The organism is Megasphaera jansseni (assembly GCF_047974155.1).
GTDB lineage: Bacteria > Bacillota > Negativicutes > Veillonellales > Megasphaeraceae > Megasphaera.
In genome coordinates, this window is record NZ_JBHYRR010000028.1 from 1 (window position 1) to 43,948 (window position 43,948).

At 53.1% G+C, this 43,948-nt stretch carries 36 protein-coding genes, 1 tRNA gene and 2 other annotated features; of the genes, 11 read left to right on the plus strand and 26 right to left on the minus strand.

Features of this window, described 5'->3' with window-relative positions; translation table 11 throughout:
• Positions 1 to 2: 2 nt before the first annotated feature.
• The 4 genes from ACE418_RS10455 to ACE418_RS10470 all read right to left on the minus strand — a co-directional run bounded on the left by ACE418_RS10455 (position 3) and on the right by ACE418_RS10470 (position 3,699).
• A tRNA-Gly gene (locus ACE418_RS10455) sits at positions 3 to 74 on the minus strand.
• A 309-nt stretch (positions 75 to 383) separates the two neighbouring features.
• On the minus strand, positions 384 to 1,259 hold the full coding sequence (gene larC / locus ACE418_RS10460; protein WP_416450558.1) for a nickel pincer cofactor biosynthesis protein LarC: 876 nt from the start codon (positions 1,257 to 1,259) through the stop codon (positions 384 to 386).
• A gap of 12 nt (positions 1,260 to 1,271) precedes the next feature.
• The gene (locus tag ACE418_RS10465; protein ID WP_416450559.1) at positions 1,272 to 2,273 is read right to left on the minus strand and encodes a nicotinate-nucleotide--dimethylbenzimidazole phosphoribosyltransferase; all 1,002 of its coding nucleotides are present in this window, start codon (positions 2,271 to 2,273) and stop codon (positions 1,272 to 1,274) included.
• 328 nt (positions 2,274 to 2,601) lie between these two features.
• On the minus strand, positions 2,602 to 3,699 hold the full coding sequence (locus ACE418_RS10470) for an iron-containing alcohol dehydrogenase family protein (protein ID WP_416450560.1): 1,098 nt from the start codon (positions 3,697 to 3,699) through the stop codon (positions 2,602 to 2,604).
• Positions 3,700 to 4,134: 435 nt separating this feature from the next.
• Here ACE418_RS10470 and ACE418_RS10475 point away from each other — a divergent pair, with 435 nt between their 5' ends.
• The 7 genes from ACE418_RS10475 (at position 4,135) to ACE418_RS10505 (ending at position 15,371) form a co-directional block, all read left to right on the plus strand.
• Positions 4,135 to 6,012 carry a carbon starvation CstA family protein gene (locus tag ACE418_RS10475; RefSeq protein WP_416450561.1) on the plus strand — a complete coding sequence of 626 codons (1,878 nt, stop codon included), beginning with the start codon at positions 4,135 to 4,137 and terminating at the stop codon, positions 6,010 to 6,012.
• A gap of 474 nt (positions 6,013 to 6,486) precedes the next feature.
• Positions 6,487 to 8,364: a carbon starvation CstA family protein gene (locus tag ACE418_RS10480; protein WP_416450562.1), complete on the plus strand. Its 1,878-nt coding sequence runs from the start codon at positions 6,487 to 6,489 to the stop codon at positions 8,362 to 8,364.
• A gap of 324 nt (positions 8,365 to 8,688) precedes the next feature.
• Positions 8,689 to 8,930 (plus strand) — a binding site (T-box leader).
• Positions 8,931 to 9,023: 93 nt separating this feature from the next.
• The gene (gene ilvC / locus ACE418_RS10485) at positions 9,024 to 10,034 is read left to right on the plus strand and encodes a ketol-acid reductoisomerase (protein ID WP_416450563.1); all 1,011 of its coding nucleotides are present in this window, start codon (positions 9,024 to 9,026) and stop codon (positions 10,032 to 10,034) included.
• 110 nt (positions 10,035 to 10,144) lie between these two features.
• On the plus strand, positions 10,145 to 11,842 hold the full coding sequence (gene ilvB / locus ACE418_RS10490) for a biosynthetic-type acetolactate synthase large subunit (RefSeq protein ID WP_416450589.1): 1,698 nt from the start codon (positions 10,145 to 10,147) through the stop codon (positions 11,840 to 11,842).
• Positions 11,842 to 12,345, plus strand: coding sequence for an acetolactate synthase small subunit (ilvN, locus tag ACE418_RS10495; protein WP_292297011.1), 504 nt, complete (start codon positions 11,842 to 11,844; stop codon positions 12,343 to 12,345). The genes ilvB and ilvN overlap by 1 nt, the downstream gene beginning before the upstream one ends.
• Positions 12,346 to 12,680: 335 nt before the next feature.
• A complete protein-coding gene (locus ACE418_RS10500; protein ID WP_416450565.1) occupies positions 12,681 to 14,006 on the plus strand; it encodes a hypothetical protein in 1,326 nt (441 codons plus the stop codon).
• A gap of 9 nt (positions 14,007 to 14,015) precedes the next feature.
• A complete protein-coding gene (locus tag ACE418_RS10505) occupies positions 14,016 to 15,371 on the plus strand; it encodes a sensor histidine kinase (RefSeq protein WP_416450566.1) in 1,356 nt (451 codons plus the stop codon).
• Here ACE418_RS10505 and ACE418_RS10510 read toward each other — a convergent pair.
• The 13 genes from ACE418_RS10510 to ACE418_RS10570 all read right to left on the minus strand — a co-directional run bounded on the left by ACE418_RS10510 (position 15,368) and on the right by ACE418_RS10570 (position 29,290).
• Entirely contained in the window at positions 15,368 to 16,267 is a 900-nt protein-coding gene (locus tag ACE418_RS10510; RefSeq protein WP_416450567.1) for a radical SAM protein, read from the minus strand. The two genes, ACE418_RS10505 and ACE418_RS10510, sit on opposite strands and share 4 nt — an antisense overlap.
• Positions 16,268 to 16,280: 13 nt before the next feature.
• Positions 16,281 to 17,675, minus strand: coding sequence for an FAD-binding oxidoreductase (locus ACE418_RS10515; RefSeq protein ID WP_416450568.1), 1,395 nt, complete (start codon positions 17,673 to 17,675; stop codon positions 16,281 to 16,283).
• A 14-nt stretch (positions 17,676 to 17,689) separates the two neighbouring features.
• On the minus strand, positions 17,690 to 18,424 hold the full coding sequence (locus ACE418_RS10520; protein ID WP_416450569.1) for a LytR/AlgR family response regulator transcription factor: 735 nt from the start codon (positions 18,422 to 18,424) through the stop codon (positions 17,690 to 17,692).
• A 276-nt stretch (positions 18,425 to 18,700) separates the two neighbouring features.
• Complete coding sequence (locus tag ACE418_RS10525) at positions 18,701 to 19,981, minus strand: DUF445 domain-containing protein (RefSeq protein ID WP_416450570.1); 1,281 nt, start codon at positions 19,979 to 19,981, stop codon at positions 18,701 to 18,703.
• The gene (locus tag ACE418_RS10530) at positions 19,978 to 21,252 is read right to left on the minus strand and encodes a DUF445 domain-containing protein (protein ID WP_292300345.1); all 1,275 of its coding nucleotides are present in this window, start codon (positions 21,250 to 21,252) and stop codon (positions 19,978 to 19,980) included. Before ACE418_RS10530 ends, ACE418_RS10525 begins: the two co-directional genes overlap by 4 nt.
• A gap of 9 nt (positions 21,253 to 21,261) precedes the next feature.
• Positions 21,262 to 21,960: an MBL fold metallo-hydrolase gene (locus tag ACE418_RS10535; RefSeq protein WP_416450571.1), complete on the minus strand. Its 699-nt coding sequence runs from the start codon at positions 21,958 to 21,960 to the stop codon at positions 21,262 to 21,264.
• Between the two features lie 239 nt (positions 21,961 to 22,199).
• Entirely contained in the window at positions 22,200 to 22,484 is a 285-nt protein-coding gene (locus ACE418_RS10540; RefSeq protein ID WP_020311420.1) for a ferredoxin family protein, read from the minus strand.
• Position 22,485: 1 nt separating this feature from the next.
• The gene (locus tag ACE418_RS10545) at positions 22,486 to 23,781 is read right to left on the minus strand and encodes an FAD-dependent oxidoreductase (protein ID WP_416450572.1); all 1,296 of its coding nucleotides are present in this window, start codon (positions 23,779 to 23,781) and stop codon (positions 22,486 to 22,488) included.
• Positions 23,782 to 23,869: 88 nt separating this feature from the next.
• Positions 23,870 to 24,580 carry a ubiquinone/menaquinone biosynthesis methyltransferase gene (locus ACE418_RS10550; protein WP_416450573.1) on the minus strand — a complete coding sequence of 237 codons (711 nt, stop codon included), beginning with the start codon at positions 24,578 to 24,580 and terminating at the stop codon, positions 23,870 to 23,872.
• The gene (locus tag ACE418_RS10555) at positions 24,573 to 25,505 is read right to left on the minus strand and encodes a prenyltransferase (RefSeq protein ID WP_416450574.1); all 933 of its coding nucleotides are present in this window, start codon (positions 25,503 to 25,505) and stop codon (positions 24,573 to 24,575) included. Before ACE418_RS10555 ends, ACE418_RS10550 begins: the two co-directional genes overlap by 8 nt.
• A complete protein-coding gene (locus tag ACE418_RS10560; protein WP_416450575.1) occupies positions 25,506 to 26,534 on the minus strand; it encodes a polyprenyl synthetase family protein in 1,029 nt (342 codons plus the stop codon). It abuts the gene before it with no gap.
• 32 nt (positions 26,535 to 26,566) lie between these two features.
• Positions 26,567 to 28,729 (minus strand): L-lactate dehydrogenase (quinone) large subunit LdhH, encoded by a 2,163-nt coding sequence (ldhH, locus tag ACE418_RS10565; protein WP_416450576.1) that lies wholly within the window; start codon positions 28,727 to 28,729, stop codon positions 26,567 to 26,569.
• 15 nt (positions 28,730 to 28,744) lie between these two features.
• Complete coding sequence (locus ACE418_RS10570; protein WP_416450577.1) at positions 28,745 to 29,290, minus strand: LutC/YkgG family protein; 546 nt, start codon at positions 29,288 to 29,290, stop codon at positions 28,745 to 28,747.
• A 664-nt stretch (positions 29,291 to 29,954) separates the two neighbouring features.
• Positions 29,955 to 30,169: a binding site (T-box leader), on the plus strand.
• A 54-nt stretch (positions 30,170 to 30,223) separates the two neighbouring features.
• Here ACE418_RS10570 and cysE point away from each other — a divergent pair.
• Entirely contained in the window at positions 30,224 to 30,922 is a 699-nt protein-coding gene (gene cysE / locus ACE418_RS10575) for a serine O-acetyltransferase (RefSeq protein WP_416450578.1), read from the plus strand.
• A 144-nt stretch (positions 30,923 to 31,066) separates the two neighbouring features.
• Positions 31,067 to 32,011, plus strand: a complete 945-nt coding sequence (cysK, locus tag ACE418_RS10580; protein WP_416450579.1) for a cysteine synthase A — start codon at positions 31,067 to 31,069, stop codon at positions 32,009 to 32,011.
• A gap of 324 nt (positions 32,012 to 32,335) precedes the next feature.
• Here cysK and ACE418_RS10585 read toward each other — a convergent pair whose 3' ends face one another.
• The 5 genes from ACE418_RS10585 to glpK form a co-directional block, all read right to left on the minus strand.
• Complete coding sequence (locus ACE418_RS10585; RefSeq protein ID WP_416450580.1) at positions 32,336 to 32,707, minus strand: DUF1667 domain-containing protein; 372 nt, start codon at positions 32,705 to 32,707, stop codon at positions 32,336 to 32,338.
• A 1-nt stretch (position 32,708) separates the two neighbouring features.
• Positions 32,709 to 33,977: an NAD(P)/FAD-dependent oxidoreductase gene (locus ACE418_RS10590; protein ID WP_292262464.1), complete on the minus strand. Its 1,269-nt coding sequence runs from the start codon at positions 33,975 to 33,977 to the stop codon at positions 32,709 to 32,711.
• Positions 33,977 to 35,437 (minus strand): NAD(P)/FAD-dependent oxidoreductase, encoded by a 1,461-nt coding sequence (locus ACE418_RS10595; protein ID WP_416450581.1) that lies wholly within the window; start codon positions 35,435 to 35,437, stop codon positions 33,977 to 33,979. The genes ACE418_RS10590 and ACE418_RS10595 overlap by 1 nt, the downstream gene beginning before the upstream one ends.
• A gap of 339 nt (positions 35,438 to 35,776) precedes the next feature.
• A complete protein-coding gene (locus ACE418_RS10600) occupies positions 35,777 to 36,508 on the minus strand; it encodes an MIP/aquaporin family protein (RefSeq protein ID WP_416450582.1) in 732 nt (243 codons plus the stop codon).
• 18 nt (positions 36,509 to 36,526) lie between these two features.
• The gene (gene glpK / locus ACE418_RS10605; RefSeq protein ID WP_416450583.1) at positions 36,527 to 38,032 is read right to left on the minus strand and encodes a glycerol kinase GlpK; all 1,506 of its coding nucleotides are present in this window, start codon (positions 38,030 to 38,032) and stop codon (positions 36,527 to 36,529) included.
• 331 nt (positions 38,033 to 38,363) lie between these two features.
• Here glpK and ACE418_RS10610 point away from each other — a divergent pair, with 331 nt between their 5' ends.
• Positions 38,364 to 39,305: a sugar-binding transcriptional regulator gene (locus tag ACE418_RS10610; protein ID WP_416450584.1), complete on the plus strand. Its 942-nt coding sequence runs from the start codon at positions 38,364 to 38,366 to the stop codon at positions 39,303 to 39,305.
• Positions 39,306 to 39,539: 234 nt separating this feature from the next.
• Here the strand turns inward: ACE418_RS10610 and ACE418_RS10615 are convergent, their stop codons facing one another.
• Genes ACE418_RS10615 through ACE418_RS10630 form a run of 4 tightly spaced genes read right to left on the minus strand, consistent with a single transcriptional unit; the run spans position 39,540 to position 42,912 of the window.
• Positions 39,540 to 40,952: a GDSL-type esterase/lipase family protein gene (locus tag ACE418_RS10615; protein WP_416450585.1), complete on the minus strand. Its 1,413-nt coding sequence runs from the start codon at positions 40,950 to 40,952 to the stop codon at positions 39,540 to 39,542.
• Positions 40,945 to 42,147, minus strand: a complete 1,203-nt coding sequence (locus ACE418_RS10620) for a M48 family metallopeptidase (protein WP_416450586.1) — start codon at positions 42,145 to 42,147, stop codon at positions 40,945 to 40,947. The genes ACE418_RS10615 and ACE418_RS10620 overlap by 8 nt, the downstream gene beginning before the upstream one ends.
• A 5-nt stretch (positions 42,148 to 42,152) precedes the next feature.
• The gene (locus ACE418_RS10625) at positions 42,153 to 42,422 is read right to left on the minus strand and encodes a GIY-YIG nuclease family protein (protein WP_416450587.1); all 270 of its coding nucleotides are present in this window, start codon (positions 42,420 to 42,422) and stop codon (positions 42,153 to 42,155) included.
• 7 nt (positions 42,423 to 42,429) lie between these two features.
• Positions 42,430 to 42,912: a peptidylprolyl isomerase gene (locus ACE418_RS10630; RefSeq protein WP_416450588.1), complete on the minus strand. Its 483-nt coding sequence runs from the start codon at positions 42,910 to 42,912 to the stop codon at positions 42,430 to 42,432.
• Between the two features lie 251 nt (positions 42,913 to 43,163).
• Here ACE418_RS10630 and ACE418_RS10635 point away from each other — a divergent pair.
• Positions 43,164 to 43,948: IS1634 family transposase (locus tag ACE418_RS10635; RefSeq protein ID WP_458575135.1), on the plus strand; the 785-nt coding region annotated here is incomplete at its 3' end.

The window sequence follows — 43,948 nt, forward strand, 5'->3', positions numbered from 1 at the left end:
GGAGCGGAAAACGAGACTCGAACTCGCGACCCCCACCTTGGCAAGGTGATGCTCTACCACTGAGCTACTTCCGCATGACGACTTTTTAAGTATATCACATCGGGATTGATATGTCAACGCTGTATTCCGGCGGGCCTTGCGCCCGTCACAGTGCTTAATTATAATACCATGACGTATGAGATTTGTCAAGAAAAAAAATTACTGGCCGCATATGCGGCCAGTAATTTTAAGTTGTTAGTGGCTAGGGGTTAGCGGATGGTTTTAAATTTAAAGCAATCTTCTGCAAACTACAAACTCCGTACTGCCAAACTATAAAGCAAAAGGGCCGCGCATGATGGCACCCCCATTCATGCGACAATTCCCCACGATGAACGACGAACGACCTACGAAATCGCTTCCGCCTGGCCGATGAAGCCGCGGACGACGTTGGGGATAGTCAGGTCTTTCGTTCCGGCCCCATAAGCTACGGTATCGTAGACGAAATCCTTCGGACGGACACCGGCATGAGCCAGGACTTTGACCAGGGCAGCGCCGGTCGGCGTGACCAGTTCGCCCTTTATGTCCGTCGCATACCAGGGAATCCCGGCCAGGAGTTCGGCCGTCGCCGGTGCCGGAACGGGCATGATGCCGTGAGCACAGCGGACAAAACCGCTTCCGGCATGGATGGACGACGTGGCAATCTGTTCGATGCCCAGGTATTTCAGGCACCAGATTGTGCCGACGATATCCAGGATGCAATCGATGGCGCCGACTTCATGGAAATGGATTTGGTCGACCGGCACGCCGTGCACCTTGGCTTCGGCTTCTGCCAGGGCCTGGAAGACGGCCAGGCTCTTAGCCTTGATATCATCCTCGATAGGAGCACTTTCAATGATCTTGGTAATTTCCGGAAGGCCCCGGTGCTGATGGTGATGATGATGGCCCGTCGTATCGACGAGATGGCCTTGACCAGCCGCCCCTTCCGTATGATGTTCATGGTATTCATGGTGTTCATGGTGTTCGTGGTGTTCGTGGTGTTCGTGGTGTTCGTGGCCTTCATGCTCATGGTGTCCATGGCCTTCCGATTCGAGAAGGACATTATAATAGATAGATTGGATACCCAGCTTATTGACGCTGCGGCACACCATATCATAACCCGCCAGGTTCAACGAGGCCATGGCCTGCTTGAAGGCTTCAAAAGGGACGCCGGCCTGGATGAGCATGCCGATGAACATATTGCCGCTGATACCGGAAAAACAATCGAGATATAAGGTTTTCATGGAAATCACTCCTTACTTTAAGTTTTCATTCATCATCTGGACCGATGCGTCGAGCATGGTCAGGCCCATCGCCGACCCCATGCCCTGGTCGAGGTTCTGGTCCAGTTCGACGAAGGGCTTGAGGCCCAGCTTCTTCATCTGCATCTGATGGACCGGTTCTAGATAGCGCGCCGAAGCGCAGACGTAATCAGCAATCGTCGGGCATAAGGCGCGGGCGATGAGGACAGCTGAACCGGTGACAGCATTGTCGAAGACGACGAGCAGCTTGCGCTGCGCTGCCGATAAGATGAAGCCGACCATGGCGGCAATATCCGGAGCCCCGGCACGGCGCAGGAGATCCAGCGGATCGGCGGCGTCGAAATGGCGCTGGTCGATGACTTTTTTCAATTTCTCCAATTTCTGGCCGGACTTCATGTGTTCCGGCAGTTCTTCCAGCTGGTCCCGGAAAAAGACAGACGTCAGAATGAAGGCCGTCAGCAGTCCCCGTTCGCCAAGGTTCCCCAATCCCACAGCCGTATAGCCTTCATCGGCCAGGTTCTGACCGATCTGCAGGCCGCTGAAGAGGGCATCCATCATTTCATCTTCGCTCATGGCATCCTGACGGGCCCAGAAATGGCTGCCGTGCATGACTTTTAAATTCTGTACCCCCTGCGATTCCGGGATGTCCTCTTCCAATCCCATATCGAGCAGCATGACGCCAGCACCGATGCGATGTGCCACCTTATTGATAGGCCCCCGGCCGGTAGCGATTTCCAGGGCGTCGGCCTTACTGTTCTTGCCCTTGGTCTTATTTTCTCCACCATCGACGGCATGGTCTGCCGCAAAGACGACGATGGCTTTCTGTAATTTTTCCGGATGCAGCGTTCCCTGTACACCGGCAATACGGCCGGCCAGATAGGACAACTTGCTGTCCTGGCGTATGGTCAGACTGGCCAGGCGCTGGTAACACGCTGCCGTCTTTGCCAAATCCATCGGTTCGATGGCCTGGATGACTTGTTCTAATACTTGGTCCATAATCTCCTCCGTGAAAGATTCGAAAAGGGCTTGTCGCAAGACGACAAGCCCTTTTCAGTTGTTAGCAGTTAGTGATTAGCAGTTAGCAGATGGATATTTTTCTGTCAACCATACCCTCTGTACTACAAATCATTGTCTTGTATAAAGTTTATTATACACGAAAAAGCCAGTTATCGCTATATCATGGCGTTCATCGTTCATCGAAGCACTGATAACTGCGGCCTGCGAACCGCGAACTGCGGCCCTTTATCATGACGTTCATCGTAGTTCGTTCATCGTTCATCGAATCACTTCGACCAACGAACTACGACCAACGGCCTTTAAGGCATTATAACGAACGGCCAAATGCATCGGCGTCCATGATGGCTTTTTTGAAGGCTTCTTTGGTCATCGGTTCGGGGACGCAGGTCCATTCGGTCAGGGCCGGAGCGGCATCGACGATGGAGTCGACTTCGTCAGCCTTGATGTCGAGGTCAGCCAGGGTCGTCGGATAATGGCATTTCTTATAGAGAGCCGCTACCTGGTCGCGCAGTTCAAACTGTTTGTCATAGGTCAGCAGGACCAGGACACCAAAGGAAACGGTTTCACCGTGGAGATGGCCTTCGACGACTTGCGGAAGGACCGTCGATGCGTTGTAGAACATATGGGCCAGGGACGAGTTGTAATAGTATTCGCTGCCACCCGTCGTACAGTTGGAAACGAGACCGGTGCTGATGATGATATCCAGGACGACCTGCTGCAGGGCATAGGTGATTTTCTTGGCCTTGAAATCGTCTAAAGCCTGTTCGCCATACTGCAAGAGCGGCGCCGTGCAAGCTTTGCCGATAGCCCGGCCGAGGAGGACCGTGTGGAAGTGTTCTGCCGTGCGGCTGGCCAATTCCGATTCACATTCCTTGCTCATGGCATCGCCAATACCGGCCCAGAAGAATTTAAAGGGCGAGTCAGCAATGATGGCCATATTGATGAAAGTATGGACAGGCGGCTGGTCGAGGTAGTAGTAGCCGGCAAAGGACTTATCCGCTTTGTACATAACAGCCAGGGCCGTCGACGGAGCACAGTTGGAAGCCAGTGTCGGGAAAGCGAACAGCGCCTTGTCAGCACGATCGGCAACGACTTTACACGTATCGATGGCACGGCCGCCGCCGACGGCAAAGACGAGGTCGGCATCCTGGACGGCCTGTTCACGGAGCAGGCGGTCGACGTGTTCATACGTCGCATCGTCACCGTACCAGAGCACGCCGAGGACTTCCAGATCCGTTTTCGCAATGGCATCGAGAAGCGGCTGTTTCGCTTTTTCCAGAGCCGTCTTGCCGCCGATGATGACGACTTTTTTGCCAAAATGCCGAGTAATCTTTCCGATGGCATCATAAGCATGGACGCCAATGGTAAAAGCCGGAAGGACCAGGGTATAGTCAGTTTGAGACATAGTAAAAAACCTCCTGTTATAATGGAAAAAGATGAGTTCAAAAGCTATAGCCATTATAGCATCGTCCACTGTCCGTGGCTAGGGTAAAAGGTTTAACTTTTTTCATTTTCAATACCTATGAAAAATCGCTATGTTGACATTTATTTATATGACTTTAAGTAATTATATCGTTTATTTAGTATGTAAATTAAACGTTTATCACTATATATAGTATGAAAACGCTTACTATAACAAATTGTAATTTGATAATAGATTTTGCATCATAGTTGCCAGGTGTGCTATGTCCTGTGTACATCTTGCAATTCAGGAAAAGTGCTCTATAATAAGGGAGCGTGATGTAGTGTACACCATTTCCAAGCGTTGTACGTTGGTATCATTTTGTTTCATACGGAAAGGGTTGCACACATACTATTTTACAAAGGAGGTTCTTTTTGTATGAACGGTTTGTATCTCGTTATTATTTCAGCATTAGTGTTCGTACTGGCTTACCGTTTTTACGGCGCTTTCATTGCCGCAAAAGTCTTGACGCTGAACCAGTACAAAGTCACACCGGCATTCCGCTTTGAAGACGGTCATGACTACGTACCGACCAACAAGTACGTCGTCTTCGGCCATCACTTCGCAGCTATCGCTGGTGCGGGCCCGCTCGTCGGCCCGGTCATCGCCGCCCAGTTCGGTTATCTGCCCGGCGCATTATGGATTCTCATCGGTGGGGTTCTCGCCGGTGCTGTCCATGACATGGTCATCCTCTTCTGCTCCATGCGTTACGATGGCAAGTCCATCGCCGAAATCGCAAAAGCACAGATTGGCCAGAAGACAGGCGTAGCTACTTCTTTCGCCGTCCTCTTCCTGAATATCCTCTGCATGGCTGGTATGGCCGTCGTCATTGCGAACGCATTGGCTAACAGCCCGTGGGGCACATTCACCATCGGCATGACCATTCCTATCGCTATCTTCATCGGTATCTACATGCAGTTCCTGCGTCCTGGCAAGATTAAAGAAGGCACCATCATCGGCGTCATCCTCACCTTGCTGGCCGTTGTCGTTGGTCCGGCCGTCCAGGCTTCGCCGGTCTTAGGGCCCATATTCACCATCAGCCATAACGGCATCTGCATCGCCCTGATCATCTACGGCTTCATCGCCGCAGCCCTTCCGGTATGGCTCCTCCTGGCACCGCGTGATTACCTTTCCACGTACATGAAAATCGGTACTATCGGTGCCCTGGCTCTCGGCATCCTCATCGTAGGCCCGCAGATCCAGATGCCGGCAACGACGCAGTTCTGCGCTGGCGGCGGTCCGGTCATTACCGGTGCAGTCCTTCCGTATATCTTCGTCACCATCGCCTGCGGTGCTGTTTCTGGCTTCCATTCCATGATTTCCACTGGCACGACGCCGAAGATGCTCATGAACGAACGCTCCATCCTGCCTGTCGGCTATGGTGCTATGGTTACTGAATCCTTCGTCGCTATGATGGCGCTGATTGCAGCCTGCGCCCTCGTACCGAACGATTACTTCGCTATCAACTCTTCGGCTGCTCATTTCCAGGCCCTGGGCATCCAGGTCGTCGACCTGCCGCATTTGAACGAAATGGTCGGTGAAAACGTCGCTCATCGTCCGGGCGGTGCTGTTTCCCTGGCTGTCGGCATGGCTTACATCTTCTCGAACCTGCCTGGTCTCGACCACCTCATGAACTACTGGTATCACTTCTGCATCATGTTTGAAGCCCTCTTCATCATGACCATCATCGATGCCGGTACTCGTGTCGGCCGTTACATGCTCCAGGAACTCGTCGGCCACGTATGGCCGAAATTCGGTGACCCGAACTGGAAACCGGGTGCTATCCTGGCATCGGCTTTGATCTGCGCCGCATGGGGTTACCTCGTATTGAACGGCAACTTGTCCACGATTTGGCCGATTTTCGGTGTATCCAACCAGCTGTTGGCTATCATCGCACTCTCCATTTCGTCGGTTGTCATCTGCTCCATGGGCAAAGCCCGTTACCTCTGGGTTACTGGCCTTCCCTGGGCTTTCCTGATGGTCATGATTTTCTGGGCCGACTTCCTGAACATCTTTGAAATCTATCTGCCGAAAGGCGAATGGACGATGTTCACAGTCTCCATCATCATGGCTGTCCTGGTCATCATCGTAGCCGTCGGTGCTATCCGTAGATGCATCTACCTGGCTAAGACCGTACCGGCTAACTACGATACGACAGAAACTGTCGAAGCAGAAGAACTCAAACATCTCCAGGAACTCGTTAAGACCGATAAAGTCGCTCAGCGTTTCCAGGAATTGACTATTGCTCATCACTAAGAGCGGGTAAAAAAGGCTTGTCGCCTAGGCGGCAAGCCTTTTTTCTGTAGGGGCGACCACGTGGGGCGCCCGTTCACGCAAATCGGTTCATGGATATTCTACATATCCCCAGCGGGCTCGCCACGTGCGAGTCCCTACAGGCCACGAATCACGAGCCACTGTCAATAATGCACAAGGTGCATTATTGACCATTGATAATATACTCAAAATGCTCTTTACGCAAGGAAAATCACTATTTTATAACGTTTTATTATTTTTATCATGATTTTATTTCATGCTGTTTTTGTAATCTTTACTATAAGTAACTTGAATTTTTCTCTCCTTTAGCCTATAGTAAGTGTATAAGTACAGTGTATACTTTATTTCTCGTGCGATACACAATTCATATTACACCAATAAGAAATAAGTATAGCTTCGGATCCGTGGGAAGTAGAGTAACCCTACACGACAACTTTATAAAGGAGGGATTGTTTTATGAATGGCTTGTATTTAGTTATCATCTCTGCATTAGTATTCGTACTAGCTTACCGTTTCTATGGCGCTTTCATTGCTGCCAAAGTATTGACGGTCAACCAGTACAAGGTCACGCCGGCCTTCCGCTTTGAAGACGGCCACGACTACGTACCGACCAACAAGTACGTCGTCTTTGGCCATCATTTCGCCGCTATCGCCGGTGCCGGCCCGCTCGTAGGCCCGGTCATTGCCGCTCAGTTCGGTTATCTGCCCGGTGCCTTGTGGATCCTCATCGGCGGCGTCCTCGCCGGTGCCGTCCACGACATGGTCATCCTCTTCTGCTCCATGCGTTACGATGGCAAATCCATCGCTGAAATCGCAAAAGCCCAGATTGGCGACAAGACCGGCCTGGCCACGTCCTTTGCCGTCCTGTTCCTCAACATCCTGGCTATGGCCGGGATGGCCGTCGTCATCGTCAACGCCCTGCACGACAGCCCCTGGGGTACCTTCACCATCGGCATGACCATCCCTATCGCTCTTTTCATCGGTGTTTATATGCAGTTCCTGCGCCCTGGCCGCATTAAAGAAGGCACCATCATCGGTGTCGCCCTGACCTTGCTGGCCGTCATCCTCGGCCCGGCCGTCCAGGCATCGCCGACCTTGGCTCCGCTGTTCACCATCAGCCCTAAGGGGATTTCCATCGCCCTCATCATCTACGGCTTCGTAGCCGCTGCCCTTCCGGTATGGCTGCTGCTGGCTCCGCGTGATTACCTCTCGACGTACATGAAAATCGGGACTATCGGCGCCCTGGCCATTGGCATCCTCATCGTCGGACCGGCTGTCCAGATGCCGGCCATTACCCAGTTCTGCGCGGGCGGCGGTCCGGTCATCACCGGCCCTGTCCTGCCGTACATCTTCATCACTATTGCCTGCGGGGCTGTCTCCGGCTTCCATTGCATGATTTCCACCGGCACGACGCCGAAGATGCTCATGAACGAACGCTCTATCCTGCCCGTCGGCTACGGCGCTATGCTGACCGAATCCTTCGTCGGCATGATGGCTTTGATTGCAGCCTGCTCGCTCGTACCGAATGACTACTTCGCCATCAACTCGTCGGCTGAACATTTCCAGGCCCTGGGCATCCAGGTCGTCGATCTGCCGCAGCTGAACGAAATGGTCGGTGAAAACGTCGCCCATCGTCCGGGCGGTGCTGTTTCCCTGGCTGTCGGCATGGCCTTCATCTTCTCCAACATCCCCGGTCTCGACCACCTCATGAACTACTGGTATCACTTCTGCATCATGTTTGAAGCCCTCTTCATCATGACGATTATTGATGCCGGTACCCGTGTCGGCCGTTACATGCTCCAGGAACTCGTCGGCCGCGTATGGCCGAAGTTCGGCGATCCCCATTGGCTGCCCGGCGCTATCATCGCCTCGGCTCTGATCTCCGGTGCATGGGGTTACATCGTCCTCCAAGGGAACTTGTCCACCATCTGGCCTATCTTCGGGGTATCCAACCAGCTGCTGGCCATCATCACCCTGGCTATTTCTACCGTTGTCATCTGTGCCATGGGTAAAGCCCGCTTCGCCTGGGTTACGGTTATCCCCTGGGTTTTCCTGACTGTCGTCATCTTCTGGGCCGATTACCTCAACATGTTCAACATCTACTGGCCTAAACAGGAATGGCTCCTGTTCGTCGTATCGGCCATCATGGCAATCCTGGTCATCATCGTCAGCATCTCCTCCATCAGAAGATGCCTGTACCTGGCTAAGACCGTACCGCCCAGCTACGATACGACCGAAACCGTAGAAGCTGAAGAATTGAAACACCTGGAAGAACTCATCAAGACCGACCCGGTCGCCAAACGCTTCAAAGAACTTACTGTAGATCATCATTAGGGAAAAGGCTTGTCGCACAGCGGCAAGCCTTTTTTGTAGGGGCGCCACGTGGGGCGCCCGCTCGCGCAAACCGACATCGGGATTCCCATATATATCGGGCGGGCTCGTGGTTCGTAGCTAGGGACTAGGGACTAGGGGCTAGGGGCTAGCTACCAACCCCTAACCCCTAACTGCTAATCCCTAACCCCTAAAACGTCCTACCTAATCATTTAACGTTTAACTTAATTTTATTTTAAAAATTTACGGCAAAATAGCTTGACATGAGCCAGCAAATTGCGTACAATGTGTTCATGCTTCAGGAAACACACAGGAAGCAACATATTAGTAAATCTAATGACGAGAGAAAGTAGTCTGGGTCATTGCTTTTCAGAGAGCTGGCGGCCGGTGCGAGCCAGTACGATGATACGGATGAAGCTCCTCTCCGAAGATCGACGCTGAATCTCATTAGGCGCCGACGGCATTTCACCGTTACCAGAAACGCGTATGTTGGTACGTTGTAGAGAGTCCGGCTGCAGTAATGCACCGGGAATCAGGGTGGTATCGCGGAATTACACTCCGTCCCTTACAGAAGGGGCGGAGTTTTTTTGTTGGCCTCTTTTGACAAATCTCTAAATCCCAACGATAAAATTTTTATTTTATTACAAAGGAGATATGTTATCATGGCAAAAGTATTTTATGATCAGGATGTAAACTGGGATGTAATGAAAGGCAAAAAAGTCGCAATCATCGGTTATGGCAGCCAGGGCCATGCCCATGCGTTGAACCTCAAAGACAGCGGCATCGACGTCGTCGTCGGCTTGTATGAAGGCAGTAAATCCATCGCTAAAGCCCAGGCAGCCGGCCTTGAAGTTAAATCTGTTCCTGAAGCTGTTAAAGAAGCCGATATCACGATGATCTTGATTCCGGACGAAAAACAGGCTGACGTCTATGCAAAAGAAATCGCTCCCAACTTGAAAGACGGCAGCGCCCTTGCTTTTGCTCATGGTTTCAACGTTCACTTCAAACAGATCGTTCCTCCTTCGACGGTCGACGTCTTCATGGTCGCTCCGAAAGGCCCGGGCCACCTCGTACGCCGTACTTTCACCGAAGGCGGCGGTGTTCCTGACGTATTCGCAGTCGAACAGGATGCTACTGGCAAAGCCTTCGACATCGCTTTGGCTTATGCCCGCGGCATCGGCGGCACTCGTGCCGGCGTCATCCAGACGACTTTCCAGGAAGAAACGGAAACCGACCTCTTCGGCGAACAGGCAGTCCTCTGCGGCGGCATCTGCCAGTTGATCACCAATGGTTTTGAAACCCTTTGCGAAGCAGGTTACCAGCCGGAAATCGCTTACTTTGAAACCTTCCATGAAATGAAATTGATCGTCGACCTCATGTATGAAGGCGGCATGGCCAAGATGCGTAAATCCATCAGCGATACCGCTGAATACGGCGACTACACAGCCGGCCCGCGCGTCATCACTCAGGATTCCAAGAAAGCCATGAAAGACGTCTTGACTGACATCCAGACCGGTGCTTTCGCCAAAGATTGGCTCCTCGAAAACAAAGCTGGCGGCCGCGCTCACTTCCTCGCTATGCGCCGTCAGCACGCCGAACATCCGATTGAAAAAGTCGGCGCAAAACTCCGCGACATGATGCCGTGGCTCCACAACAACGACCAGAACGATTAATTAATATCCGTTCATCGCAAGCCGTTCGTCGTTCATCGAAAAGGATGATGAATGGCCGCTTCGATGAACGAACTACAACAAACGATGAACGATACAAGAGGTGAATGATGATGAAAATGACAGGTGCAAGGGCTGTGCTGGAATGTTTGAAACGGGAAGGCGTCGACGTCGTCTTCGGGTATCCCGGAGGGGCTATCCTACCGCTATACGAAGAAATGTATAAAGACCATTTCCGGCACATCCTTACCGGTCATGAACAGGGAGCGGTCCACGCTGCCGATGGCTACGCCCGCGTTACCGGCCGGCCTGGCGTCTGTATCGCCACATCCGGGCCGGGGATCTGCAATATGGTTACGGGCATCGCCACGGCCAATATGGATTCCATCCCCATGGTCATCATCAGCGGCCAGGTCCCGACGGGTCTCATCGGCCGCGATTCTTTTCAGGAAGCCGATATTTCCGGCATTACGTCGCCCATTACCAAGCACAACTACCTGGTAAAGAACGCCGCTTCTATCCCGCGCGTCCTGAAAGAAGCCTTTTACATCGCATCGACAGGCCGGCCCGGTCCGGTCCTGGTCGATATTGCCAAAGACGCCCTGGAAGCCGAAATCTATTTCCAGTATCCCGATAAAGTCCACCTGCCGGGCTACGTCGTCGAAACGACCGGGCAGGCCTACGATATCGACCGGGCTGTCGCCATGATCCAGCACAGCCAGAAACCGGTCTTCCTCGTCGGCGGCGGTGTCATCCTGTCAGAAACGACGAAGTATCTGAAAGACATCGTCGATACGACGAAGATTCCCGTCGTCACGACGCTCATGGGCAAAGGGGCCATCCCCGATTCCCACGAACTCCATCTCGGTATGGGCGGGATGCACGGCTCTTATGCATCGAACAAAGCCATCTCAGGCTGCGACCTGCTCATCGCCCTGGGAGCCCGCTTCGACGAACGCCTGACCAGCAACGCCGATACGTTCGCTCCCAATGCCCAGATCATCCATTTTGAAATCGATGACGTCGAAATCGACAAGATCATCGACATCGACTTAGGGATCAAAGGCGACCTCCGCTGGTCCCTGCCCATCTTCGCCAAAAAGCTGAAAGAAAAGGCCTTCCATTACGAGGCCGCTTTCGCTGATTGGCGTCATGAGGTCCTGGCCATGAAGCAGGACCACCCCTTCGCGACGCCGCCGCGTCCAGGCTGCATTTCACCCCAGTCAATCTTTGCCGCCGTCCGGGACATCACCCGTGATGACGACACCGTAGCCATTACCGACGTCGGTCAGCATCAGATGTGGGCGGCCCAATTCTTCACGACTGATGAGCCGAAACATTTCATTTCTTCCGGTGGTCTGGGCACGATGGGCTTCGGCCTGCCGGCTGCCCTCGGTGCCAAAATAGCCTGTCCCGAAAAAACAGTCGTCGTCTTTTCCGGCGACGGCAGTATCCTCATGAACTGCCAGGAATTCGCGACCTTGTCGGAATACGGCATCGACGTAAAAGTCATCGTCTTACACAACGATACACTGGGAATGATCGTCCAGCTCCAGGATTTCTTTTATAATCGCCATTATTCACAATGTACCTTGAATAAGCGCAAAAACCTGCCCATGCTCGCCGAATCGCTGGGTGTCAAGGGATACGGCATCGAAAAACAAGACGATTTAATCCCCGTCCTGAAAGAGGCCTTCGCCCATAAAGGGCCGGCCCTGGTCGATATCCGCATCTCGCCGGAAGAACGGGTATACCCGACAGTTCCCGGCGGCAAAGCATTGAGTGATATGATTTTAGGAGGTGACGCCTGATGAGAAAACAGCATCTGGCTATCTTGTCCGATAATAAACCGGGCGTACTGACACACATTGCCGGACTGATCAGCCGCAAGGCCATCAACATCGAATCGTTGACAGCCGGCTATACGGAAGAACAGGATGTAACGCGTTTCAACATCGTCATCAGCATCGAAGACGATAAGGAATTGAAACAGACCATCAGCCAGCTGGCCAAACTCATCGACGTCATCAAAATCGTCAACCTCGATGAAGCGCCCTTCATCAGCTACGAACTGGCTATGATCAAGGTCCGCTACGACACGCCGCAAGTCCGCGACGAGCTGGCCAGCCTGGCCAATTTGTTCCACGCCAAAGTCGTCGATGTCAATCTGAATTCACTCATCCTCCGCGTCACGGGACGCGAAGACCACGTCAATGCTCTCATCAAAGTATTGTCACCCTATGAAATATTGGAAATCGCCCGGACCGGGACCATTTCCCTCTCACGAGGACTCGTACCCGTCAAGGCGATGTAAAAAAGAGGCTGTCGCATCGCGACAGCCCCTTTTTTTCTGTAGGGGCGCCCACGTGGGGCGCCCGTCCACGCAAATCGACCACGGAATGCTTACATATACCCGGCGGGCTCGCCCTCTACAGTGGTCCGTTTCAGCAACCGTCAGGCCATTCCTTGTAGTCATGGCCTGACGGGCTGAAAAGGCACGTGCGAGCCCCTACAAACTCCGTACTACAAACTATAAAGCAAAAGGGCCTCGCATGATGGCAGAAATATCCGTGTGTGTCTCTCTCGGCAAATAGGCTATAATTATGCTATAATAAATTATATTATATTTGAGGAAATGGAGTGAGGCGCATGGCAGCTATGGTCTTGACGACGGCTTGTTTTTTGCTGTCTATTCTGCCTCCGACGTGTATACAGTATCTCGCTTTCCGGCTGATTTTACAGGAGCCGCAGAAGACCCGCGTACGGCATAGTTACCTGGTCATTTACGTCATAGAAATCGTCCTCTTCATGGCTATCTTTCAGTTCGGCTGGCTGGAGTTCCGCTTCTTATCCTATAAGAAACTGCTCATGGCCTATTGGATCCCCTACTTCCTTGTATTTTCCTTTCTCGCCCGGCCTTATGCCTATCAGAACATCTTTGTCGCCGGCATGCAGGGCATCTGTACGACGACCTTCCACGTCCTGGCGATGAACCTGGTCCTGCTCTTTGTGCCGCGCAGTGACTTCTTTACCTATCTGCCCATCCATCTGGTACTGTATACGGCTTTGTATGTCCTCTTTTCCCCGCTGCTGCTGACTTTCTTCGACCGCCTCTTCCTGAAATACCGCTCGCTCCCATTACTGGCTTTTTGGAAATACTGCGCCTGGCTGCCCATCCTGCTGAGCATGTACTCTGGATTCTTATCCCTCAAAGACGGCCCGCTGTCCCAGGACTATCTCCTTCCCCGCATCTTCCACGCCTCGTCGGGCATCTTCATTGCCCTCATCATTTACATGGGCACCAAACTCATTGCCCAGCAGGTCGACTTACAGCGCCGGAATCATCTGCTCGCCGCCCAGATGAATGCCTTGAGCAACTATACGAGCCTCTTGCAGGACGCCCAGAAACGCATGTCCATCTTCCGCCACGACAGCCGCCATCAGCTGCTCTTATTATCGGAGCTCATCCATCAGGGTGACGATAAAGCAGCCCTGTCCTTCTTAAAGACCATAGATACGGAATTGACCCAGACCCAGCTTCAACAGTGGACAAAAAACCAAGCCATCAATACGGCTATTACGCCAGAGCTGGAAACACTGAAACAAGACGGAGTGAATATCATGGCCGATCTGCCGTTCCCCGTCTCCCTTCCCTTTGAAATCGCCTTAGGAGACCTTTTAGCCAAGGCCCTCAAAAGTTCAGAACAAGTCCTCCAGTCCCTGCCGAAAGACCAGCGCCTGCTCATCATCGGAACGTCGCCCATACACGGCGGCCTGCTGGTCTTCATCAAACATGCCGTATCGCCGGACATTCCGGACGATAAAAATGACCTGCTCCAGGAAGAACCGTACAGCCAGTTCGTACCTGAACTGAATACGTTTTCCCAGGCCTATGACGCGACGTTCCGCTATGACCTGCATGAACACCTGGCCAGCCTGTATTTGACGATTCCCTATCGGATTGATTGGAAGTGACATTCAGCTATGCTTTACGACATCGTGACCGTTTTTCTGATGACGACGGCCCTTTTGCCGCCGGCTATCCTCCAGTATTACGCCTTCGAGCCCTTGCTGAAGCATCGGCAGAAAGTCCTCGTCCTGGGCGGATATGCCGTCTTGTACCTCATGGAACTCATCTTTTTTCTCTATATGTTCGTCTGGGGTCCCTGGGAACACAGCTTCATCTTGTACAAAAAAATCTTCGTCATCGCCTGGATTCCCCATTTCCTCTGGGCTGTCGTGACTATCCGGCCTTATTTGTTCCGTCATCTCTACGTCTTTTCCGTCCGCGCGGCCTGTACCATCTTTGTCCACACCCTGCTGGCCCTGATCCTGCTGGCCATCTTTCACGGCGACAGCTCCCGGCCGGCCCTGTCAGCGGCCATCTATCCGGCTCAATGGCTGTTCTATATCGTCTGTTACATGGCCCTCATGCCCATGCTGCGCCGTTATTTCAACGAAGTCTTCGTGAAATACCGCCATCTGACGACGCACCGCTATTGGAAGTACATCAGCATGCTGCCGCTCTGCCTGCTGCTGGACATGTACTTCATCATGGCCCAATCGGACGTCCTCATCATGGACCAGATGCTCCTGCCCCGCAGCATCCTGCTCCTGGCTTTGATCATCATCGCCCAGAGCATCCGCACGGGCCTCCGTCAGACCGACCAGGCCCTGAAGATGTATGAACGGACGGAAAATATGACGGCCCAGATCGAAGCCAGCCGCGATTATACCCATTCCCTGCTGGAATCGCAGGAGCAGATGAAGGCGATTTACGCCAAAAGAAAGGCCTATCTGGATAAGCTGGAACAACTCATTTCGTCCCATCAGTCCCAAAAGGCCCTGCAAGTCATCGAGGAAATCGGTACCGAGCTGAATCAGACCAAGCGCAGGCAGTATTGCCAGAATCCCCTGGTCAACGCCGCCTTGTCGACGTATCTGACCAAAGCCGAAGCCCTGCACATGCCCATTACGGTCAAAGCCGTCATTCCCAAAGAAAACGCAGCCCTCAGCTCTGACCTGGCCATCGTCTTATCGAACCTCATCGAAAACGCCATCCATGCCAGCGAAAAGCAGCCCGACAGCCACCGCGCCCTGTCCCTGCTGACCATCTGCCAGGGTGACATTCTCAGTATCCTGGTCAAGAACCGCTTCGACGGGACGGTCGCCCTCGATGAAGACGGTCTGCCGACGACAAAGGCCAAAGGCCATGGCATCGGCATGAAATCACTGAGCCGCTTCCGCGACACCTATGACGCCAGCGTCCTCTGCACCTGTGAAGACGGCTGGTTCTCGACCTATATCCGCGTCCCCTGGGGCGAAGGCAGCCCGTCTTAGACGACGCCCGTACCGTCGAAAGCCGGGATGAAGGCGTCGCTGGCACTGTCCTTTTCCTGGACAAAGCCATCTTCAATGCCACTGTCGAAGAGATACTGTTCGGCTTCGTCGTACTCTTCGTCTGACAAGGGCCGGTTGATTTCGGGGTATTCCCCGGCCCGGCCGCAGGGCACATACTGACGCATTAAACTGAATAAGACCTGGCCGTCATCGAAATGGTCCCGCACCCAATCGATGACGGCTTTCGTGTTGTCCACACAGCCCGGCAGGATGAGGTGGCGGATGACGACGCCTTTCTGAAGGATGCCATCGTCGTCCATTTCGTAAGGGCCGACCTGGTCGTACATGCGCAGGATAGCTTCTGTTGCGACTTGCGGATAGTCTTCGGCCGCACTGTAGCGCTTGGCCAGCTTCGGGTCGAGGTATTTCAAATCGGGCAGATAAATCTGTACCTTGCCCTTGAAATCGTCAATCGTCTCCTGCGATTCATAACCGCCGCAGTTGTAGACGACAGGCACCGGCAGGGGGTCGGCCAGGCTCGCTAAGATGGCCTGTTTATACGGCGTCGGCGTGACCAGGTTGATATTATGTGCCCCCTGGGCGATGAGCCGGCCGTAAATTTCCCGCAGCTTATCCACCGTAATGGGCACGCCCGTCCCACCCATGGAAATGGTCGCGTTCTGACAAAAACAACAGCGCAGGTTGCAGCCTGTGAAAAAGACAGCTCCAGACCCGCGGCTGCCGCTGATACAGGGTTCTTCCCACTGATGCAGGGCCGCCCTGGCTACGACAGGCTGGAGCGGGCTGTGGCAAAAGCCGGGCATCTTTTTTTCATCCCAAAAGGCTGCGCGGACGACGCCGCAGCGGCGGGGACAGTCATTACAATAAGTTTCCATACTTTTCTATACCTCAGTCAAAAATTTTTCCGGGATTCAGGATATTCTTCGGGTCCCAGGCCTGCTTTACAGCCTTCATCAAGGCCAGTTCCACCGGATCCGTATACTTGGCGAACAGGGCCTTGCGGGCCTGACCGATGCCGTGTTCGCCGGAAATGGCGCCTCCCAGCTCATAAGCCGCCTGGCAGGCCTTATCTTCAAAGGCGGCGACTTTCTGCTTTTCATCTGCTTCATCGGCGAAGCCCCTGCGCAGAACATCGAGATGGATATTGCCGTCGCCGGCATGGCTGACACCGCGGAAGACGACCCCCAGCTGCCGGCCTAACACTTTCAACTGCTCCATAAAGGGCAGGAGCTGGTCCGGCGGGACGACAAAGTCTTCCATAGCCGCGACAGGACAATCGGCAGCCGAAGCCTCTGTAAAAGCCTTGCGGGCTTTCCACACTTTATCGGCATCGGCCATGAAGACATCGACAGCGCCCAGGCGGCGGCAGACTTCATCGACAGTGACGCAGTCATCATCGAGCGTTTCCTCCCGCGAGCTGTCGAGCTGGATGATCATGTAAGCACCGCCAGTCGGACAGGGCTGTTTTTCTTTGAGCCAGGTCTGGACGACATCGATGACATCGTAATCCATGAATTCCAGGCACGTCGGCGTAATCCCGGCCTTGGGCAGGGCCGTGACTAAAGCCAGCGCCCTTTCCGGCGATGGAAAGACCGCCAGTACGTGAGCTGTCGCCTTGGGCAGGGGCACGAGCTTCAAGGTCAGCTGGGTGATGATGCCCAAAGTCCCTTCGGAGCCGATGACGATTTTTTCCAGCGGATAGCCGGCCGTCATCTTGTGCAGCCGCTTGCCGAGCCGGGCAATCTGTCCGGTCGGCGTGACGACTTCGATGGCGTAGATCTGGTCCCGCGTCGTTCCGTATTTGACGGCCCGGTTGCCGCCGGCATTGGTCGCCCCATTGCCACCGATACAGCAGCAGTCGCCGCTGCAGGGGTCACCGGCATAGAGGAGCCCCCGCCTGCGGGCTTCTTCTTGGATCCGCGCCGTAATGACGCCGGCCTCGACGACCATGTACATGGCCTCTTCATTGATTTCCACAATGCGGTCCATCCGTTCCGTACTGACCATGATGCCGCCGCGGCGGTCAGCGACGGCACCCCCTTCCAGGCCGGTCCCGGTCCCCCTGGGGATGATGGGGATGACGGCGTCGTTAGCCAGGCGGACGACAGCTGCCAACTCTTCGGCCGACGCCGGCAGGACGACGGCATCGGGCAGACAGGCAGCCCCCGTCCCTTCATCCTGTCCATAAGGGATCCGTTTCCCTTCATCGGTCCAGACATATTTAGCTCCGACGATGGCTTCTAAGGCCGCGACGACGTCTGGTGTTACGTGATTATACTCCATGACTCACTTCTTTCTCAGGCCTCCTGCCCGAAGATAAATTTCAAATAACTTTCCTGGAACTGACGGTATTTCCGCTTGGCCAGAGGAATCTTATGGCCCTGGATCTCGATGTAATCGCTCTTGATAACGCGGATTGCCGACTGATTGACGATGTAGCCTTTCCCGGGCGATACGAACTGGCCCGGTGCCATAGCCTCCAGCGTATCCAAAAGGCTCGCCAGGGACTGCCGCGTTTCCAGTACCGAGTGGTCTGCCGTGTAGACCTGCTGGATGTGGCCATTGCTTTCAACATAGAGGATAGCATTGATTTCCTCGACCTGGATACCACCGCCGACGAGGCGGAAGATCATCTTGCCGCTGTGGCGCTGGCGGATGCTTTCCATGACCCGGTCCATGGCCTGGTCGAACTCTTTCTGCGTAAAGGGCTTGACCAGGTAATGGGCGGCCCGGACGGCAAAAGCTTCGACGGCGAATTCCTCACTCGTCGACAAGAAGACGATTTCGGCCCGGCTCTTCTGTTTGCGCATCTCGGCGGCAATGTCCGTCCCCAGCAGGCCGGGCATGCAGATATCCAGCAGGACGATATCGAAATTCCCTTTCTTTTCAAAAGCATCGACAAAATCCATGGCATTATTACAGGCAAAAACTTCTATCGGTTCCTTTTTATCGCGGAAATACTGTTGGACGGCTTTTTCAATGAGGTCCAACTGTTCCTGTAAATCATCACAAATTGCAATTCGTACCATCATGACGCCCCCTTCAATAAACGAGTATTCTACAAGTTTATTATATCACCAGATTCGTCTCAAGCCGTCCGATATATCACGAAACAGCGTATTTTTGACGCGTATAGACGTTCGCAGGGGCCAGGCGGCCTGCCAATGGATGAAGTAGGGGCGCCCACGTGGGGCGCCCGTCAGCATATACAGGAATCCCGTTATCACCACTTGGCGTGAGCGGGCTCGCCACGTGCGAGCCCCTACAAAAAAGGGACTGTCACACATGCGACAGCCCCTTTTCCTCCACTACAGCACGAGGCCCCGCAGGAGCGGTACGATCGTGAACTGGTACAATTTCAAAAAACCGAAGACACAGATACCGATGGATGCGCCGACGATGGCCCCGTTGATACGGATCCAGGCCAGGTCTTCGCCGACCTTGCTTTCCAGGAACTGGTTGAACCGCTTCTTGTCGAAGCCCGACAAGACGTCGCGGACAGCGACGGCGATGAGCGAGTGTTCGTGTTCCAGGATGACGTTGCAGGCCCGGCGTATCTGTTCATCGAGCCAGTCTTTGATTTCCGGATAGGACCGGCAGTATTCCAGGTAATGGATGAACTGTTCTTCCAATAAATCCTTCAGTTCTTCCTTGCCCTGGTCTCCTTTGGTGAAATAGTCCTTGGCCGAGTTCTGCGTCGCCGTCAGCCACTGCTCGATGGGCAGGGAGTCGACGAACTGGTCCTGCCAGTTCTGGACCCCAAAGGCCAGCTGGCCGTTCATCGAATAAAGGAAGAGTTCCAGTTTGCGGCACAGCCATTCGCGCTGCTCCCCTTCGGCATGTTCCCACTGGTCGAGCCATTCGACGATGCCCAGCTTGATGTCACGGGCGATCTTATGGGTATCGACAATGCCCAGGACCTTGGTCAGGGTAATGCTGGACATGGATGAATGCTGCGATTCTTCGCGCCACTGGAGGATGAGTTTTTCCAGGAGACTGTCGAAGTCATCGCTGTTGACCAGTTCCCGCACCAGGCCGATGGCATCATTGAACATGTTGCTGTTCGGATCTTCCAGGAGGGAAATGAGGCGGTCCTGGAAAAAGCTGACCAGAGGCTGCTGTTTCAGGTACTTGCGGATATGCGAGGCAATGGATGCCTGAGTCCCGCCCTTCTGGGCGTAGCGGTAAGCCCGCTGAGCTACTTCATAGAGGACGCTGCGGAACTTTTCCCGGCCGTTCGGGCCGCGCAGCCAGCCGACGAGCTTGTCGATGAAGGAAATCTGATAGAGCTTATCCTGCCACATATTCGGCTGGAGCAGCTTTTCGGAAATGATTTTGGTCATGCTGTCGATGATTTGGTCGCGATGACGATAGAGCAGTTCCGTATGATACGGGAAGCCCAAGGGCTTTTCAAAGAGCGCCGTAACGGCGAACCAGTCGGCAATGCTGCCGATGAGGGCCGATTGGATGACGAAGAACAGCAGTTCTTCCCAGACCGAGACGTCATGCGTATACCACCAGAGGAAAATGGCGATGAAGCAGACGAAAGACAGGCCTAAAATCGTATTGGCACGCTGTCTGTATGTCATAAGATAGCCCCTCCCTTCACGGCGTACATGACCAGGTAAATGACGGCACCCAGGATGGCGCCGACGAGCGAACCGTTGACGCGGATCATCTGCAGGTCATACCAGACACTGTTTTCCAACTGTTCTGCCAGGTAGTTGCCGTCGTATTTCAGGATTTCCTGTTCCGCTGTCTTGCCGAACCAGACCTGGAGGCGCTTCAATTCACGGGCCACAAAGGCCAGGGCCTGGCGGTTCATGTGTTCCACCTGGTCCGGGCTCTGGCGCCACGATTCCAGTTTATTGATGACGTAGTTAGCTGCAACCTTGCAGACCCGCTTCTGCCGTTCCGGGTCCTGGACGTAGCGCTGCCAGGCTTCTTTCGTATCCGGCCGCGTGACCAGGCTGTTGTACATGCGGTTCTTATAGCTGTCGATGCGCTGGCGCCATTCGTCGTTGAATTCGATTTTTTCCGTCTGTTTCCACAAATAGCGCAGGGCCTGCTGGCGCTGGAGGGAATTGTCTTCCTTGGCTTCGGCTAAAAGATCCAGGCATTTCGTCTGCAAAAGGCCGGCGACGTGGTCCGGCTGGAAGACTTCCATCTTCAAAGCCGCCTTGATAGCCCAGCCGAGGAAGATATTATGCTTGGCGTACTGGCGCAGGGAAGCTTCGTAGATTTCACCGACATAGCGCTTCATCGTTTCGCTGCGCACGAGGTCTTCCAGGTTGAGGATCATGAAATCGAGGAAATCCTTCCCCGATTCACCGCGCAGGCCGATCTTGATGGCCTTGCTCATGATCGGTGCCAGGTCGACCTTCTCGATAGCCTGGCCGCCGATGCCGGCAAAAGCCTTGACGACGGTCTTCATATCGATGGTATACAAGAACGTATTGAGAATCTGACCGAAGACGCGTTCTGCCGACTGGAAGCCCTTTTCCGTATGGAGATAATCCAATGTCGCGCCCAGGATGGGATGATGTTTGAGGACGTTGTACATATTGGAAACGGTCAGGATTTCATATTCGATCATATGCCGGGCCATTTCGGCAATGCGTTCCTTACTATTCGGGATGAGGGCCGTCTTGAAGGAAATGCCCAGAGGCCGGCGGAACAGGGCCGTTACCGCATACCAGTCTGCCAGGCCGCCGATGAGGGCCGCGCCAGCCAGATGGGTCAGCAGTCCGCCAACAAAAAAGTCTTGGAAGGGGTACGCCAGAAGCAGGAGAACTGCCGCCGTAATCAGGATATAATTGGCAATCTGGCTGCGTCTGCCCCCGTGTGTATTACTTGCCATAATACCTCCTTACTGCCCGCCGATGACGACGTCGTCGCCATCATGCTGGGGAATCCACAAGGGCACGTCCGGATAGGCCTGTTTAAAAGCCGCCGACGGCGTCCAGGGCGTACCGAAATAATGCATGGGGATGAGGCATTTCGTGACCGAAACGTCTTTCAGGAAGCCCGTGACGCCCCATTCGCGGGCGCCTTCCAGGCGGGCGTCGACAGGGAAAAAGACGATGTCGACGGTCTTCCCGGCAAGGTGTTTCATTTCCCGGTCAAAGTTGCCCTTGGCTTCGGCATTGTTTTCATCCGTATCGCCGAGCCAATGCCACCAGTTCAAGTCTCCGGCATGGAAAATCTTCAAGCCGTCCGTTTCCACCAGGAAAGACCCGCCTTCATCGGTCGAGCCGTACTGAGTCACGGTCGTATCACCTAAAGGCAGCGTTTCGTACAACTTCATGGCATGGAACCGGTCTGCCGGGATATCCTTGAGGCGCACGTCTTCATTGACGATGTACTGGGCACCGCCAAACTGACCGATGCTGCGGTTGAAATGGTCTTCATGCCAATGGCTGACAAAGAACCACAACGGCTTCCTGCCGACCTGGCTGTAAGCCTTGACCGTTCCCGATGGATCCTTGTAGTAATCAAAGACCAGCACCTTGGAATCCGTCTCGACGGCAAAGCCGCTGTGATTCAGAAAGGTAATCTGTATGCTCATATAATAAACCTCCTTATCGGTTGATTGATCGCTATTGCATACTTTTTATTATACCATATATGCGCCGCCCGTGTACATGTTGCGGCACCAACGGTGCCGCAGCAGTTAGCCCTTAGCGGTTAGCAGTTAGTGTCTGATAGCGTTTTTCAGACACTAACCCCTAATCCCTAACTGCCAGTCCCTAAATAAAAAGACTGCCGCACAGTGATTGTGCGACAGTCCTTTGCAGAGGCTTTGGATCAGCCCTGATGGAATTCTACGCCCATAGCGCCTTTCGGATGTTTCCAGCTCTTAACGCCTTTGCCGCCGGAAATGACGCGGCACGTACCACATTCGAGGCAGCCTTCATGACTGAAGACCAGTTTGCCGTCATCATAGTGATACAGGTTAGCCGGACATGCCATGACTAAGCGTTTGATTTCTGCTTCGTCATGATAATCTTCGTTGATCTGGATATGAGATTCGTGTTCATCGGTCACGAACTTATCGAAACCCAGTTTATCGTCTACACTCATCTTTGCCATCTTACATCGCCTCCCAAGCTTTCTTACCTAAATCGAAGAGATTAGCCAAGCCGCCGTTGTTTGCCAAAACTGTCAGAGCAATCATGGGCAGAGCGACCGGTGCGCCGCCGTCTACTTTGTAGACCATGCCGGCAAATTCGTCGGCCATCTTCGGGAAATCGTTGAAGATAATGTGATCTTCCAAGAGGCCCGGCAGGTTCTGATACTGTTTCATGAGCTTCATGATGAAGCTTTCTTCTAACAAGGTCTTGTAAACCGAGAGGCTTTCAGCCGAGAAGTCGTTGCGGTTCTTCGCTTTGATGACGGCTTCGCCAGCCAGACGGCCCGATTCGATAGCCAGGTCCATGCCGCGGACGGTATAGCCCAGGTTGACGACCATAGCGGCTGCATCGCCAGCGACGAGGACGCCGTCACGGACGAGTTCCGGCATCATCTTGAGGCCGCCTTCGGTAACGAGGTGAGCCGAATATTCTTTCAGTTTCCCGCCTTTGATGAAGGGAGCAATAGCCGGATGAGCTTTCATGCGTTCAACCATGTCCGGTACGCTGACATCGACGCGGCCGATATCGCTGATGGTCGTAACGATGCCCAGGGACAGGCTGTCTTTATTGGTGTAAATGAAGCCGCCGCCGAGGTTGCCGCCCGTCGGATCGCCAGCCATCATCCAGGCTGCGCCGTCGTCGCCGCTCAAACCGAAGCGTTCGTTGATGACGTCTTCACCGAGTTCGATGACTTCTTTGACGCCGACTGCAACGTCTTTCTGTTCCAGTTCTTTCTTCATGCCGATCTGCTGTGCCAGCAGGGAGTTGACGCCATCTGCCAGGATGACGACATCAGCGTCGAATTCTTCGCCGCCCGTCATGACACCGATGACCTTGCCGTCTTCGACGACCAGTTCATCGACGAGGAAGCCTTCTGTCAGCATGACGCCGGCTTCTTCGGCTTTATCGGCCAACCATTTATCGAATTTAGAACGCAGTACCGAGTAGGACGGATATTTGAGGTTTTCCAGTTTATCCGAACCATACTGGAAGCTCAGTGCGCCGCCTTCTGTCATGAGCGACAGGCGTTCCTGCGTGATCTTACGTTCAATCGGAGCTTCTGCTGCGAAATTCGGAATCAGTTTTTCCAAGCTGTGTCCATAGAGACGGCCGCCGCTGGAGTTCTTGGAACCGCAGAATTTACCGCGCTCCACCATCATAACATCCAAACCAGCTCTGGCCATTGTCAAGGCTGCAGCAGAACCAGCTAAACCGCCGCCAACCACGATGGCATCAAATTTTTCTTCACTACTCATGTTCTTACCCTCCTTAACCATACGGTTTGCTATCTTAATTTCCGTTCGTATCTATCGTAACGTAATGTAAGTCCTTTTTCATAATCCTTCATTCGACCGCAGGCTTCTTCCCCTTGTGGAGCACGCAGGCCCCAAATAAGCGGCTTTTCATCTGCCTGTCAATCAATCCGGCTTGTCCAAACAAGTCCAGGAGCTCCTTCTTCCTGAGAAAATCCTGCGTCGACTGCCACAGCCAGGTGTATTCCTGCCGATGGCGGAAGCCGCCGCCCAGGAAGGGCATGACATACCGGAAGTACACCGAATAAAAGGGCCGGATGACCAGAGAATCGGGGACAAAGGAGTCGAGACAATATACCCAGCCGCCGGGAACGACGACGCGGGTCATTTCCTGCAGGACGCGCAGGTAGTCCGATGTGTTGCGAAGCCCGAAGGAGATACAGGCTGCCGAAAAGGTATTATCCTCAAAAGGCAGGTTCATGGCATCACCTTCCTGCCAGGTAACGTTAGCAAGCGGCGCGCCTTTTTTGCGGGCTACGTCGAGCATCGCCGACGAAAAATCGAGGCCTGTGACCTTGAGATCCGGCCGGTGCGCTGCCAGGGAAATAGCGATGTCCCCAGTGCCACTGCACACATCCAGGACACGGCTGCCCTTCGCTGCCTGCTCACAGACAGCTTCGATGAGGCAGTCTTTCCAACGGCTTTCCATGCCGAGACTGATGCGCCCGTTGGCGCGGTCATAGGTCTGGGAAATCTGCTGGAATACATGATATACCTTCTCCCGTTTTGAGAGTTCAGCCAAAAGTACCACCTCCGAAGAGGACCATCGCGAGTGCTAACAGATAGGCCCCGTTGCCAAAGAGATTGGCAGCGATGATGCCTTTCATCTGTTTCACCCGCCCCTGCGGTTCCAGGGGCGAACGAAGCAGATTGACAAAGGTATGTCGGGCAACCACGATGAAGAAAGCCGGGCTGATGAGGCCCCACCAGCCGGTATACCATACGGGCAGGATGCAGATGAGTGCCATCCAGAGCCATACGGCAGCCCGGTACAGGCGGACAGCCTTAGTCCTTCCCAGAAGTGCCGGTAAGGTCCGGCGCTTGGCCTGCCTGTCCTTTTCGATATCACTCGTATTGTTGGTCATCATGATGAGACCGATACTGATGATGAAGGGCAGGGCAGCAGGCAAAACGGAAAAATCGAAGGCACTGCTTACGGCGGCGACGATTCCCATGGGGATGAGGCCGCCCATGACGAAGCCCGAAACGAACTCGCCAATCGGCAGATAGGATATCGGCAGGATACCACCGGAATAGGTCCATACGGCGATGGCTCCGATGACGCCGATGATCAGCGGCGCCGGTCCGGCTGTGACCAGTGCCGGCAAAGCCAGGAGTCCGGCTACGGCTAAGTAACCAAGGCCCAGGGCCAATGCCTGTCCAGGCTTGATGTTTTCGTATACCAGGACGGCGTCGCTAACTTCGACGTTGTCGTCGGCAGTGTCCGTGCCTTTTACAAAATCAAAATAATCATTCAGCGTATTGACGGCGGACTGCATGAAGACGCAGGCCCAAAAGAGGGTGATGGCCAGCGTCCCCGTCAAGGGGTAGCCTTTCAGGAGGCAATACAGTTCACCGAATACGGCGGGATACACAGAAGCCAGCCAGGTGTGCGGTGCAGCCAGGCGAACGGCCAGCTTAGGCGTCAAACAACGTTGCTGTTCCATTCACACGGCCCCCAGCTTACGTACAATCTTGCCGAGCTGCAGGGAAATGTCACTCGACGGCAGGGCTTCGAGGATCTCTTCGGCCCGTTTCTGGTAGGTGTGGATCTGATTCCAGGCGCCTTCCATGCCGCCCAGGGCGGCGACGATTTCTTCCATGCGGCAGATATCCGCATGGGTCAGCGTCCCTTCGGCGCTCCGTTCCATATAGGGATGGAGGAGCCGGCGGCCGCCGGGCTGTTCCCGTGCCAGGAGGACCGGCAGGGTGTAGATCCCTTCGCGGAAATCCTGGTGGGCTTTCTTGCCAATCATCGAACTATCGGGTACGAAGTCGAGGAGATCGTCGCGCATCTGGAACATAAATCCCAGACATTCGCCGAAGGACTCGAGCATCCGCGATACCCGTTCATCACAGCCGCTTTCCATCGCGCCGATGCGGCAGCAGGCGCGGAACAGGGCGACGGTCTTGCCGTGGATGTTCTGCAGGTATTGGTCAATGGTGACGTCCTCTTTGTAGCGGCACATGGCCTGGCCGATTTCGCCGGCACACATTTCCTCTACAGCCTGGGCGATGACCATGCCTGCCCGGTTCAATCCCTCGCGCATCAAGTAGAAGGTGATGCGGCTCATCAGGAAATCGCCGGCATAGACGGCTGCGTTCTTCCCGTACTTGCTCTGCACCGACGGCTTGCCGCGCCGGACCGGTGCATCGTCGACAACATCGTCATGAATCAGTGAGGCCAGATGGGTCATTTCCACTACGGCCGCCAGTTTATACAACCGCTCCCGCACATCGTCGCGGTCTGTTCCGAACGAGCCGGCCATCAGTACCAGGCGGGGACGTATCATCTTCCCCTGCGAAGAGGCTGCATCATCGAGGACGGCGCCAGTGGCCGTACCTTCGAAGGGATGCTGCGTATATAATTTTATATACTCTTTCACTCTGCGGACCTGGTCATCGCTGATACCGGCAAACAATTTGGGCATAAACTTCCGGGCGCTGTTTTCTAAGAGTGTCTGTTTTATCATCATGCTCTATTTACCTTTCCGGCCAACGTTATTGCCTATTTTTTTTCGCGTTTTTCAACGACGATCTGTGCTGTGTGTTTAACCTGAATATTGTTCAAGCCGCGAGCATCGAGGCCGCCACGGATCTGGAGCAAGCAGCCCGGGCAGTCGACAGCGACGACATCTGCGCCAGAAGCGACGATGTTGTTAATCTTTTCTTCGAGGATCGGAGCCGACATTTCAGGGAATTTAACGGAGTAAGAACCACCGAAGCCGCAGCATTTATCGCAGTCGTGCATTTCGATGAGTTCGACGCCCTTGGTAGCTTTCAAGAGTTCACGCTGTTCCTTGGTAACGCCGAGGTAACGGTTCAAGTGGCAGGAATCGTGATAGGTGACCTTCATCGGTACGCCATCGCCAGTATCCGGCAAGCCGCCGAGCATGGAAACGAGTTTGCAGAAGTCGAAAGTCTTGCTGCGGAGTTCTTCTGCTTTCTTGAGCATTTCCGGATCGTCCTTGAAGAAGTCGACGTAATCGCGAAGTGCATGCGTACAAGTCGGGCAAGCCGATACGATGTAATCGTATTTTTCAGCTTCCATAGCGTTCAAGTTCAATTCAGCTGCTTTCTTAGCGTTTTCAGCATCGCCCATGTAGGTAGCCGGAGCACCGCAGCAAGCCTGGCCAAGCGGCATTTCTACGATATAGCCAATCATGTTGAGGGCTTTGACGACGTCCGTTGCGATGTCGACATAGACGAAGTCGAGCAGGCAGCCTGTAAAGATAGCAATCTTACCTTTCGGGTTGGGAACGTCCTGTTTGATCGTCGGCAGGATGTCGCGGAACGGCTGCGGAGCAATGCTCGGCAGGCTGCGGCCTGCTGTCAGACCGGACAAGAACATCGGCAGATGACGGATCATCGGCTGACCTTTGGTGATCATGCCCTGAGCGACCGAAGCGATACGCAGCATGGAGTGGAAGAGATGACGGTCAGCAACCGTATCGAGGCAGAATTTATGGACCGGATTGAGGCCATCCTGCTGTGCGTACTGGGTACGGAGTTTGAGGATCATGCCGGCAATATCGAGTTTGCCGCCGCAGACCGTGTTACACGTACCGCACTGGAGACAGATGTTCTGGATATCTTTACCACGATCACGGCTCGTCAGGAAGCTCGTGAGCAGGGTGCCGATACCGCCGGTGTAAATCTTGCCGCCATATACGTGGCCGCCGACGAGGCGGAAGGCCGGACATACATTCAGGCAGGCTGCGCAGCGGATGCAGCAGAAGATATCTTTGTAATCTTCACTGGCCATGATCTTACGGCGTTCCGGCGTATCGAGGATGATCATATGGAAGTTCTTGTCTTCCTTGGTATCCTTTTCCGGATCCGTAACGACTTTCGTAGCGCCCGTATAGAAGGAGAGGTATGCCGTGATATTCTGGGCTGTACCATTACGAGGCAGTACCTTGAAGATGTAGCGGATATCGCTCATCTTAGCGACGAATTTTTCAATACCAAAGATGTATAAGTGCGTTTTCGGAAGGGTTGCGACCATACGGCCGTTGCCTTCATTCGTCATGGTAATGACTGTCCCCGTTTCAGCGACAGCGACGTTAGCACCGGAAACCCCCATTTCAGCGCTGAGGAATTTCGGACGCATGACTTTACGGGATGTGACGACTTCTTTTGCGATGACCGGTTCTTCCGGTTTCTTCGTATACGATTCAAAGAGGTCAGCGACATCTTCTTTAGAATAATGAATAGCCGGCATAACCATGTGGGACGGCGTATCCCCAGCGATGGAGTTGATGAATTCACCCAAGTCCGTTTCCTGTGCTGTGATACCAGCTTTTTCATAATTCTGGTTGAAGTGCATTTCTTCGGATGCCATGGATTTCGATTTAACGCAAAGTTTGACGTTGTTGTCTTTCGCCAGTTTCAAAGCATAGTCCATAGCTTCATCGGTCGAATGGGCGACGAATACGTGAGCCCCGTTGGCTTCGGCATTCTTGATGAATTCGGCCATGACTTCATCCAGATGGTCACGAGCATAGGATTTGACTTCATGGACTTTATCACGGAGTGCTTCGAAGTCATATCCTTTGTAAACTTTCGCACGGTTGCCAGGATAGGCCGTCGTAAATTTCTTTAACGCCTTCTGCAAAGGCGCATTATCCATGGCGCGCTCGATTTCTTGCTTCAGTAATTCGTTAGACATGTGCTGTTCCCTCCCTTACGCATCTTCTACGACGATGACCGAATACTGACGCGGGCCATGAACCCCTACAGTACCGACACATTCGATATCAGCTGTCCGGCTCGGGCCGGTGATGATACCAGCGAATTTCGGGAACGGTTTCGTTTCGGCCATGATGTCGATCATGTCATCGAAAGTATCAACGATCTTAGAAAGTTTGACGATGCCGACATAGACGTCCGATACCGTTTCAACGATACGACAGTCGATGTCGTCCTTCATCTGGACAATGGAGCCTAAGTTAGCGATGCCGTAATCAGCTTCGGTGACGCCGCCTTTGTCGTCCGGGGCATTCTTGCGGAAGTGATCCGTATCCACTTTGATGCCTGCGGCTTTCAATGCGTCTACAGCGCCGATTTCTTTCAGGAGCGGCGTTTCAACGAGGGCAACTTCATGTGTGTCCTTGTCCTGGAAAATTTTGGTGAGAGTTGCAGCAACGTCTGCTTTTTTGGCGATATAACTTTCGCCGTTGACGCCGGTCAACCCTTTCTGGAATGTTTCATACAATTCTGTCTTTTCCATTTTCACACCTCTTTACTTATAAATCACAACTACAACGAATACTATGAAGTAAAGTATTTAACATAAGTATACCATTTCATGCGCAAAGTGCAATAAGCATAGAAAATTGAGTAATACAAAATGAGAAACCTTGAATGGCTGCCTATGCATTTTTGTTATATGTCCATTCATTACTAATATGGTGTTCTTTTAGTGTTCCATGCTTTCTATCAATAACGCTTTCAGTAAAATGGCTTGTTTTCGCCATATATTTCGTTTAACCACGCTAAAGGATGTGTTTTTGTAATGATATTTTTAGATTTTTAAAATTACTTTATATCATATTAAGCTCATTTTGCTTTACATTCTACGATTGATTGTAGAGAATACAACTCATGTCTACTAAACATGGATATTGTATGCAGACAAATTTAATCAAAATAATGAGTCTTTATGAAAACATCGTTCATCGCAGGCCGTTCGTCGTAGGTCGAAAAAAACAAAAGCCCTGGTTACGACGAACGATGAACGAAAAACGGCAAAGCCCTTAAAAGCCCTTATATGGATATATAAAGAACGTGATTCTATCGCCCTTTTTGAATAAGATACCAATTTTGTCATCTTTTTACAATTTTTCTATTGACAAACGACCTGTGAAGGGGTATCATGTGTTCAACACGAAAACAAAAATGCAATGACCAAAACAAGTACACACAGGATAACGGCACAGAGAGTAAGGGCCACCGGCTGAAAGCCCCTATCGAAGTTGAATGTGATGGAATGCCTTTGGGAGCAGGATGATTGAACGTAAGTAGGTCATCCCGGTTGCCGCCGTTACGGGTATTGAGTGGCAGTCAAAAGACTGCAATCAGAGTGGAACCACGGACCACCGTCTCTGTATGACGGCAGGTCTTTTTTTATTTACTTTTTTACGACACAGGAGGGCGCTACGCCATGTTCAAATCACTTCGCAACGACATTCGCGTCATCAAGGACCGCGATCCAGCCGCTAAGAACACGCTGGAAGTCTTGCTCTGCTATTCCGGCCTTCATGCCATCTGGGCCCATCGCCTGGCCCACTTCTTCTACAAGCATCAGTGGTTCGTCACGGCACGCCTCATTTCCACGATTTCCCGCTTCTTCACGGGCATTGAGATCCATCCCGGCGCCCAGATTGGCGAAGGCCTGTTCATCGACCATGGCATGGGCATCGTCATCGGAGAAACGACGGTCATCGGCAACAACGTGTCCCTCTACCAGGGTGTCACCCTCGGCGGGACGGGTAAGGAAAAAGGCAAACGCCATCCGACCATCGGAGACTACGTCGTCGTCGCCTGCGGCGCCAAAGTCCTCGGTTCCTTTACCGTCGGTGAAGGCGCAAAAATCGGCGCCGGTTCCGTCGTCCTCAAAGAAGTGCCGCCGTACTCAACAGTCGTCGGCATCCCGGGCCGCGTCGTCGTTCAGCAGGGCAAACGCATCAAAGCCAGCCACAGTGAACGCGATGTCGATCTCAACCACAACCGCCTGCCCGACCCCATCGAAGACCAGATCGTCGCACTGCAGCATCAGGTAGCCATCCTGCAGCGCCGCATCGAAATGATGGACCAGCAGCATGACGAACGCTGCGCCGGCAAGATGCGGCCATTGAAATAATAACCTTCGCTGTCACCCTGTACGAAAATAAAAAATTCCCGTGCAGGTGTACATAAAATCTATACCCATTTGGTATACCTTATTATACTTCAACATATTTTTGCATTCATCGGGGGATGAATCATAGGAAAAGGAGAGATTCTCATGAGCAAAATCTACACATCTATGTTACAGTTGATCGGCAACACACCGTTATTGAAACCGGAACGTTACAACAGCGCCGCTGGCGTAGCTGCCAACCTTTTGGTCAAACTCGATGCTTTCAACCCGGCCGGCTCTGCCAAAGACCGTATCGCCAAAGCCATGATCGAAGACGCTGAAAAGAAAGGTATCCTCAAAAAAGGCTCGGTCATCATCGAACCGACCAGCGGCAATACCGGCATCGGCCTGGCTGCCGTCGCTGCTGCCAAAGGCTACCGCGCCATCTTCACCATGCCGGAAACCATGTCTATCGAACGCCGCAACCTTATTTCCGCTTATGGCGCTGAAATCGTCCTCACACCGGGCAAGACCGGCATGAAAGGCGCTGTCGACAAAGCCAACGAATTGGCCAAAGAAATCCCGGATTCCTTCATTCCCGGCCAGTTCACCAACCCGGTCAATCCGGAAATCCATCGCTTGACGACAGGCCCGGAAATCTATAAAGATACAGACGGCGCTGTCGACATCTTCTTAGCCGGTGTCGGCACAGGCGGCACGCTCTCCGGCGTCGGCCAGTACCTCAAAGAAAAGAAACCGTCCGTCCAGATCATCGCTATCGAACCGAAAGATTCGCCGCTCCTCTCCGAAGGCCATGCAGGCCCGCACAAACTCCAGGGCATCGGCGCAAACTTCGTCCCGGAAACACTGGACACCAAGATTTACGACGAAGTCTTCACGGTCACGACCGAACAGGCTTATGAAACGGCTCAGAAATTCACCGAATCCGAAGGCCTCCTCATCGGTATCTCCGGCGGTGCTGCCCTCTATGCCGCATCGGAAGTTGCCAAACGTCCGGAAAACGCCGGCAAGACCATCGTAGCCTTCCTGCCGGATAACGGCGACCGTTACCTCACGACGCCGGGCTTCATCCAGCAGAAAACAAAATAAATAGACCATCCTCCAACCAATACATGAAAAAGAGGCTGTCGCATTAAGACAGCCTCTTTTTACGTTGATCGTAGGTCGTTCATCGTTTGTCGTATGGGATTAAAAATATCAATCCATCGCGATGAACGATGAACTACGAACGAAAAACTTTTAAGTTGAAGGGGCCTCGCATGATGGCAAAAACCTTCGTGCGACAGCCCCTTTTAGCAGTTAGCAGTTAGCTGTTAGCGGCTAGCCGCTAGCCCCTGACTGCCAAAAAAGGCGCTGTCTTCATGCGACAGCGCCTTTTTCAGTATATGTAAGAGGGAATATTGGTACCGATGCTTATTCTTTGCCCATATCGCGGCTGGCCACGATATCTACGCCGAGGCCCAGGATATCTTTGACGACGACGTCGCCTGTATGGACCGGAGCTTTGACTTCGACGCTGCGCAGGGCGGCTGCACAGTCGAGGATTTTGCCTTTCGGCAGGGTCGTCTTGGATACGACCGGCAGGAGCGGCAGTTCGCCGCCTTCGATGCGGACCGTCGAGGTCAGCATGCGCTGCGGGTCCGTCAATTCCTGATGGGCATATTTTTCACCGCGCGGGCAGGTATTGCCCGTAACTTTCGTAACTTTACCGTCTTCCAGGGTAACAGTAAGCAGGCAGCCCAGCGGGCAGTTGATGCAGTTCAGTTGTTTCGTTTCTACACTCATGTTATGCTTCCTCCTTTACGGAAACGGTCCAATCCGCATGATGGCCTTTGGCTTTTTCAGCCGGTACGTTGACGGCGATCATTTCACTCGGTTTGGCGACGGGGAGGACTTTCGTCAGCAGCGTATCGTCACCGCTCTTGACAGTGAGGCGGACTTTCTTCATCGGTTTGCGGACACGCATGAACAAACGGATGGTTTCGCCTTCTGCCGTAGCACGGACGTGCTGGGGGACGCAGGTGCGGACTTCGTCGATAGCTTCGACTTTGACATCGGCTACGTCTTCCGGCAGCTGTTCCTGAGCTTTGAGGGCAGCGTATTTGCCGGCGATTTCAGCTTCTTCCGATACGAAGTCTACCAAATCATGGACGTGAACGACGTTGCCGGCTGCAAAGATGCCGGGGATGCTCGTTTCACGGTGCTGGTCGACAATCGGACCATTGGTGAGCGGATGCATAGCCAGTCCCAAGCCGCGGGATAATTCATTTTCCGGAATCAGGCCGACGGACAAGAGCAGCGTATCGCAGTCGATATCGAATTCCGTGCCCGGAATGGGTTTCATATGGTCGTCGACTTTGGCTGCCGTAATGCCGTTGACCCGGTCTTTGCCGTGGATGGCCGTGATGGTATGCGACAGATACAAAGGAATATCATAGTCGTATAAACATTGTACCATATTACGGGTCAAGCCGTTCGAGAAGGGGCAGATTTCCAGGACAGCCTGGACTTTACAGCCTTCCAGGGTCATACGGCGGGCCATGATGAGGCCGATATCGCCGCTGCCGAGGATGACGATTTTCTTGCCAGGCAGATAGCCTTCCATGTTGACCATGCGCTGAGCTGCGCCGGCCGTGAAGACGCCAGCCGGACGATAGCCCGGGATGCGGATGGCACCGCGTGTACGTTCACGGCAGCCCATGGTAAGGATGATTGTCTTGCCCTGGACTTTCATCAGGCCGTGAGCCGGGCTGACGGCCGTAACCGTCTTGTCGGGATTGACGCTGAGGACCATGGTGTCGACGAGGATTTCGATTTCCGGTTTATCCTTGACCAGGTCATAGCAGCGCTGTGCATAGCCCGGGCCGGTCAGTTCTTCTTTGAAATGATGGAGGCCGAAGCCGTTGTGGATACACTGCTGGAGGATACCGCCAGCTTCGCGGTCACGTTCAAGGACGAGGATTTTTTTAGCGCCGTTCTGCCAAGCGCTGTAGGCAGCGGATAAGCCTGCCGGGCCGCCGCCAACGATGATAATATCATAAAGTTGTTCACCCATTATGCTTTACCTCCGCTTTCTTTATTGTAGAACATGTAAGAATTACGCATTTCTTTCCGTACTTCCGTAACGGGGATGTTCAATTCACGGGACAAAATCTGTGTAACACGAGGTCCGCAGAAGCCACCCTGGCAGCGGCCCATGCCGGCACGCGTGCGGCGTTTGACACCGTCAACCGTGCGGGCACCGACGGGGCGATGGATAGCATCGACGATTTCCCCTTCCGTAATCGTTTCGCAACGACAGATGACGCGGCCATAACGGGGGTCTTTCGCGATGAGTGCTTTCTGATCAGCTTCAGCCATCATGCGGAAGCAGGGCTGAGCCGGGCGGCCTTTCTTGTAGTCCGTCTTGGCGGCAGCGCCAGTTTCAGCGACGATGCCATCGACGAGGTACTTGGCAATAGCCGGAGCCGAAGTCAGGCCAGGAGACTGGATGCCGGCAGCCTGGATGAGGCCTTTCGTCTTTTCCGACGGGCCGAGGATAAAGTCGCCCGTGCTGGATACGGCGCGGACGCCGGCAAATTCAGTAATCGTAGCGCCGACAGGGATGTTCGGTACCAGACGGCGGGCTTTGTCCAGGATTTCATCCATGCCCGGAATGGTAACTGCCGTATCATCTTTTTCTTCATCCGGCATATCCTGGGCATTCGGGCCGACGAAGACGTTGCCATGTGTCGTCGCGCAGACCAGGATGCCTTTGCCCATTTTCGTCGGAGTCGGGAAAATCGGCGAGTAAACGAGGTCTTTCTGAGCCGTTTTATCAAAGAGGATGTATTCGCCGCGGCGCGGATGGATCTTAAAGGTATCATCCCCGGCCAGGCGGCTGATTTCGTCGGCATGGACGCCGGCGGCATTGATGACGTATTTCGTTTCGATAGTACCCTTGTCCGTTTCAACGGCTTTGACGGCGCCGTTTTCTACGGTAATGCCCGTGACTTGACATTCACGGATGACTTCAGCGCCGTTGATGACAGCATTTTCAGCAAAAGCCAGGGCCAGGCCGAAGGGCCAGCAGATACCGGCTGTCGGAGCCCAAAGTGCGCCTTTGATGTCCTTGCTGACATTCGGTTCCTCCTTGCGCATTTCATCGCCGCTGACGATTTTCAATCCGGGAACGCCATTGGCATTGCCCCGTTCGAGGAGTTCCTTGAGGACGGCCATCTGTTCATCATCGATAGCGGCTACATACGAGCCAGACCAGCGGATGTCCAGATCCAATTCGTCTTTCAATTCATGATACATTGCATTGCCTGCGACATTCATGCGGGCTTTCATGCTGCCCGTAGGTGCATCGAAACCTGCGTGAAGGATGGCACTGTTGGCCTTTGTCGTGCCGGCAGCCAGTTCCGGTTCCTGTTCAACCAGGACTGCACGAAGATTGTACTTTGCCAATTCGTGCAAAATGGCTGTGCCGGTAATACCGCCGCCAATTACGACGACATCTGCTTGTTTTGTCATGTTCACAACCTCTTTCTCTCTAAATACCAAGTATCACTATCTTTGATGCCCTTATTATATCCGTTTGTGAAAATAATTGCAATAGTATTTTTACATATTTTCACATAGCTGACTTATACTATTTTTTCATGCAAAAACATAGGAATATTACCTTTAATTAAGTATGAAATTTTGTTCAAAATAAATAAGCAAATTTGTAATTTAGGGTAAAGCATAGGCGCTGTCATGAAGACAGCGCCTATGTCGTTCGTCGTAGGTCGTTCATCGTTCGTCGTATGAGATTAAAAAACAACAATCCGTCACGATGAACGATGAACAAGGAACGACGAACGAAAAATATTAGAAGACATTCAATGCCATGGCTACGACATAGGCTGCAAAAGCACCAGCCAGCGGGCCAAAGACAGGTACCCAGGCATAAGCCCAGTCCGAGCCGCCTTTACCAGCAATCGGCAGGATAGCATGGGCAATACGCGGACCCAGGTCTCGAGCAGGGTTCATGGCGTATCCAGTGGGTCCGCCAAGGCTCATGCCCAGAGCCCAGATGAGGATACCGACGATATACGGGCCGACTCCGGGAGGAATGGCACCGACTTTATTGGAGAAAATCATCCAGATGATGAACATCAGGAAGAACGTCGCAATGAATTCGCAAAGGAAGTTGGCCGGATAGTTGCGGATAGCCGGAGCCGTACAGAAGATACCGAGTTTCGCCGATTTATCTTCCGTTTCAGCCCAATGCGGCAAGTAAGCCAGCCAGACGATAGCTGCGCCGAGGATACCGCCCAGGATCTGAGCGATGGACGTAGCGAAGAACTGGGGGACGCTGTAAATCCCGATCATGGTCTTACCCAAGGTAACGGCCGGGTTCAGGTCGCCCTGAGGAGCGCCTAAGGTCGTTGCCGTGTAAACGCCGAGGGTTACGGCGAAACCCCATGCTGCGGTGATGCAAATCCAGCCGCCGTTCTGGCCTTTCGATTTGGTCAGCGTGTTGCAGGCGCAAACGCCGGCCCCGAAGACGATGAGGACCATCGTCCCAAGAAATTCTCCTAATAAGTTGTCAAACATCATGATGCTAGCACCTCTCTCTTAGTCTTCATCACTGAGCCAGTGCATAGCGTGTTTGACAGCTTTGCGCCAGCCTTTGTAATATCCTGCTGCTTTTTCAGGATCCATGGTCGGTTCAAAACGATGCTGAAGTTTCCAGCTCGATACAAGGTCTTCTTTGGAATCCCAGACGCCAACAGCCAGGCCAGCCAGATAAGCGGCACCGAGAGCCGTCGTTTCAATGACCTGCGGACGATCGACAGGAACGCCGAGGATATCGGCCTGGAACTGCATGAGCATATTGTTGGCAACAGCGCCGCCGTCGACTTTGAGGGCAGCCAGCTTGATGCCAGAGTCCGCTTCCATAGCACCGAGGACGTCTTTCGTCTGGTAAGCCATGGAATCGAGAGTTGCACGGACGATGTGAGACTTCTTGGTGCCGCGCGTGATACCGATGATCAGGCCGCGGGCATCCATATCCCAGTAAGGAGCGCCGAGGCCGACGAAAGCCGGTACAACATAGACGCCGTCCGAATCGGGAACGCGTTTAGCGACCCATTCCGAATCAGGAGCCGTATCGATGAGGCGCAGACCGTCGCGGAGCCACTGGATAGCCGAACCGGCGACGAAGATAGAACCTTCCAGGGCATATTCGACTTTGCCGTCGAGGCCCCAGGCGATGGTCGTGACCAGGCCATTTTTGGAAGGAATCGGCGTCGTGCCCGTGTTCATGAGCATGAAGCAGCCTGTCCCGTAGGTATTCTTAGCCATGCCCGGTTCATAACAGGTCTGGCCGAAGAGGGCTGCCTGCTGGTCACCGGCGATACCGGCAATGTTGACCGGGCCGCCGAGGATAGCCGGATCCGTGCAGCCATAGACTTCGCTGGACGGGCGTACTTCCGGGAGCATGCATTTAGGAACGGTTAAATATTCAAGAAGCTGGTCATCCCACTTCAGTTCTTTGATATTGAACATAAGTGTACGGGATGCGTTGGAATAGTCGGTAATATGGACTTCGCCGCCAGTCAGTTTCCAGACCAGCCAGCAATCGATGGTCCCGAAGAGGAGATCGCCTTTTTCGGCTTTTTCCCGGGCGCCTTCGACGTTGTCCAGGATCCATTTGACCTTCGTCCCGGAGAAGTAGGCATCGATGACCAGGCCTGTCTTTTGCTGGAATTCATCGACTAAGCCGCGGGCTTTGAGGTCTTCACAAATCGGAGCCGTCTGGCGGGACTGCCAAACGATGGCATTGTAAATCGGATCCCCTGTGTTCTTATCCCAGACGACCGTCGTTTCACGCTGATTGGTGATGCCGATAGCCGAGATTTCACTGGCCGTCATATTGGCCTGTTCCAAGGCTTCGCGCATGACTTCGACCATGCTGTGGAAAATTTCATTGGCGTCGTGTTCTACCCAGCCCGGTTTGGGGAAATACTGAGTGAATTCTTTCTGGCTGACGCTGACGATGTGCGATTCATTGTCGAAAATAATAGCGCGATTACTTGTGGTGCCGGCGTCCAGGGCCATGACATACTGCTTGTCTTGCATAATAACATTGCTCCTTTCATCAATTACACTGGTATTTTCTTTCGCTACCTGCATAGAGGATTTTCCGTAATTTCATGATACATCAGCCAGCACATTTTTTCAATAAAATATTTACATATTTTCACATTGCGTATAGCCGCCAGTAGGACTATAATTTTTATGCAAAATATAGTATACATAAAAAGTCCTGTTTCTGAATTTCTTTTCTATTTTACCTTGCATTTACATGAACAAAAATGCGATAATGAAAGAGAATATACTCGTATTCGCTACTATTTTTTCGCCAGAGGATTGCATTATTTTATATTCTTTATATTAAGGACGGATTCCTATGCAACATGATAAGAATAAACTAGCCATCAGCGCTGCCAAATTGTATTACCAGTCGGGCTTCAGTCAGGCTGAAATCGCCAAAGAGCTGCAACTGTCCCGCCCGTCAGTATCGCGGCTTTTACAGTACGCCAAGGACATGGGTTTCGTGCGCATCGAAATCTTCGACCCCATCGAAGACCAGAGCCAGCTGGCCCAAAAAGTCGCCGCCGCTTACGGCCTGCGCGATGTCTGCATCGCCAATGCCCCTATCGAAGACGAAGAAGAAGTCAAGAAATATATCGGCCAGCGCGGAGCTGCCTATATCAATGAAATCATCCAGGACGGGGACATCATCGGTGTCGGCTGGGGAACGACCCTGCACAGCCTGTCCCACCAGCTCATCCCCCATCCCCTGAAAGGCGCTCAGATTGTCCAGCTCGAAGGGGGCATCACCTTGTCGACGAGTGAAACCTTTGCTAATGAGATATTGGAAAAGTTTGCCAAGAACTACGAAACCATCGCCCAATATCTGCCCCTGCCGGTCCTCTTCGATTCCAAAGAAGTCAAGGAAATGGTCTACCGTGACCGTCACATCAAGCGCGTCCTGGAACTGGGCCGCAACGCCAACATCGCCATTTTCAGCGTCGGCACCGTCCGCGACAATGCCTTGTTCTTCCGCCTGGGCTATGCCGATGCCCAGGAAAAGACGTACCTCAAGAACCACGCCGTCGGCGATATCTGTTCCCGCTTCTTCGATAAAGATGGTAACATTTCCAGCCAGGAACTGAACGACCGCACGGTCGGCATCGCCCTCGACGACCTGCGCAACAAAGAATACAGCATCCTCCTGTCCGGCGGCGAAGGCAAAATCGCCAGCATCCGGGCAGCCTTAAAAGGAGGCTACGCCAACGTCCTCATCACCGACCAGTTCACCGCCAAGCGATTGCTGGAGAAGGTGTAAAAAAAAGGGCTTGTCGCACGACGACAAGCCCTTTAAAGTTGTTAGTGGCTAGCAGTTAGTTGTTAGCGGATGGCTTTAAATTTAAAGGTTTTCTCTGCAAACTACAAACTCTGTACTACAAACTATAAAGCAAACGGGGCCTCGCATGATGGCAAAAACCTTCGTGCGGCGGCCCCTACAAACCTGGGGTAAGGCCCGCTTACTAACCACTGGAAAGGGCGTCAGCCCTTTCCCTCACTCCCAGGCACTATCGGGCAGTTCGGTGATGCTGGCCCAGGCGTTGTTGATGGCGGCGGCCATCATTTTTTTGCCCGGCGGGTCGAGATGGAGCCCGTCCAGGGCCAGTTCGGTCTTGAGTTCGCCGTGGCTGTCGGCCATGCCCGGTGTGATGTCGATGTGGACCTGCGTATCGATGTAGTCGTTGACTTCGGCAATGGCACCGCGCCAATCATCGGCCGTATCCTGGTCGAAGGCGGCCTTGATGTTCCTCGGATTGAGCGGCGGAATGGTCAGGAAAACGGGCTTGATGCCATGGCTCAGGCATTTTTCCTTCAACGTCTGCAAGTCGCCGATGACTTCGCCTGCCGGTACGCCGGCGCGGAGGCTGTTAGAGCCGATGAGGATGATGACATACGACGGCTTGAAGGGCAGGACGTCGCGGTCGAAGCGTTCGACACCCATAGCGCTCGTATCGCCACTCTGAGCCAGGTTGATCGTCGGGAACATGAGATACGACGCATAACTGAAGTCCCAATCCGTTGGCGAATAGGAAATACTGCCGCCACCGTGGCTGATACTGTCACCAAAGATCGCGACGACGCCCTGTTCCGCTGCCGGATCCAGTTCAAAGGGCAGGGCATCGGAATAAACGCCGATAGGATTGCCTGCTCCGTCCAGAGCCAGGACGCGCCAGTAAAAAGGTTTATCGCCCATGCGGGCTTTCTGGTCATACTGCTGGGCATATTGCGGCGTATAGCTGTCGATGCGATGAATCGACGGGGCCGTGCCGTTCGGGTCTTCCGGCAAATCGTTGAGGATTTCCACTTCATACTTAGCCGCTCCCGGTACGGCAATCCAGTCATAGACCGGATAGAGCAGGGTCTGGCCCGGTCCCTGGTTAAAAAAGGACAAGGGCGTCGGCTTTTCCGTGAACGGCTGGAAAATATCGACATGAGCTTCTTCGATATCCGAGAATTCACTGACCGGACGGCCCTTCAAATCGAGGCCGCGGACACGCCAGTAAAAGACCTGCCCCAGGAAGGTATCGGGCAAATCCAGTTCCAGACCCGTCGTATAAGCCTTCTGGTCATCCATGAAGGGTTCGTACGACGTACTGACTTTGCCGTCATCGCCTTTTTCCTCTTCTTTCTGCAAGATCTGCACATCATACATGACGGCCCCGTCGACACGGCTCCAGCGCAGGATGGGATGGGCATCGGCCGGGTCCGTCGCCGGATAATGAAGGGTGACATGCGGTTTTTCCCGCAGCGCCGGCACATCATCACTATCGGTCGTCGCATGCTGCCGCGCTTCTTCCAGAGCCACATCGACACCGTGGGAGTCCGTCGATTGGCGGGCACCGGCAAAGATGCCGACACCCAGGGTCAGGGCCATGAGAGCCGTGATGAAAGCTAATTGTTTACGCATTCTTCTCCTTCTTTTCTTTCTTATAACCGTACTTCTGAGTCCAATCTTTATCTTTCTTCTGGATTTCCTTCTTGCTCAGCATGGCCGGTTTGGCTTCCAGCGCCGACTGGATATTCTTGACGATAGCCGGCTGATCGTCACCGTCAGCACAAGTCATGATGCGCAAATCATTGACGTAAACATCGTCACCGCGGGACGCTACGTTCCACGACGGCTGCTTCTTGTTCATCGTTTCCGTAACGACCTTGTCGTCTTTCGTCGCTTCGCCGTAAACATCATGCGTGGCCCGTGCCAGATTGCCTGCTACCAGGAACGCCCGGCGCCGCGATGAATACGTCCCGGCTGCAGCCGGCGTGACGACGGGCTGGGCATTGACATAGACCGTATTGCCGCCAACCTGGACGTGATTGCCCGACCACAAGGTCATGCGGCCGGCCAATTTTTCGATACGGCTCGACATCTGAGGATGGTTATTCGGGCTGATGACGCGCTTGAAGCCTTCCTGCCACAGTTCGCCGTACTGTTCATAGACGTACTGCATGGACGAAGCCGCGCCGCCGACATTGTAGGCCGTGTTCTTGAAAACGTTGAACCCCGTCGCATCAGCCTGTTTTTCCTGGTCCATGGTGACGAATTCATTGTCGATGTAATTGACAGCCACACTGCCCAGGAGGATATCGAGGACGTCGGCATTGCCGCCAAGGGACACGTCGATGAGCGTCGAAATGCCGATACTCTTGAGGACGCCGTTGATGGCATGGCGTTTTTCGCCGTGCTGCATTTCATGACACATGGTAAAGGCCAATTCGTCATCGTTGAGGGCATCGAGCATCCCTTTGTTGACAGAAATGACACCGCCAATCGTTTCAAAGGCGTTCAACTCTTTCGACGGATTGGCATAGACGTCGTAATTGCGCTTGATGAGGCCCGTCGCCACGAGATTGCGCTGGATATTTTCCAGGCGGTCGCTGTAGGCTTCATTGTCGACGACACCGGTCTTAGCCTGCGTATTAGCCAGCATCTGCTTCTGGTTGTTATTGTCCATCTGGAGCAGCTGCTGTTTGGCCAGGGCCATCGTCGCCGCCCCGTAGAGCAGGATCTGCGCCGTCGAGGCTGCCGAAGCAATGGCGACAGGCGCTACACAGAGGGATAAGCTGGCCACGATCGTTGTCAGCCATTTTTTCCATACTTTCATTTCAATCATCCTCTCTCATCCGTTACCGAACGCTGTTCACGGCAGAGCTGCTCCTTTTTCTCTTTCGTCCATTGCTTGATCTGCCATTCCCAATACATGGCCTCGTGTTTTGTAGGAAAACCCTGGCACCAGGCCAGGGTTACAGGGCGACGGGAACGGGTATACTTAGCCCCTCTGCCGTCATTGTGTGCTGCGACCCGGCGGGGCACATCCAGCGTCCAGCCCGTATATAACGACTGGTCGGCGCAGCGCACCATATACGTATAATATAACATGAAGCCCTTAAGCTTCTTCCGTAACGATTTTTACCGTGTTCAGGACAACATCTTCCAAGGGTTTATCCGAAAAATCAGTCTTGACCTTGCTGATACCTTCGACGACATCATAATCCTTGACGACCTTGCCGAAAATGGAATGATGATTCTGGAGCCACGGCGTCGGGACGACCGTCACGAAGAACTGCGAGCTGCCCGTATTGGGGCCGGCATTGGCCATAGCCAGGATGCCCGGTTCGCTGAAATCAAGGCCCGGACCGAATTCATCAGGAATCGTCTGTTTCGAGCCGCCGCAGCCCGTACCCGTCGGGTCGCCGCCCTGGATCATGAAATCAGCGATGATGCGATGGAAAATCGTACCATCATAAAAACCGGACTTTGCCAAATTCACAAAATTTTCGACCGTAATCGGCGCCTTGTCCGCAAAAAGTTCTACCGTAAAATCGCCGCGGTTCGTCTGGAACACAGCGTACGTTTTATTGTCTGCCATAGTAAAAGCCTCCCTAATATATATAATAAGGTATTGTATACGTTTATATTACCGTAGAATAGGCAATTCCGCAAGTAGGTTGGGCGCTAAAGCGCCCGCAGGCCGCGGAAGTTTGACACTTGCTCCTTACTTCATTGAATAAGAAATCCTATAACCAAGCCATTGATAGCTATTTTTTTCGTCAAATTTTAGAGATTTTTATTGAGTAATGTTTGAGTAATGTGATATAATAAGGTGAGGAGGGATAGGACATGAGGCTTAAAATCTCAGAATCAAAGAACGCTAAATCACTTTATGTTATTCGCTCTACTTACATCAACGGCAAGCATTCTTCAAAAGTAGTTGAAAAACTCGGCACCTACGATGAATTAAAGAAAACTCACGATGATCCTATCACATGGGCTAAAGAATATATCAAGCAGCTTACCGAACAAGAAAAAGAGCAAAAGCGCGAGGTCGTGGTTCGTTTCAAACAATCAAAGCACCTGCCTAAAGATAAACAGCAGTGTTTCTTAGGCGGATATTTGTTCCTGCAATCCTTATATAATCAGTTGGGCCTCCCTGCCATCTGTCAAGCGATTTCCTCTCGTCATAAATTCACATATGACTTAGATAACATATTATCCTACCTTCTCTATACCCGAATCTTATTCCCGTCTTCCAAAAAAAGTTCTTATGAATTCGCTCGGCGATTCCTTGAGCCGCCGACTTTCGAGCCACACCAGATGTACCGTGCCTTGGAGTTCTTGGCAACAGAAGATGACTACATCCAAGCTCAGTTGTATGCCAACACGCAAAAGTTATCCCAGAGGAATGACCGTGTATTATACTATGACTGCACGAATTTTTTCTTTGAAATTGAGCAGGAGGACAATCTCCGTAAATATGGGGCATCCAAAGAGCATCGCCCCAATCCTATTGTAGAAATGGGGCTATTAATGGATGGAGACGGAATTCCTTTGGCATACTGTTTACACAGTGGCAGCACCAATGAACAAATCACTTTACAACCACTGGAAAAGAAGATTCTGAAAGA

Bases quoted from the DNA above. Each gene is read 5' to 3' on its own strand.
- ACE418_RS10475 (WP_416450561.1), top strand. From the start codon at position 4,135: ATGAACGGTTTGTATCTCGTTATTATTTCAGCATTAGTGTTCGTACTG.
- ACE418_RS10570 (WP_416450577.1), bottom strand. From the start codon at position 29,290: ATGGAAAAGACAGAATTGTATGAAACATTCCAGAAAGGGTTGACCGGC.
- cysK (WP_416450579.1), top strand. From the start codon at position 31,067: ATGAGCAAAATCTACACATCTATGTTACAGTTGATCGGCAACACACCG.
- ACE418_RS10515 (WP_416450568.1), bottom strand. From the start codon at position 17,675: ATGGAGTATAATCACGTAACACCAGACGTCGTCGCGGCCTTAGAAGCC.
- ACE418_RS10500 (WP_416450565.1), top strand. From the start codon at position 12,681: ATGGCAGCTATGGTCTTGACGACGGCTTGTTTTTTGCTGTCTATTCTG.
- ACE418_RS10510 (WP_416450567.1), bottom strand. From the start codon at position 16,267: ATGGAAACTTATTGTAATGACTGTCCCCGCCGCTGCGGCGTCGTCCGC.
- ACE418_RS10625 (WP_416450587.1), bottom strand. From the start codon at position 42,422: ATGTTATATTATACGTATATGGTGCGCTGCGCCGACCAGTCGTTATAT.
- ACE418_RS10545 (WP_416450572.1), bottom strand. From the start codon at position 23,781: ATGAGTAGTGAAGAAAAATTTGATGCCATCGTGGTTGGCGGCGGTTTA.
- ACE418_RS10540 (WP_020311420.1), bottom strand. From the start codon at position 22,484: ATGGCAAAGATGAGTGTAGACGATAAACTGGGTTTCGATAAGTTCGTG.
- ACE418_RS10525 (WP_416450570.1), bottom strand. From the start codon at position 19,981: ATGACATACAGACAGCGTGCCAATACGATTTTAGGCCTGTCTTTCGTC.
- ACE418_RS10535 (WP_416450571.1), bottom strand. From the start codon at position 21,960: ATGAGCATACAGATTACCTTTCTGAATCACAGCGGCTTTGCCGTCGAG.
- ACE418_RS10530 (WP_292300345.1), bottom strand. From the start codon at position 21,252: ATGGCAAGTAATACACACGGGGGCAGACGCAGCCAGATTGCCAATTAT.
- ACE418_RS10470 (WP_416450560.1), bottom strand. From the start codon at position 3,699: ATGTCTCAAACTGACTATACCCTGGTCCTTCCGGCTTTTACCATTGGC.
- ACE418_RS10555 (WP_416450574.1), bottom strand. From the start codon at position 25,505: ATGGAACAGCAACGTTGTTTGACGCCTAAGCTGGCCGTTCGCCTGGCT.
- ACE418_RS10505 (WP_416450566.1), top strand. From the start codon at position 14,016: ATGCTTTACGACATCGTGACCGTTTTTCTGATGACGACGGCCCTTTTG.
- ACE418_RS10630 (WP_416450588.1), bottom strand. From the start codon at position 42,912: ATGGCAGACAATAAAACGTACGCTGTGTTCCAGACGAACCGCGGCGAT.
- larC (WP_416450558.1), bottom strand. From the start codon at position 1,259: ATGAAAACCTTATATCTCGATTGTTTTTCCGGTATCAGCGGCAATATG.
- ACE418_RS10595 (WP_416450581.1), bottom strand. From the start codon at position 35,437: ATGACAAAACAAGCAGATGTCGTCGTAATTGGCGGCGGTATTACCGGC.
- ldhH (WP_416450576.1), bottom strand. From the start codon at position 28,729: ATGTCTAACGAATTACTGAAGCAAGAAATCGAGCGCGCCATGGATAAT.
- ilvC (WP_416450563.1), top strand. From the start codon at position 9,024: ATGGCAAAAGTATTTTATGATCAGGATGTAAACTGGGATGTAATGAAA.
- ACE418_RS10620 (WP_416450586.1), bottom strand. From the start codon at position 42,147: ATGAAAGTATGGAAAAAATGGCTGACAACGATCGTGGCCAGCTTATCC.
- ACE418_RS10615 (WP_416450585.1), bottom strand. From the start codon at position 40,952: ATGCGTAAACAATTAGCTTTCATCACGGCTCTCATGGCCCTGACCCTG.
- ACE418_RS10585 (WP_416450580.1), bottom strand. From the start codon at position 32,707: ATGAGTGTAGAAACGAAACAACTGAACTGCATCAACTGCCCGCTGGGC.
- ACE418_RS10465 (WP_416450559.1), bottom strand. From the start codon at position 2,273: ATGGACCAAGTATTAGAACAAGTCATCCAGGCCATCGAACCGATGGAT.
- ilvN (WP_292297011.1), top strand. From the start codon at position 11,842: ATGAGAAAACAGCATCTGGCTATCTTGTCCGATAATAAACCGGGCGTA.
- ACE418_RS10560 (WP_416450575.1), bottom strand. From the start codon at position 26,534: ATGATGATAAAACAGACACTCTTAGAAAACAGCGCCCGGAAGTTTATG.
- ACE418_RS10610 (WP_416450584.1), top strand. From the start codon at position 38,364: ATGCAACATGATAAGAATAAACTAGCCATCAGCGCTGCCAAATTGTAT.
- ilvB (WP_416450589.1), top strand. From the start codon at position 10,145: ATGAAAATGACAGGTGCAAGGGCTGTGCTGGAATGTTTGAAACGGGAA.
- ACE418_RS10600 (WP_416450582.1), bottom strand. From the start codon at position 36,508: ATGATGTTTGACAACTTATTAGGAGAATTTCTTGGGACGATGGTCCTC.
- ACE418_RS10590 (WP_292262464.1), bottom strand. From the start codon at position 33,977: ATGGGTGAACAACTTTATGATATTATCATCGTTGGCGGCGGCCCGGCA.
- cysE (WP_416450578.1), top strand. From the start codon at position 30,224: ATGTTCAAATCACTTCGCAACGACATTCGCGTCATCAAGGACCGCGAT.
- glpK (WP_416450583.1), bottom strand. From the start codon at position 38,032: ATGCAAGACAAGCAGTATGTCATGGCCCTGGACGCCGGCACCACAAGT.
- ACE418_RS10480 (WP_416450562.1), top strand. From the start codon at position 6,487: ATGAATGGCTTGTATTTAGTTATCATCTCTGCATTAGTATTCGTACTA.
- ACE418_RS10520 (WP_416450569.1), bottom strand. From the start codon at position 18,424: ATGATGGTACGAATTGCAATTTGTGATGATTTACAGGAACAGTTGGAC.